The following is a 46114-nucleotide window of genomic DNA, read 5'->3' on the forward strand; positions in this document are numbered from 1 at the left end:
TAAAAGTAATGATGCAATGAAAACACAAAGAATTCCAGCAAAGTTACCAGATAATAAATAGTTGATCGAATTTTTAATATTACGATAAACATTACGTCCAGTGATCACTGCTTTAACAATTGTTGAAAAATTATCATCAGTCAAGATCATACTTGCTGCATCTTTAGAAACCTCTGTTCCAGTTATTCCCATTGCAACACCGATATCACTTTGTTTTAATGCTGGAGCGTCATTGACACCATCACCTGTCATTGCGACGATATCGCCACGTTTTTGCCAGGCTTTTACAATTCTAATCTTATGCTCAGGAGCAACTCTTGCATAAACACTAATATGAGGTAATTTTTCATCAAGTTCCTCTTCACTCATCTTATCTAATTCATAACCTTCAATAGATAAATCCCCATCTTCATAAATCCCAATTTGCGTAGCAATTGCTCTGGCAGTCACAACATGATCACCTGTAATCATAATAGGTTTAATACCTGCTATCTTACATTTAGCTACCGCATCTTGACTTTCAATACGTGGTGGATCCATTAAAGAAACTAAACCTATAAATGTTAAATCATGTTCATCTTCTAATGTGACTTGATTTCCTCTGTAATCTTTATATGCAAAACCTAAAACACGTAAACCATTGTTTGCACATCTTTGATTTTCTTTTTCAATCGCATCTAGATGTCTTTTTGTAATGGGTTCTTTAATACCATTAATTAATATTGTTGAACATCTTTTAATAATAACATCAGGAGCACCTTTTGTATAAATATGATTTAAAGAAGAAATGCTCATTAATTTTCTATCAGAATCAAAAGGTAATTCAGAAGTTCTCACTGCAGTATGTTTGAATTCAATATCATTCTTTGTATATTCATGAACCAAATCAATTAAAGCAAGTTCAGTTGGATCACCAATTCTTTGTTCACCGTTGATAACTGCATTATTACATAATAAACAAGATTTTAATAAGACACTGTGATCATGATGACGATTATCTAATTCAGAAATTTTCATTAAATGATTATAAAAATAAATTGTTTGTGGTGTCATTTTATTTTGGGTTAAAGTTCCTGTCTTATCGCTACAGATGACAGAGACACACCCTAAACTTTCAACTGAATTTAAGTTCTTGATAATCGCATTTTCTTTGACCATTTTTTGAGTACTCATTGATAAAACAATTGTGACAATTGAACTCAATGCTTCTGGAATTGCTGCAACTGCTAAAGCGACAGCAATCATTAAAGAATCAATTAAAGATTGTTTTGCTAAAAAGAGATTTAAACATAAAACAATGAGTGAAATAAAGAAAATACCAATAGATAGCTTTCCACTAAAATCATCTAGACTTTTTTGTAAAGGTGTTTTTCTTTCTTTGGCATTGTTTAACATTGATGCAATCTTTCCAATTTCAGTTTGCATACCAATATGGGTAACGATATAACGTCCTGTTCCATTTGTAACTAAACTACTTGAAAAAACCATATTTTTTTGATCACCAACAACAACTTGACCAGTAATCACATCCGTTGTTTTATCGACACTTTCTACTTCTCCAGTTAATGCACTTTCATTGATTTGGAGAGATGAGCATTCAATAATACGTCCATCACCACTAATCACATCACCTGCTTCAATTTGGACAAGATCGCCAATTGTTAGTTCTGTAGAATCAACTTCTTGAAGTGTTCCCTCACGTATAACTTTCGCTTTAGGAACAGAAAGTTTCTTTAAACTATCCAATGATTTCTCTGCTTTTAATGTTTGAATCGTTCCGAGTATTGCATTGACAATAATAACACTGACAATAACAATTGTACTTTCTATCTGTCCGCTCATTCCAGAAATGATTGCTGCAATGATTAAAATAATAACTAATAAATCTTGAAATTGTTTAAGAAAAATCATAAAAGGATTTTCCTTTTTCTTTTCATCTAAGATGTTATAGCCAAATTGCTGATGACGTTTGATAATTTCTTCATGACTTAATCCATTTTCACTTGTTTCACAAGCTTTCATAACTTCAGATATTCTTTTTTGATAATACATATATGCCTCCTATCTCTTTAGCAAACAAAAAAAGACAAGCTCGCTAAAGAAAATTATTCTTTAACGAGTCTTGTCTTTAAGATGCACCAGGATATTAAATCCGCGTCTGTTGATAACATCACACATTTTTGTGAGACTACTCCCTCATTGGAAAGTATAATAACATAGTCATAAAAATATGTAAATAAATTTATGAAAATAGTGGTTAAGTTTCGTCAACCGAAATTGATAATGTCTCAAAAATAATCAAACATTAGCACCATAACGGTGCTTTTGTTTTGCAGCATAACTGACAAAGCTCGCTTTTCTCCATGGATGATTCATTGGAGGAATATACTTTTTCTTTTCTTTCTTAGGTGCTTCCTTAGGAGCATCAAATTCCTTTGATATTAGTTCATATTCGGGTACTTCTTCCATCAGATAAAGCTTATCAGCGATATTTGCCAGAAGCTGTCCATCAAATGTCTCAATGACCATGTAGTCAGTCTTTCCTGCAAAGTATCTTCTGTCACCATTTTCAGGTACTGGAAAATGGTATTTACTCTGGAATCTGATGCAGTGGCCTTTGTCTATAGTTCTAGTTGAAAGTACTGCAAGAGTACGATTAATTTCCTCCATAGATGGTTGCTTCTCATATACCGATTCGGTACTGTTAAGGCGTAGAGCGAACTGATCATTGAATTTTTTTATGTAGGAGTTTAAAAATTCATTGACGTCCTCTATGTTGGTGATATGAGTGTGCCTTCGTTCGACTGGTAATCGTGACTGGAGCGTCTGGTTGAGTCTTTCGACTCTCCCTTTTGCTTGGGGTACGCTCGTAGTTTTTATATCGATTCCCAGATTATGACAGGCATAAGAGAACTGAGTGAATGTGTCCTCAGCATCTGAAGGTCTGTTTTTTTCTTTTATATTCAAATACAGTACGTCTGTCAGTATAAAATAAAGTAGGGATACCATGATTCGTTAATATTTGATGGAGGACATTGTAATATCCTTTAAGAGTTTCTTGATAATCAAAGTAGGCACCAACGATTTTACCATCGGCATCATCAATTGCAACATGCAGATGCCACACTTCTTTTTCAATCCAATGGAATGATGATGCATCCATCTGTATCATCTCACCTGCATATTTTGATTTAGGACGTCTTGGATGTTCATCCTGTTCATCAAATATTTTGGAGAGAGCACTTCCTCAGCTTTCATCCAGTTGTTGAGTGTTGTATCACTTATCTTTATACGAAAGTCACTTTCCATAATCTCACAGAAGTGAGTGAAGTTTGCGCCAGAGAAATCATTAATATAAAGAGAGATGATCTTATTCTTTATATCTAAAGGAACTGCAGAAGCGGGCAGTCTTCCACGGTTTCCATGCATGAATCTCTTCTTTCCCTGTTTCTTGTATTTAATGATAAGTTGTTGATTGTTCTTACTGTACATCCAAGCTTAGTAGCTGCTCTTTTCTTATTTTCATCTGTTTCTACAAGTTTCTTGATTATTTCATACTTATTCTGTTCATTCATTCTCAATTCAACCTTTTTCATAATAACCTCCCCTGGATACATTGAGATATTATCATTTTTGAATCAGAAATAATCAAAAAATATTTAAAAAGCTGTTGACTTTTTAATAATATTAAATTATTATAAGGGCGTAGAAAAAAGAATAAATAGGTTTGTAACTTCCTTTGAAGGCTTTCCCGAAAAATTCTTATGATTTTTTGGTTGCAGATAAGGAAGTTTTTTTGTTAGATAAAATAGAAAAAGGAGAAAAAATAATGTTTAGTTTATTTAAAAAAGAAAAATTTAAAATTGTTTCACCACTAGATGGACAATTGATATTATTAAAAGATGTACCCGATAGTGTATTTTCTCAAAAACTTATGGGAGATGGTTTTGCAATCATTCCACAAAGTCAAGTTGTTGTTTCACCAATAAGTGGTGTTGCTGAGAGTGTTTTTCCAACTGGTCATGCTGTAGGAATTAAAACAAAAGATGGGATTGAATGTATTGTTCATATAGGTTTAGATACTGTTGAATTAAATGGAGAAGGTTTTACCTCTTTAATTTCACAAGGTGATTATGTAAAAGCTGGAGAACCTATTGTTCAATTTGATAATCAATTTATTAAAGATAAAGGTTACAATTTGACAACAATGGTAGTTTTTCCTTCAGGGTATGAAAAAGATTTTAACTTAGGTGAAAGAGAAGTTAAAAAAGGTGAAGTTCTATTTTAGTTATAATTGACAAGAGTGAAGTGAATCAGTAATATTAAGTTATGTTTTAAATAATCAATAACAAATGGACTGGGGTTGAAAAGAATGAAGGTTATAAAAAATATTAACAATAACGTTGCTATTTGTGTTGATGATAATGGTCATGAAGTGGTCGCGATGGGTAAAGGAATTGGATTCTCAAAGCCTCCATATGAAGTTGATTTATCAAAGATAGATAGAACATACTATAGTTTAGATTCTCATTATGTTACTTTATTAAGTGAGATTCCTGAAGAGGTAATTGATGTCACATTAGAAATTGTTGAAAAAGGAAGTGATTACTTAGGAGTTAACCTTAGTAGAACATTTTGGTTTTCACTTTGTGATCATATTAATTTTGCAATTGAGAATGTAAAGAACGGGCTTGTCATAAGTAACCCAATGACAAATGAAATCAAGCATTTGTATGAAAAAGAAATGTTATTAGGAAAATGGGCTATTAACCATATAGAAAAAAGATTATCTATTCAGTTGCCTTTGAGTGAGGTAAGTGGGATAGCGTTGCATTTCATTAATGCAGAACAAATGACTACAATTGGAACACAAAAAGATGAAATAACACATTTTATAGATGATATTACAGAAATTGTTGAGAGTGAAATGAATATTATTATTGATCGTAATGATTTTAATTATTCTCGATTTGTAACACATCTTAAATATTTATTAAAACGTTCGACACGATTAAATGAAACAAATTCTGAGAATGTCAAATTATATGATGAAGTATATGAGAAATTTCCAGAATTAAGAAAAACTATAGAAAAAATTAAATTATATATTTTGGCTGAATTAAATATAGAACCTAGTAAAGAGGAGCTTCTATATTTAGTTATACATATTAATAGATTTTGTACAAGAGCAGGATTGTAACTTAAATAAGGCTTTACCTGATGTATACTAAGAATGTTTTCATAATGTTCTTATTAGCATCAGGTTTTATTTTGGGCTTTTACAAGATAAAATAGCGCGCAAATATCTTGTTAGCATATATATTATATTAAAGAGAGGAAAGAAAAATGGCAAAGTATACAGAGTTTTGTAATGAAGTTATTAAAAATGTCGGTGGCAAGGAAAACATTTCAGGTGTTGTTCATTGTATGACAAGATTACGTCTTAATGTTAAAGACAAATCAAAAGTAAACGTTGAAGCAGTAAAAGAAGTGAAAGGTGCAATTGGAGCACAATTCTCTGGGGAACAGTTCCAAATTATAATTGGACAACATGTTTCAGAAATATACCCAGAGTTTTGTGAAATAAGTGGAATTGAAAAAACAAAATCAATCGAAGAAAATCTAGATAAAGAACCGTTTGATTTTAAAAAGATTCCAGGAAAAGTCTTAGATTTTATTTCAGGATCTATTGCTCCAATTTTACCTATTATGATGGGTGCAGGATTATTTAAAATGTTATATGCAATGTTGGGTCCAGATTTGTTCAATGTTATGAATGTGGAACATCCTTTTATGAAAATGATATCAATTGTAGGAAATTGTGGATTTTACTTTATGCCTATATTTGTAGCATGGTCAACTGCTAAGAAAGTTAATACAAGTATTCCGATGGCATTATTATTAGGAGCATTGTTAATTGATCCTAATATTCTAAGTATTGTAACAACAGGTGAACCTTTTAAAATGTATGGTATTCTATCAATGCCTTTAGTTAATTATGCACAAACATTGTTACCAACTTTACTTACTGTTTGGGTATTGCAATATGTTTTTAAGTTTTTTGATAATGTTATTCCAAAATCATTTAAGATTATGGGAGTACCATTTTGTACATTATTTATCATGATTCCTTTGATGTTTTGTGGATTAGCTCCAATTGGTAACTGGTTAGGTGAAGGTATGTCATGGGTTATCACAACTTTATATGATGTTGCAGGACCATTGGCTATTGCTTTGGTAAGTGCAGTATTCCCATTTTTAATTGCTACTGGTATGCATGTCGCAGTTGGTCAAATTGGTTTGGTCAATATGACAACTGCTGGATTTGATCCTGTAGTATTCGTAGGTATGAACATTGCATATTATGCTATGTCAGGTATGATTGTAGCTTATTTAATTCGTGCAAAGGGCGAAGAAAAACAAATGGCAGGAGTTAATGCAGTAACTTTAATTGTTGGTGGTATTAGTGAGCCTACAATCTTTGGTGTATTAGTGAGAAATAAAAAAGCAATGATTGTACAAGTTATTGGAAGTGCAATAGCAGGGTTAGTTGGTGGTTTCTTAGGAGTAACTGTTTATTCTTTTGGAGCAACAAACTTCATGACTATTCTTCAATTTGCTGGAGGACCTGGACAAGATTTTATCAATGCATGTATTGCTTGTGGTATAGCATTTATTGTTCCTTTGGTTTTAGGCTTAATGATTGGATTCGATGAAAAAAAAGGATTTAAATTAAGAAAATTTAAATCAAATAAATTATCAAAATAGTTATAAGATTTAGGTTCATTATTGAACCTATTTCTTTGTATAACAAGAGGAGATATTCATGTTAAAAATTTCTAAAAACAAGCAAACTTTATTAAAAGATGGAAAAACATTTTTTTACTTAGCAGATACTTGTTGGTCTGCATTTACAAATATAAGTGATGAAGAATGGGATTATTATTTGTATAAAAGAAAAGTTCAAGGTTTTAATACGATTCAAATTAATATTCTACCACAATGGGATGCATCTCTAACCAATTTCAATTTTAATCCTTTTATTAATAATAATCCAAATTATTTGAATGATGAATATTTTGAACACGCAAAGAAAATGTGTGAAAAAGCTAAGAAAGAAGGATTTGAATTATCATTAGTGATTTTGTGGTGTAATTATGTACCTGGAACATGGGCGTCTTCTTTAATTCCTGATGGCGTGTTACCTTTTGATTGCTTAAAAAATTATGTTGAAAAAGTTCATGAAACATTTAGTAAATTTGAACCATTATATATTGTTAGTGGAGATACCGATTTTCCAACTCAAGAATCTATAAAGTATTATGCTTACGTTGCTTCTGCTTTAAAAAAACTTGCACCAAGTTGTTTATTAACAACACATATCAAAGGAAGATATACATATATTCCAAAAGAAATATATCAGTATTTAGATCTGTGTTTTTATCAAAGTGGACACAATGCAAAAGATTTATCCATGCCATATTCATTAAGTGAAGAAATGCAAAATAAATATCCAGGGAAACCATTAATAAATTCAGAACCATGTTATGAAGAAATGGGATACTCAGGACAAATGTACGGGCGTTGGACTCGTTTTGATGTACGTCGTTGTGCTTTTATGAGTATTTTATCTGGAGCATGTGCTGGTATAACATATGGAGCAGCAGGAATATATAGTTGGCATAAAGTGAAGAAAAGTTTCGAAAGTTCTTTAGGTGAGGGATTTGATATGCCTAAGTCATGGGAAGAAGCAATGTCTTTTACTGGTGCTTGGGATTATGGATATATAAAAGCAATATTTGAAGAATTAAAGGTTAATTCAATAATACCAAAACAAGATATATTGATTAATGATACTAATGATATTCGAGTTGCTCAAGCGAATAATGGATTGATTTTTGTATATGTTCCATATAATACAACTATTCGATTATCTATTAATCTCGATGGGTGGAGTATAAAAGCTGTTGATTTAGCAGAGCGATTTATTGCAAATATAAAAATGATTGTGAAAGAAAAGCATACTGTTATTGATATGCATCCATTTTCTCAAGATGCATTACTAATATTAAAAAAAGAAAATGAAGAGGTGTGTGAAGATGTTTGATAAAGATTTTTTATGGGGTGGTGCTACTGCTGCTAACCAGTATGAAGGTGGTTGGCAAGAAGGGAAAAAAGGTATAAGTACTGCTGATTGCTGTACAAGAGGTTCTAAAACGGAACCTAGAAAAGTTACTTACAAGACTAAAGATGGTAACATTAAAGCAGATAATCTGTTTGGTATGGAAATTAATGATGATGTAGAATTTGGATGTTTTGAAGGCTATGATTATCCTAGTCATAGAGCTAGTGATTTTTATAATCATTATAAAGAAGATATAGCTTTGATGGCAGAAATGGGATTTAAATGTTATCGTATGTCAATTGCATGGACAAGAATATTTCCAAATGGTGATGAAGAAGAGCCAAATGAAGAAGGATTAAAATTTTATGATCAAATTTTTGATGAATGTTTGAAATATGGAATCAAACCGTTGGTCACATTATCACATTACGAAACACCAGTTGGTTTAGTAAATAAATGGGGTTCATGGAGTGATTCAAGAACAATTGATTGTTTTCTTCGTTATGTGAAGTCAGTAGGTGAAAGATATAAAGATAAAGTTGAATATTGGTTAACTTTCAATGAAATCAATTGTATAGATTTTAGTGGATGGGTTGCAGCAGGTATACCTAATCAAAATTCCCAAACAATTGCTGATGCTGCTAAAAACCAATTGATTGCTAGTGCTAAGAGTGTTATAACATTACATAATATTAATCCAAATAATAAGGTTGGAAATATGATTGGCTATGGTATCAAATATCCGAATACTTGTCACCCAAATGATATTTTAAAAACATGGGAAGAAGCAAATGAAGATTATTTTTATTGTGATGTACAAGCACGAGGATATTACCCACGTTATAAATTAAAAGAATATGAAAGAAATGGAGTTGTTTTTTCTTTAAATGATAAGGAAAAAGAAATTCTTAAATCTGGAACAGTTGATTTTATTAGTTTTTCTTATTATATGTCAAATTGTATTTCGGCAGATCCAAAGGTGGCTCCTAATCAAAGTGGAAATATGTCATTTGGAGTGAAGAATCCATATTTAAAAGCTAGTGCTTGGGGTTGGCAAATTGATCCAAAAGGCTTACGAATTGCCTTAAATTATTTATATGATCGTTATCAAAAACCATTAATGGTTGTTGAAAATGGATTAGGTGCACAAGATGAAGTTGATGAAAATAATAAAATACATGATACATATCGTATTGATTATTTGAGAGATCATATTCTAGCAATGGAAGAAGCTGTTCGTATTGATGGTGTTGAATTATGGGGTTACACCTCTTGGGGATGTATTGATCTTGTATCAGCATCAACTGGTGAAATGCATAAAAGATATGGATTTGTTTATGTAAATTACCAAGATGATTGTAGTGGAAATGGAGAAAGAATACGAAAAGATTCTTTTTATTGGTATAAAAAAGTTATTTCTTCACAAGGAAGAGATTTAAAATAGGAGGATTTTATATGAATAGATTAGAAAATAAAGTTGCAATTATTACTGGGGCAGCAATGGGACAAGGAGCTGCTGAAGCTTATCTTTTTGCAAAAGAAGGAGCTAAGGTTGTAGCAACAGATATGTGCGAAGATATTTTGAGAGAAACTGTTCAAAAAATTAATGAAGATTTTTCACATTCTACAATTGCCTTGAAATTGAATGTAACTGATGAAGAAGAATGGAAGAAAGTTGTAGAAGAATGTATTAATCAATTTGGTACTGTTGATATTTTATTGAATAATGCAGGTATTGGATCAAAAGGTATTAATTATGATAAGACAGATTATCAAGCGTTTGAAAATGTGATGAAGATTAATGCTTGGGGACCTTTTGTTGGAATGAAAACAGTTGCGCCAATTATGATTAAGAATAAAAAAGGTTCTATTATTAATGTTTCATCTTTAGCTGCAGTAAAAAGTATTGAATTCAATGCTTATAGTCTTTCTAAAGGAGCAGTTATTTCATTAACAAAAGCAGCTTCTGCTGATTTAGGGAAAAATGGTATTCGTGTTAATACTATTATTCCTGGTACAATAGAAACACCAATGACAAAAATTATTTGTGATTATCCCAATGTTTTGAATTCATGCATTGAAAAGACTGCTTTAGGACATATTGGTGAAGCTGATGATATTGCATATTGTGCCTTATATTTAGCAAGTGATGAATCAAAGTATACAACAGGTACAGATATAACGATTGATGGTGGGCAACGATATAAAGATACTTTAGAATTAGAAATGTAAACATTAGAGGTGAATATTTTAAAACTAGCTTGATGTTTGATTTTATTATTTGGAAAGTGCAGTATTTATTAATTCTTCTTATTATGTAGATATTATAGATAAATTAAATATGAAATAATTAATAGTAAGAAAAATTTATTCTGTTATAAAGTGTCACCAGAAATGTTAGAAATAATTTCTTCTCTTAGTAATTATGCAAAGTATAAATTAGTGAGTACAAGTATTTTTAAAGTTTTAGTACAATGATTAATGATATATTATAGATGTTATTTTAATTATAATACTTTAATTGTTCATATTTTTGGTATTATTCGTGTAACATATCAAGATTAAAATAGGAATTAAATCTAGATTTAATTCCTATTTTAGATTCTATTGTATTTTTTATTGAAAATATAAAATAATTATGGAATTGTATTAGAACTGCTCTAAAATAAATAATCTCCAAAGTTGATAAATTATGATAACTTTATTTTATGGTTTATCATAAGGAGCATAATAAAATGGCAGAAAATGATTTATCTATTCGCAGTTCAGCTGCTGAATATTTAACATATATAGCATCAACAGGAAATACTGACGAAAGTATTGAAATTCGTTATGAAGATGAAAATATACGGTTAACACAAAAAATGATGGCTGTTTTATATGATGTTGAAGCTCATACAATCAATTATCATATTAAAAAGATATTAGAAGATAATGAATTAAATGAAAATTCAACTATTCGAAAATTTCGAATAGTTCAAAATGAAGGTGAAAGACAAATCACTATAATTTACAAATGATTATAGCTGTAGGATTTAAAATTAATAATGAACGTGCTATTCAATTTATAAAATGGGCAAATATAATTGTAAAAGATTATACAATTAAAGGTTGGGTTATGGATGATGAAAGATAAAAAAAGGAACATTCCTAACTGATAAATACTTTGAAGAACAATTAGAACGTGTTCGTGAAATTAGAGCGAGTGAACGTAAATTTTATGCAACTGTTCAAAACAAAATGCATTATGCAATTCATGGTCATACTGCAGCTGAACATATTTTAGAAAGAGCTGATCATCAAAAACAAAATATGGGATTAATGACTTGGCAAGATGCACCAGATGGCAAAATTAAAAAGAGTGATGTCATAATTGCTAAGAATTATTTATCTGAATTTGAATTATCACAACTTAATCGTATGGTTACATCTTACTTGGATTTTGCTGAAAATATGGCTCAAAGAAAAATACCATTAACAATGCAAGACAGGGAAACAAGACTTAATGGATTCATTGAAATGTTTGAATATGGTTTATTAAAAGATGCTGGTAAAGTAACTGCTGCAATTGCTAAAATTCATGCTGAAACAGAATTTGAAAAATATCGAATTATACAAGATCAATTGTATATGTCTGATTTTGATCGCTATTTGTTAGAGTTAGAAGAAAAAATGAAATAGAATTTGAGAAGATATGAGTTATTCATTATGAATATATTCATATCTTTTTATTGTTGGGTTACCGAGGATTCCTCGATAACAGGGAAGGAGTGTAAAAAATGAACGACATATATTATTTCGTTAAAACATAGATTTTAAAAAGGGGGAATTATTATTGAGAGGAAATGAAATTGATATTTCAATTATTGTACGAAATGCAATTTTAGAAGAACTCTATGAAGAAAAAGAAATAGATGAAAAGACATATCACAAAATGAAAGAAATATTTTTAAACCAAGAGAAGAATTCACTAGATAAATAAAATAATCTTAGTAGTATGTTGATTGAAATGAGTGAGCGAATAATGAAAAAATTAAAAGCTGTTTTTTATGCAAGAGTATCTACAGATCATAGTGATCAACTTCATTCTTTAAAGGCACAACAAGATTATTTTTATCAATATTTAGATAATCATCCAGAGTTTGAATTAGTTAATTCATATGTTGATGAAGGTATTACAGGAACAAGCATTAAAAAAAGGAAATCATTCCAAAAAATGATTAATGATGCTTTGCATCATCATTTTGATATTATTCTTACAAAAGAAGTGACACGATTTGCAAGAAATACTTTAGATACTTTACAAATGGTCAGGTTATTAAAAGAAAATAATGTGAATGTGTTATTCTTGACAGATATGATTGATACAAGAACACATGAAGGTGAATTGCGTTTATCTTTAATGGCTACAATTGCTCAAGAAGAAGGTAGAAAAATTAGCCAAAGAGTCAATTGGGGATTTCAAAGAGCATTTGAAAATGAAAAACTTGTAATTACTAATGTTTATGGTTATGACATTGTCAAAGTTGGTCATGTGAGAAAACTTGAGGTGAATGAGCAACAGGCATATGTGATTCAACATATATTTAAATGGTACTTACAAGGATTGGGATATGGAAAAATTTCAAAAAGATTATATGAATGGAATATTCCTTCTCCTTCTGGTAACGCACATTGGGATACATCGGTGATTGCTAAAATATTGGCCAATGAGAAATATATTGGTAGACTTGTGCAAGGAAAACAAAAGACAAATAATTATCTAGAAAAGAAAATATTAAGAAATATATCAAGAAATGATATGTATATTACTAACAATCATCATGAAGCCATTGTTGATAAAGAAATATTTTATGCAGTCCAACAATTAAGACAATCAAAAGTAAAAAATGGAGAAAGAAATCGAAGATATCCGTTGTCTGGTAAAGTCATTTGTGCAATGTGTGGAAAATCATATGCTCGAATGAAATATGGAAACAGTATTGGTTGGGGATGTAGAAAATGTGAAAATACGAATATTATTAATGAAACAGTACTTATAGAATTATTACGTTCATTTATAAGTACTGTTTTCATAAACAAAGAAAAGGTCAAGAAAGAATTGGTTGATGCGTTAATGAATTCTTATGATTTTATGAACTGTGAGAATCAAATTAATCAATTACACAAAGATATTGGATATATTAGACGTCGAATGAAATTATATTTAGATGATTATTTAGAAGAAAAGATATCAATAGAAGTCTATAAAGAAAATAAATTAAAAGAAGAAAAAGAATTAGAAGCAAAAGAAAAAGAACTTCAAGCATTAGAAATGAAGGAAAGTAATAATGATATGAAGAATGCTATTCATCATATTGTGAAAGTGATTGAAAAGAAAGTTGAAATAGATAAAGGAGTTATTCATCAAATCATTATCCAATATATAAAAGCAATCATTCCTAAAAAGATGAATGAGTATCACTTATATATGGATTTAAGTGATTGTTACTTTAAAGAAAATGTGGATTTATCACAATTTGAATATGTGAAAACTTATATATTTGATTTACAAGACTATCAATCGCCATATGTTAAAAAGAAATATAAACAACTTCAAAATACAAAACTTCATCTTTACATAAGGAGGTTGTCGTTATGAAAAAGACAAGAGTCGTTTTCTATGCCAGAGTTTCAAAAGATACCGAAGAACAGTTACATTCTTTTGAAGCACAGAAAAAATATTTTGAAGAATTTATTAGTAGAAATAAGGATATGGTATTCATAAGAGGATACGCAGATGAGGGAATATCAGGAGTTAATGTAAAGAAAAGAAAACAATTTCAACAAATGATTGAAGATGCTAAGAATAGCGAGTTTGATTTAATTCTTACAAAAGAAGTCACCCGTTTTGCAAGAAATACAGTGGATACTTTAGTCAATACAAGATTGTTGTTGAAATATAATGTTGGTGTTCTTTTTACAACAGATAATATTGATACAAGAAGTAATGATGGTGAATTACGTCTATCTTTAATGGCTACGCTTGCTCAAGAAGAAAGTCGCAAAATCAGTTCACGTGTCAATTGGGCAACAAAAAGAAATTATGAAAATGGTGTTGCACATGGGACAATGCCTTATGGTTATAAGCGAGAGAATGGAAAAATTGTTATTGTTGAAGATGAGGCTAAGGTTGTTCAACAGATCTTTCGACTTTATATTGATGGGTATGGCACAAGACGAATCGCTAACACATTAAATGAACAAGGTTATTATAATGCAACTGGTGGAGAGTGGCTTCCTTCTACGATAAGAGGAATGTTAAAGAATCGAAAATATTGTGGAGATCTTGTTCAAGGAATGAGTAAGACAATTGACTTTTTAGAAAAGAAAAGAGAAGTTGTTAAAGATGAAAGTCAATATTATGTATGTGTTTCGCATCATGATGCTATTATTGATAAACAAACTTTTGAATATGTTCAACAACTTCAAGAGAATCGTAAGAGTATAAATGATAAAAACGAGGTTAAAGTTCCCTTTAAATATAGCAATCAAAATATCTTTTCTAATAAGATTTTCTGTGGATATTGTAATGCAAGCTACCGTAGAATCAAAAGAAAGAATGATAGTATTTACTATAAATGTTCAACTGCAGACAAGAAAAAACGTGTTTTCTGTCCTGAAAGTGAGAACATAAAGGAGGAGGCTTTAAAAGATATTATTAAACAGACTGCTCAATATTTTAAGGTCAATGAAGAAGATATTATTAGACAATTTGAAGATGTTTTAAAAGAAATTGAAATGGATTTAGATGAAGATTCAATTCAAGGTATCGAAGAAAAGATACAAAGTAATCGTTCTAAGCTAGAAAAACTAGTTGATCTTTATATGGAAGGTTTGATTGATAAAGAGATTTATTTTCATAAAAAAGAAGAAATTGAAAAAGAAACTTATGAACTGAACCAAAAGATGAATATGACGAGTCAAACACAAGTCAGTGTCATTCAAAAGGTTAAAAATTTGATAGAAACTATCAAAGATAAGCTGAATCATTGGAGAGATATGAGTGATACTTTGATTAAAGAATTAATCTATAAAATTGTGGTCTATAGTAAAGAAAAACTTGATATTTATATCAATGTTGCGAGTTATCAAAAAATAAGTTATGAAAATGGGGTGTTTGTGTTACCGAATGTGAGTGAAATGGAATGATGCCTGTGTTGTCGTGGCAGAAAATATTGCAGGAAGTCATGAAGAATTTGTTTCGATGATGAATGAAAAAGCAAAAGCTTTAAAACTTAAAAATACGCATTTTGTCAATTGTACAGGATTGCATGATAAAAATCATTATACTTGTGCGAAAGATCTTTCAACTATGGCCGCTTATTTACTACAAATTGGTGGCAAGAAACTTTTAGCCGTCACATCGCTTTATGATAGTTATGTTCGCGAAAAAACAAAACAAAAGTTTTGGCTTGTAAATACCAATAAACTTTTAAAACAATATCCAGGAGTAGATGGTTTAAAAACAGGTTTTACCAAAGAAGCTGGGTATTGTATTGTCACAACATGTAAGAAAAAGGATTTAAGATTAATTGGTGTTGTCATGAATGAAGATAAGCCACAAACACGCAATGAAGATATGAAAGGGTTATTGAATTTTGGTTTTTCGAAGTATCAACAAGTTAAACTTTATCAAAAAGGAGAAGTGATTGATACTGTAAAAGTCAAAGATATGGTTGAACAAAAGATCAATGTTGTAAGTCATAAAAATCTTTATTATTTATCTGAAAAGACAAATCAAGAAAAGTTCAAAAAGAAAATTGTTTTTGATTCTTTACAATTACCAATTAATCAAAATAAAAGTATTGGAAAGCTTATTTTATATAATAAAGATAAAGCTGTTGCTAGTTATCCTTTATATAGTGAAATAAATGTCAAAAAAATGAGTTTTTTAGATAAATTATTAAGAGTCTATAAATCGTTGATTTAGGCTCTTTTTTTGTGTTTTATTCTAGTTTTGTCGAATCTATTTTTTTTCTTTTTAAGATGAGCTAAGATGCATTTAAGGAGATGAAAAAATGGAAAATAAAATGGAACATGAAATTGAAAATGGACAACTGATTATTTCATTTTACGGAGAAATAGATGGTTATAATGTTGCGTATTATCGAAATAAATTAAATGTACTTCTAGCAATTAATGATGATGATGTCATTTTTGATTTTAAGCATACGACTTTTATCGATAGTGCAGGGGTAGGGTTGGTTTTAGGCAGGTATCAACAATTATCTAAAGAAGGAAGAAAATTATCACTTAGAAGATTGTCTAATACAGCTTATAAGGTTTTTGAGTTAAGTGGGTTATTTGAAATTATGGAATATTTAAAGGAGGCGCAAATATGACAAATGAAATGTCATTATCTTTTAGTGCAACTTTGGAAAATGAACCTTTTGTAAGAACATGTATTGCTTCTTTTGTGGTTTGTTTAAATCCTACGGTAGATGAAATTGTAGAAATTAAAACGATTGTAGGAGAGGCTGTTTCTAATGCCATCATTCATGGTTATAACGGTGATAAAGGCTGTCTTGTAAAGGTTAAAGCTTATATCGAAGATGATTTGCTTACAATCTATGTCATTGATAAAGGACAAGGTATTCAAGATATTGAAAAAGCAAGACAACCGATGTTTACTTCTAAAAAAGAATTAGAACATGCTGGAATGGGACTTAGTATTATTGAAGCATTATGTGATGAAATGACAATCGAATCTTCTTTAGAATTAGGAACTCAACTCATAATGAAAAAAAGAATTGTTCATGAATAAAGAAGCTGTTTTAAACAATATTCAATTAGCACAACAAGGGGATGAAGCAGCTAAGGAATTAATTGTTAAAAATAATTTAGGTTTAGTTTGGTCGATTGTTCATCGCTTTAAGAATAATTATTATGATAAAGAAGATCTTTTTCAAATTGGTTGTATTGGATTAATGAAAGCTATCAATAATTTTGATGTTCATTATGGTGTTCAATTTTCAACGTATGCGGTGCCTATTATTATGGGAGAAATCAAACGCTATTTTAGGGATGATGGGACAATCAAGGTTTCTCGTTCACTTAAGGAATTGAATATTAAAATTAACAAAGCAAAAGAAAAATTAATTACACTTTATGGTTATGAACCGACGGTTCAAGAAATAGCAAAGGAACTGGAAGTAGATGTCATGGATGTTGTAGAAGCTATAGATGCTTCTTATTATCCAACTTCACTTTCTGAACCGATATATGAAAAAGATGGATCTACAATTTCAATGGAAGAAAGAATAGAAGATAAACATCATACAATGTGGTTTGAAAAAATTGCATTGAAATTAGAAATAGAAAAACTTGATGAAAAAGAAAGACTTATTTTATATATGAGATATCAGTTGGATTTCAATCAAGAAAAAGTGGCGCAAAGATTAAATATTTCTCAAGTACAAGTATCTAGATTAGAAAAGAAAATCATTACAAAATTAAGAAAACATTTGAATGAATCTCATTAAGTGATATAATTCATTCAGGTGATTTTATGAATGAAAGAAAAGAAAGTACGACTTCAATTATATTGGAATATGTAAGAGTCATTGTTTTAACAGTTATTGCAACTTTTATATTTTTACAGTTTGTGCAAATATCAAGAGTTAATGGTTCAAGTATGGAAAATACTTATTTTCAAAATAATATTGTTTTGATTGATAAAGTTTTTTATAAACATAGTCAACCTAAAAGAAATGATATTATTATTGTAGATTATGATGATGGTTTAGATGATACGCTTATTATTAAACGAGTTATTGCTGTTGGTGGGGATCATCTAGATATTAAAAATAATGAAGTGTATATTAATGGTAAAAAGATAAAAGAAAGTTACATTAAAGAGAATATGAAGACAGAAGATCTTTCTATTGATATTCCTAAAGGAAAAGTGTTTGTCATGGGGGATAATCGTAATCATTCTTTAGATTCTAGAAAATTAGGCTATTTTGATTTTGATAATGATGTCATTGGTAAAGTCTTTTTTAAGATTCCTTTATAGGAGTCTTTTTTTGTATAGATATGTAATAAAAAAATATCTATATGATAAATAAGCCTTAATTGTATAATTTTAAGCAAAAAAAACGAAAAATAAATCATATTTTTACTGTTTTTATTTTGCTTGTGAAAAAAATTATGGTAAGATAATGTCAATCAATAAGGCAATTTATGGGGAATCTTATTGGTGGAAAGGATGATAAAATGTCATATAAATTTAAAATTACTAGAGGAAATGCAATTCTTAACTTTTCAGAAGAATACTGTCAATCACGTTGTGAGTTGATTGAAAGCGAATCTTTTGCGCGTGTACTTAAAGGGTATATACACGATATCAAAAGAAAGAAAACAACAGCTTATGAATACTTGAGAGAAGTTCAAAAAGAAAGTATTGATATTGTTGATGATTTAAGAACGGTTTTTAGATTATTACTCGTTATGGATCCTAAGGAATTAGCTTCAATTTATCCTAAATTTGCTCCATATTTTAGAGATATGGATGAATTTACACAAGTAATTGAAGATGTCTATTTATTCTGGCGTCGTTTACAACGTTATAGTGTGGTTTATAATGAAGAATCAAGAGGGGGATATCAAAACGTTCAATTCGCTGATGCACAAGTTAACTTTGAAGCGCTTGTTTTATCAGTATATCGATCAATTAAAAATAAATGTATTGGACAAAGTGAAAATGTTTTACGTCAAATTACTGCAGGTGTCAATGCAGGGTTACGTGTTTCAAATATGCGTTCATTTTTACCATATGAATATCGTTGTTTAGACAATATTCCATTTATTGAATCAGTTATTATTCATCCACCTTTTATTACATATTCAAAACGTAATAAAAGAGATGGTGTTTTCCCTGAAACAAAGAAAAACCCACTTGAAGATTTAAAATTTGATCCAGATCAATGGTTCTGTTATCCTGCGAAAGTAGGAGATCTATTATGTTTTGTTTATTTCAATGTCGCTTATATGGCACAAGGTGTTACTTTATGTAACTTATTCCAATTAGCAACTGAAGAAGAATATCGTAATAGAAAACCAGATATGATTTATGTTTATGGATATGAAGATGGTAAAAAACATCAATATTTCTATCAAGATGATGAAAATGATATGATGGTTGCTTTACTTTCAGCAAACGATGAATTTGATTATTTCGGTTACATGAAGAAAATGATGCTTACATTACACAATGTAAGAAAAATCAATAAAAAACAACTTCCAATCCATGGGGCAATGGTTCAAATCACTTTACAAAGTGGAGAAACAAAAAATATCGTTGTTATGGGTGATAGTGGAGCTGGTAAGTCTGAAACAATCGAACAAATTAAAGTTTATGGAGCAGCTTATATCAGAGATTTAATCACTGTTTATGATGACATGGGGTTATTATCATTAGACGAAAAAGGAACTGTTAAAACATCAGGTACAGAAATTGGGGCTTTCGTAAGACTTGATGATTTAGATGCAGGTTATAGTTTTAAAGAATTAGATAGGTCTGTTTTCATGAATCCTGATAAAGTCAATGCTCGTATCGTTATTCCAATTACAGAATATAAAGATGTAGTTGCTAAGCATGATGTTGATATGTTCTTATATGCAAACAATTATGAAGAAGATGGAGATTCATTAAGTTTCTTTGATAATGTTGATGATGCTCTTAAAGTCTTCAGAGCTGGTAATCGTATGGCTAAAGGAACAACAACTGAATATGGTTTAGTAGGAAGCTACTTTGCAAATCCATTTGGACCTGTACAAAGACAAGATCAATGTGAACCATTATTACAAGATTATTTCCAACGTATGTTTGATCAAGGGGTTAAGGTTGGACAATTACGTACTCGTTTAGGAATTAAAGGTAATGAACATAATGGTCCTAAAGAAGCAGCTACTGAAATCTTAAAATATATTACAGGTGAAAAAGAATTAAAAATGTTAGAAGATGATGAATAATCATCTTCTTTTTTTATATTTTATACTATGGAAAAGAAAAAACGTTGGTTAATTAATTTTTTATATTATGGAATTATTTTTAGTATAGGATGTTTGATAGTTTATATTTTATTTAAAAAATGTCTGATTGTCGTTTTAAGTTATTTATCCGCTATTTTATTAAAACCTTTTATTGACTTGATATTAGAAAAATTGCATATAAAAAATAAAGTTTTTTCAATAATTATGACAATCATCATTTTTATTCTTTTGTGTACTTGTTTCTTTCTCTTTGTTTTCTTTTCATGTCTTTTTTTTATTAAAACACTTTCTTTTCTACCAAGCTTTATAGAAACGGTTTATCAAGAACTTCTTAGCCATCAATATCTCATTTCTTTTTTTACGCAATTTTATCAACAAATTCAAACTCTCATTCAAAATATTCTTTCAACAAGTATTCATTATGTATTATCGTTTGCGATGAATATGGTTCATTTTATTGCTTGTCTGTTTATTTATTTCTTTCTAACAATACTTTTTTTATTTCATCAATCACTTATTCAAAGAAAAAAAGAAAATCTTTATACGACCTTTATATCTTCTTTTACAGAGACGTTTATTATCATTATAAAAACATATAGTATTTTATTTGTCATCACATTTATAGGGCTTTTTTTAGGCTTTCAAGTGATAGGAATCAAACAAGCATTGAATCTTTCTTTTTTTATTGCCTTCTTTGACTTTTTTCCAGTATTAGGAATTGAGATGATTATGTTTCCTTGGATCATTACTCTTGCTTTATTAAATCAAATATCTCTATCATTAAAACTATTAATTCTTTATGGAATCATTGCTCTGATAAGAAATATTTTAGAACCACATCTTTTATCTAAAAAAATCAAAATACCAGCTCTCTATATGTTTGTTGCTATGTATCTGTTTATGAAATTGATAGGTATTTGGGGGTTTATGGTTGCACCTTTTGTTTTGTTAGTTTTAAATAATTTTAGACAAAAAAATAATTTTCAAGAGATTTACAAAATAATTAAAAAAAGTCTTTGAAATTTATATATGTTTTGTTATAATAGTCGTGCAACAATGTCTAGGATATGCGAATACTCAACGTATAGCTTGGATATTGCCAAGAAATTAACATATGGAGGATAAAAGAAATGTTAACAAAACAAGAAAAACAAGCTATCATGAAAGAATATGCTACTAAAGAAGGAGATACTGGTTCTCCAGAAGTACAAATCGCTGTATTAACTGCAGATATCAACAAATTAAATGGTCACTTCAAACAACATCCAAAAGATAAACACTCAAATAGAGGTTTATTAAAGAAAATTGGTAGAAGAAGAGATTTATTAAAATACTTAAAAAATAAAGATATCGAAAGATATGCTTCTTTAGTACAAAGATTAGGATTAAGAAGATAGTTAAAAAAGCGCTTAGGCGCTTTTTTGTTAAAAGAATAAAAGGATAAAAAAACTCTATGAAATAGGAATCATAGAGTTTTCTTTTTATTCAACTGTAACTGATTTAGCTAGGTTACGTGGTTTATCAACATCACAACCTTTAAGACCAGCTGCATAGTAAGCAATCAGTTGTAAAGGTACAGCAACTAAAACAGATTGTAAGATTGGATCAACGTCAGGTAAGATATATGTTTCTTTAACATTTCCTACTTCTTGTCCATCGATTGTAAATAAGATAACATTAGCACCACGAGCGATTGTTTCTTGAATGTTAGAAATTGTTTTAGCAGCAATATTTGGTTGTGTTGCTACAGCAATTACTAAACTTCCTTGTTCAATTAATGCAATTGGACCATGTTTTAACTCACCTGCAATATAGGCATCAGCATGGACATATGAAACTTCTTTTAATTTTAAAGCTCCTTCTAAAACAGTAGCATAATCTAAACTTCTACCAATATAATAAGCATCTTTTAAATCTTTTAAATAAGATGCATAATGTTCAAATGTTTTTTCATCTTTTAAGATGTTTTCAATATGTTGAGGTAATGAAGCAATACCTTCAATAATACGTTTATAATCTTCATTTTCATTTCCTAAAGCTTGAGAAATATACATACCAAGTAATAATAAGACAATTAATTGTGTTGTATAAGCTTTTGTTGAAGCAACAGCAATTTCAGGACCAGCACATGTATAAATTGTATGATCAGCTTCACGAGAAATAGATGATCCTAAAACGTTTGCAACTGCAATTGTTGTACATCCTTTTTCTTTAGCTAAACGTAAAGCAGCCATTGTATCAGCTGTTTCTCCTGATTGAGAAACAAAGACACACATTGTTTTTTCATCAACGATAGGATCACAATATCTAAATTCACTGGCAACTTGAGTAAAAGTAGGGATTCCTGTTAATCTTTCTAAAATGTTTGCCCCTGAAAGGCAAGCATGATAAGCTGTTCCACAAGCAACAAAGTAAGCTTTGTTGAAAGTTTTGAATTTATCATGAATGGCATCAAGCTCAGGCAAAACGATACGATCTGTTCCTTCAACACGTCCTCTTAAAGTTTCAGCAATAGCATAAGGCTGTTCATGAATTTCTTTTAACATGAATGTATCATAACCACCTTTTTGAGCAGCTTCATTATCATAAGGAATAGTAGTGATTTCTTTTTCGATAGGATTTCCGTATTGATCGAAGAAAGAAACATTTCCTTTATTTAAAATAGCAATTTCATAATCTTCTAAGAAATAAACATCTTTTGTATAATCTAAAATAGCTGGAATATCACTGGCAGCGACAGAAGCATCAGCTGTTTTTCCAATAACTAATGGACTGTCTTTTTTAGCGATAAAGACTTTATCAGGCTCAATTGTTGAAACAATACATAAAGCATAGCTTCCTTCAATTCTTGTAATAACTCTTTCTAATGCTTTTTGTAAATCTTTTTCTTTTTTATAATAATAATCCATCATATGAACAACAACTTCACTATCTGTTTCAGAATGAAATTGATATCCTTGTAAAATTAAGATTTCTTTAAGTTCTCTATAATTTTCAATAATTCCATTATGAACTAAAGAAATAGTCTCATCATTATTTGTATGAGGATGAGAGTTTAAATTTGATGGGATTCCATGAGTAGCCCATCTAGTATGACCAATCCCAACATGACCTAAAACATTTTCATCTTTTAATAAATCTTTTAAATTTTGAAGACGACCTTTAGCTTTTTTTGTAAATAAATGGTTCCCTTCAATTGTTGTAATACCCGCTGAATCATATCCACGGTATTCTAGTTTTTCTAGCCCTTGAAGTAAGAATGGTAGGGCTTCTTTGTTTGCACTAATGGCAGTAATTCCACACATAAAAAAATCCTCCTTTATATATTCATATGTGTGGTTATAAAAAAGAGGATACTAGATGAATTTGTTTTACAATCACTTGTAGTTTTTGTTCATCGTTTAGGTAGTATCATACCTCTAGACCATCCGCCGAATTTTTCGATAAGTCTAGTCCTCGTCAACTGCAATGCAGTCCTGGCGCTCTATTTTCAAATCTCGTTTTATAACCGCATCTATTATATAGAGTACTTATTTATAAATCAACTACAAATTTTTTAAAAAAAGAAGAAAAAAAAGAAGAAAAAATGATTTTTTTAGGCGATATAATAATGGAGGTATTTTTATGGAAAATAAAAAAAGTGAGATGTCTGTAGAATATAACATGGACGAAATGAAAAAATCATTAAAAAAATTGAAAGAAACAGAATGCTATGATGTAGAAAAGTATACCTATTCTTTGTTGCATCAAACAAGACAATTAGAATATTTTTATTGTCAATTAGTTGAAGAAGAGAATCCAGAACCTGATCAAACTTATTATCATGTTTCTCGTCGACCTATGGTTCACCAAATGGCCTATTTTAATATTGGTAGAGGATTTCCTAAAGAATTGATGGATGGGCATTGGTGCTACGTTTTAAAAGATTTTGGATCGAAAATGCTCGTTATTCCCTGTACATCTATTAAAGAAGATTCGCCAGAAGCAACTGAATATGAATTAGATATTCGTGCAAAAATAAGAAAATATCCAATAAGGAGTCGTATGCAGTTGAGTGATATGCGTGTTGTTGATCTTCAAAGATTAGATATTAGAAAAAGATTTTGCAATGTAATTACAGATAAAAAAGAAATAGAAAATCACATAAAACATATTATTTTTGATGAAGATGATGAATATTAAAAGGTCTCACGAGGGAGACCTTTCTTTTATCTTATAAATTTAACAATCTCTTAGTATCTCTAGCGATAACTAATTCTTCGTTTGTTGGAATAACGTAAACTTTAACTTTACTATTTGGCGTAGAAATTAAACGATCACCTTTACCATTAACGTTTGCATCATCATCAATTTCAATACCTAAAGCTTCAGCTAATAAATTACAAATTTCTTTTCTTGCAAAGAATGAGTTTTCTCCAATACCTGCTGTAAAACAAATAGCATCCACTCCACCTAAAGCAATGAAGTAACGACCAATATAAGCAATAACTCTTCTAAAGAAAATATCCAAGGCAAGTTGCGCTCTTTCATTACCGTTGGCAGCAGCTTCTTGTACATCTCTAAAGTCACTTGATACACCAGAAACACCAAGTAATCCAGATTCTTTATTAAGCATCTTGATGACTTCTTTCATATCTAAACCAACTTCTTCGATTAAATAATCGATAACTGAAGGATCAACATCTCCAGAACGTGTTCCCATCATAATACCAGCAAGAGGTGTAAATCCCATAGATGTATTGATTGATTTACCATCTTTAACAGCAGTTAAAGAACCACCAGCTCCTAAGTGAGCAACGATAATACGTGAGTGTTCAGGGTTTCCCATCATTTCACGACAACGAGATGAAACATAGAAATGGCTTGTTCCATGAGCACCGTATTTACGTACTTTGTTTTCTACATAATATTTGTAAGGAATTGGATAAATATAACTTTTTGGTTCTAATGTTTGATGGAAAGCTGTATCAAATACAGCAACAGCACCAGCATTAGGAATAGCTTCTTTAAAAGCATAGTATCCAGTTAAATGAGCAGGATTGTGTAAAGGGGCTAATGATTTTAATTCATCAATTTTAGAAACAACATCTTCATCAATAATGACTGATTGATCAAAATAAGCACCACCTTGGACAACACGATGTCCAACACCTTTGATTTCATCTAGGTCCTTAACGATTTCTTTTTTGATTAAAGTGTCTAATAAAAGTTGAACAGCAACTTTATGGTTTTCGATTGGTAAAGTTGTGACATCTTTTTCTCCATTATACTTAATAGTAAAAATAGAATCTTCTAAACCAATTCTTTCAATAACACCAGAAGTAATAACAGTTTCATCATCCATTTCAAATAATTGGAATTTTAAAGATGAACTTCCAGCGTTTACGGAAATAATTTTTGACATAACATTCAAGTCCTCCTTATTAATACTTTTCTATTATAACACCGACAAGGAAGAAAAAACTATAAAAAGATTGAAAAAAAGAAGAGATTGATTTATAGTAAGACTTGCCAGGGGCGCAAAATGCTGAGAAAGGTGAAAACCTTGTCCCTTATAATCTGAACTAGGTAATGCTAGCGTAGAGAGTGCAAAATAGTTTATTTGCCTTTTTGCGTATGTAAAAAGGTTTTTATTTTGCCTCATTTAAAGGAGGATGACTATGGAAATTAAATTAACTACGAAGAATATGGCTTATATGGCAATGTTTGCGGCAATGCAAGTTGTTTTAGAATATTGCACAAAATTTTATGAGATGCCAAAAGGTGGTAACTGTGCTTTTTCACTTGTTGCAATTATTTTATGTGGCTATTTGATGAATTGGGGTTACAGTTTGATTGTTTCACTTGTTTGTTTAGGTCTACATTTTGCTTTAGGACTTGCAACATTTTATGGTCCTTTATCGGTAATCTTTGATTATTTATTACCAATGGTTTTAATTGGACTTACACCACTTATTCCTTTATTAAAAGTAGGTAAGTATGAATTACCAATTGGAATTGTTATTACGGGTGCTTTGAAAACAATTTGTCATTTAATTTCAGGATGGTATGCTTTCCAAACACCATTAAAAGCAAATTTGGTATATAACCTTCCATATAATATCGCGACAATTATTGCTTGCTTTATTTTATTTGTTCTTTTATATCCAAGACTTAAAAAAGCAGTTCATTTATAAGACTCGTTTCGAGTCTTTTTTTCTTTGAAAGAAAGATGAATTTGTGTATAATGTAAATGTTAATAAGGAGTCGTTTGTTGTGGAAGATATTGTAGGAAAGAAAATCTTAATACATGGATATAAACATAATGGTAAAATACATAGATGTTGGTCAAAGGGACTTGTTTTACAAGAAACGGATGATCATTACATTGTTATTAATAATCGGACATTGGTGACAGAATCAGATGGCAGAATGTGGCATACACGTGAACCTGCTATTTGGTATATGCCCAAACATAAATGGTACAATGTAATTTGTATGATTAGAAAAACAGGAGTGTATTATTATAGTAATATTGCTTCACCAACTTTATATGATGGAGAGGCTTTAAAATATATTGATTATGATTTAGATTTAAAAGTATTTCCAGATGGAAACTATCGCATTTTAGATCAAGAAGAATATCGTCAACATGCTCGTGAAATGGGCTATAGTGATGAATTAGACAAAATTTTAAAGAAACAACTAGATGTTTTGATTGATTTAGCGGTAAAAAAGGGAGGACCATTTGATCAGAATTTTACTAAGAAATGGTATGGTTTTTATCAAGATTTAAAAGAGGGTTATTATGGAAAAAGTGATTACTATAAATAATAGAGATGAAACATTAGCTTTTGGTGAATATTTAGGAAAATTACTAAAACCGCATATGTTATTGACACTTAATGGTGATTTGGGTGCAGGCAAAACAACCTTTACTAAGGGAATAGGAAAGGGTTTAGGAATTAAAAGAATTATTAATTCACCAACTTTTACAATTTTAAAACAATATCAAGGAAATTATCAATTATCTCATTTTGATGCTTATCGCTTAGAAGGACAAAGTGAAGATTTAGGCTTTGAAGAAATTTTTGATAGTGATGATATTTGTGTGGTTGAATGGCCAGAATTTTTAGAAGATATTTTACCTCAAGAACGTTTAGCAATGACGATAAAAAGAATCGATGATGATCATAGAGAATTTATTTTAAAACCAATTGGTAAAAAATACGAAGAACTTGTAAAGGAGATTGAATATGAAAACAATTGTCATGGATAGTGCTAATAAGTATTTAGTAGTAGCTTTATATGAAAATCAAAAATGTTTAGCTTCTTTACAAGAAGAAGGAAATCGAAAGCAATCTGAGTATGCAATCGTTTATTTACAAAAATTATTACAAGAAATTCATTTAAAAATGAGCGATTTTGATGAAATGGTCATTACTATTGGACCGGGTTCTTATACCGGTGTACGTGTTGCTTTAACGATTGCGAAAACATTAAATGCAACGATGAATATTAAGGTAAAAACTGTTTCTTCTTTAAAGGCGATGGCAGGAATGAAAAAAGCTATTTCTATTTTAGATGCAAGAAGCCATAAATTATTTCTAGGAATTTACAATGAAGGAAAGGTTATTGTTGATGATTGTTTAATAAATATTGATGAATTTGAAAATTATCAAAAACAATATACTGATTATGAAATTGTTGGTGATACACATTTAGTAGGAATACCTGAAAAAGAAGTGGATCTTGCCAAGCATATTTATACACTTTCTACTTTAGAAAAAGAAATAGAAAATGTTGATGGTCTTGTTCCAAGATATATTAAGGAAGTTGAGGCTAAAAAAATATGTCAATAAGAGAAATGAAAGTTGATGATTTAAAAAGAATTGTAGAATTAGAAAAAGATCTTTTTTTATCACCATGGAATGAAGAAGATTTTATACATGAATTAAAAGAAAACCCTATGGCGGGTTATTATATTCTTGAAAAAGAAAATCAAATTATTGGATACATAGGATTATGGTTTTTAGGTGATCAATGTCAAATTACAACAATTGCGACGGATCGACATTTTCAAGGACAAGGGTATGCAAGCCAACTGATGGAATACGCTCTTGAAAAAAGTGAAGAATTACATTATCAAAATGTTAATTTAGAAGTACGTGTTTCAAATGTAAAAGCAATTGCTTTATATCAAAAATTTGGGTTTAAAAATGTTGCTGTTAGAAAAAGATACTATAGCAATGGTGAAGATGCGTATTTAATGATCAAGGAATTGGAGGAATAGAGATGTCATTATTACTAGCAATTGAATCAAGTTGTGATGAAATGGCGATGGCTGTCTTAAAAGATCAAAGAGAATTTTTAAGTAGTGTCGTGGCAAGTCAAATCGACATACATGCAATGTATGGTGGTGTTGTCCCTGAAATTGCCAGCCGTAAGCATGTTGAATGTGTATCTGTTGTTTTAAAAGAAACGTTAAAACAAGCAAATATAAAAATGAAAGACCTTGATGCTATTTGTGTAACAAAAGGTCCAGGACTTGTTGGCTCTTTACATATTGGTTTACAAGTCGCTAAAACACTTTCTTTGGCTTATGATAAACCATTAATTGGGGTTCACCATATTGCAGGGCATATTTATGCAAATAATTATGAAAAAGATATTGTTTATCCAGCACTATGTCTTGTAGTCAGTGGTGGGCATACAGAGCTTGTTTTGATGAAACATCCTTATTCTTTTGAAGTGATTGGTGAAACTTTAGATGATGCTGTTGGAGAAGCATATGATAAAGTGGGAAGAGTTTTAAATCTTCCTTATCCAGGAGGACCGGTTTTAGATAAAATGGCTCATTTAGGAAAGGCAAGTTATCATTTACCTAAACCATTAGATGATGATAGTTATAATTTTAGTTTTAGTGGTTTAAAATCAGCAGTAATCAATTTAGCACATAATCATAGACAAAAAGGTTTAGAAATCAATCAAAATGATTTAGCAACGTCTTTTCAAAATGTTGTTGTTGATGTTTTGGTCGATAAAACGATTCGAGCTGCTAAAGAATATGGTGTTAAAGAAATTATGTTAGCTGGTGGGGTTTCTGCTAATAGGGGTTTAAGAGAAAAGATGAAAGAGCAAGTTGCCATGTTAGAAGACGTACAATTGTCTCTTCCACCAATGAAATGTTGTACAGATAATGCAATGATGATTGCTTTAGCAGGAAAAGTTATGTATGATAATAATAAGTTTAGTGATTTATCGCTTGGCATTAAACCACATCTTGATTTAGAATTAGAATCAATAGGAGGGGATTAGTGTGGAGAAAAAAATATCAAAAGCGACAATGTCCCGTTTTCCTGTTTATTTAAAAGCGCTTAGAAAAATGCAACATGAAGGAAAAGAAACATGTTTATCGAGTGAATTGTTTGAAATTACAGGAATACAAGATACAACAATTAGGCGTGATTTTACATATTTATCAAAAACGGATAATTTTGGTAGACGTGGAAGAGGCTATGATGTTAAACATCTTATAGATGGTTTAAGTGAAGTTTTAGGTTTACGATTAGATGAACCTATTATTTTAATTGGGGTTGGCAATTTAGGAAGTGCCATTTTAAAATATAATCGTTGGCAATATACAGTAGGTAAGATTGTTTGTGGTTATGATATGGATAAAAATAAAGAAGGGGAAAGATTTGGTGTGAAAATTTGTCATATTGACAAGTTGGAAGAAACTTTTCCAAGTGATTGTAAAATTGCTATTTTGGCGATTTCAGAAAATGTTCAAGAAACAGTGGATCGTTTAATGAAATTAGGCATTAAAGGAATTGTAGATTTTACGCATAGTCATTTTATGGTTCAAGAAGGCGTTGAAGTCCAAACAGTAGATGTTGTGGTAGCTATTCAAGAATTAGTAATTAAAATGAAATCAAATGATCAAGAATAGGGAGAGAAAAATGTTTGAATTTATTACAGTAAGAGAATTATATGAATTATATATCAATGATAGAGACCAATTAGATGGTATTGAATATGTTGAATTACAAGGATGGATCCGTACAAATAGAAATAGTGGGAAAGTCGGATTTTTAGCTTTAAATGATGGAACATATTTTAAAAATGTACAAGTTGTTTATTTAGATGAAATTATTGATAATTATGAAGAAGCTTCTCATATTTCTACAGGAAGTGCTGTTAAAGTAACTGGTAAATTAAAATTAACACCAGATGGAAAACAACCTTTTGAAATTGAAGCAACACATTTAGTGGTTGAAGGAACTTGTGATGAAGATTTCCCATTACAAAAGAAAAGACATTCTTTTGAATACATGAGAGAAATTCCTCATTTAAGACCAAGAGCAAATACTTTTTATGCAATCTTTAGATTAAGATCTGTTTTATCAATGGCTATTCATGAATTCTTCCAAAACCAAGGATTCGTTTATGTCCATACACCAATCATTACTTCAAATGATGGTGAAGGTGCTGGAGAAATGTTTAGAGCAACAACAATCGATAATACAGAATTTGATAAAGATTTCTTTGGAAAAGAAGCTTATCTTACAGTTACAGGACAATTACATGTTGAAGCTTTTGCTTTAACATATCGTGATGTTTATACATTTGGACCTGCCTTTAGAGCGGAAAATTCAAATACTTCAAGACATGCTAGTGAATTCTGGATGATTGAACCTGAAATTGCTTTTGCTGACTTAGAAGATGATATGGATTTAATTGAAGATATGGTTAAATACTGTATTGATTATGTCTTAGATAATGCACCAGAAGAAATGAAATTCTTTGAAAGCATGATTGATAAAGAATGTATCAAACGTATCAAAGTAGTTAGAGATAGTGATTTTAAACGTATGACTTATACAGAAGCAATCGATTATTTATTAAAAGCAGATGTTAAATTTGAAAATAAAGTAGAATGGGGTATGGATTTAAATTCAGAACACGAACGTTATATCTGTGAAAAAATTGTTGGTGGACCAGTATTTTTAACAGATTACCCTAAAGAAATCAAAGCATTCTATATGCGTTTAAATGATGATGGTAAAACAGTAGCTGCTTGTGATTTACTTGTTCCAGGAATTGGTGAACTTGTTGGTGGATCACAACGTGAAGAAAGATATGATGTCTTAGAAAAAATTATGGATGAAAAAGGAATGGCCAAAGAAGGATTACAATGGTACATGGATCTACGTCGTTTTGGTGGATGTAAACATGCTGGATTTGGTTTAGGATTCGATCGTTTCTTAATGTATTTAACAGGTATGCAAAATATTAGAGATGTTGAACCATTCCCAAGAACTCCAAGAAATTTAAAATTCTAAAAGCCTATTCGTTAGGCTTTTTTTTGTGTATAATATGTGGGAGGTGACACACATGAATGAATATGATTTGATGAATCTCTATTTTAATTTTATTTTTAAAGACGGTAATAAGTCATTTAGGAATGTGTATGCAAGTTACGAACAACTTGGAGAATTTAAAAATTGGTTAACAAAACAAAATATAAAATTTCCATTTGTACATCAAATTCAAAAAAATGAATGTGAGTTACTTTTTAGAAGTAAAAACTTTGAAACCTATGATACGGCTTTTAAAACAAGTTATGCACATGATTTTCATAAATATATAGCAAAGGAAAAAGAAAAATATCAAGTCATTTTATTATCGGGAATCGATCAGCAATTCTTGGAAAATTTTGATAATAGTTATAATCATGATTTGATGCGCGTTTTTTGTATAAAAAAGGCATTGAAAGAAGATATCTCTTTATATGGACCTTTTCATCTGTTTTTAAATGCTCTTTATCAAATAGATCGTTGGCCTGGTGTTTTTATATTTAAAGGAGAGCAAAGTGTTTTTTATCCTGTAAAAAACATAGAGGAAGTAAAAGAATGTTTTAGACTAATAGAAACAAATAAGATTTTTGAAAAGAAATGTCAAACAAATGAAGATCAATATTTTATACAACTAAGTGATCTTCATTTAGGAACAAAGAAAACAGACAATGGACTTATTGTATTACAGGATAGTCTAGATGAACTTTATCATATGCTTCCTCATGATCATCAACTTAAATTTTTGATTACGGGTGATTTAATGAATTCGCCTAATCGTAAAAATATGTATGCAGCCTCTCATTTTATGAATCGTTTAAAAAGGAAATATCATAGTGATGTAACGTTTGTTTTAGGAAATCATGACGTCATTGTTTATGGCTTGAATCTTTTAAAAAAACAAAAGACAAAAGTGGTAGCTTATTTGCTAGGAGAAAATATTAAAGTTTATCCGGATGTTAAAATGATTGTGATCAAAATAGATTCTACTTCCCAAGGAAATCTAGCAAGGGGAATGGTCGGGCAAAGACTTTTACAAGAAATTGAAGATGAGTTATTATCTATTAATCATTTAGAGGATTATACTTTGATTGCTATGATGCATCATCATTTAATGCCACTTAGAAAAGATGATTTTTTGAAAATAAAATGGAATGAAAAACTATTCATGGGGAAAATTGCTGACTCGACAAAAGCCCTTGTGGATGCTCAAGATGTAATGTATTGGTTAGAAAAACATCATGTACGTTATATTTTCCATGGACACAAGCATATTCCTTGTGTTGTAAAAAAAGGAAATACATATATTATGGCAGGAGGTTCTTCTTGTGGAGGAGGTACCAGAGAAAGAAAAAGCAGTTATTTAAGTTATAATTTATTGAAATATAATCGTAAAGATCAAGCGTTTAAGTATTGTTTTGTATTCTATGATGATCTTACAAAACAAGAAAGACATCGTGTAAAAATAAAATTATTTATGGAGGATCAAAATGAAGTTAGTAGATAAGATGAAAGATGAAAATTTAGGACTTGCAATCCTATATAACTTTACAAAAGGGTATGGGCATGTTCCAATGAGTGTTTATGATGTAGTTTTACCATTTCTTTATCATGATGGTTTTAGAAATCATTTATTTGAAGGGGTTGAAGTAGAAGAAGCCCTTACTAAATGTGTTCAAGAGGATGCTTCTTTTATTCAAAATATATTAGATACAATTGAAAAAGATAAAGAAATGACATCAAGAGCATTAGGGATTTGTCTTTTAAATAAATATTTAAGTTTTGAATTTGAAGATAATGAAATGAAAGGAATTTATCATGAAAGCTCTATTTTAGATATTAATGAAGCAATCAATTTAGGAAAATTTTTTTCAGGAAAATCTTATGAAGATATTTTAAATATTTTAAAAAAAAAGAGTTCTAGCGTTGTCTTTTTAGATAGTGTTTGTTTAGGAGATGATGTTGATCTTTCTAAGTTGAATCAATTTGGACAAGTAACGATTTATAAACAAAGTAATCCAGAAGAAGTCATTGAACGTATTAAAGAAGCAGATATCATTATTACGAATAAATGTTTACTTACCGAAGAAGTCTTGCAATATGCTTCTAAAGTAAAACTTATTTGTATTACAGCAACAGGTGTCAATAATGTTGATTTAGATTATTGTCATCGTCGTGGTATTACGGTATGCAATGTGGCAGGGTATTCTTCTTTAAGTGTTGCGCAACATACTTTTGCTTTAGCTTTAGAACTTTTACATAAAAATAGTTATTATTATAATTATGTTCAAAGTGGTCAATATAGTGAAAGTGGTATGTTTAGTCATATTGGACCTCGTTTTTATGAATTACATGAAAAAACATGGGGGATTATTGGTATGGGAAATATTGGACGTACGGTTGCTAAAATTGCTGAAGCTTTTGGTTGCCAAGTTCAGTATTATTCAACAAGTGGAAAAAATACGAAGCAAGATTATCTCTCAGTTGATTTAGAAACATTATTAAAAACAAGTGATATTGTTTCTATTCATTGTCCTTTAAATGAACAAACTAAAGGATTAATTGGTGAAGAATCATTTAAGTTAATGAAAAAAGAAGCGATTTTAATTAATGTAGGACGTGGTGGTATTGTTGATGAAGAAGCACTGGTTGAAGCTTTACAAAATAATGAAATTGCCGGGGCAGGACTCGATGTTTTTGAAAGAGAACCACTTGCAAAAGAAAGTCCTTTACTACAAATTAATGATGCTTCAAAACTTTTAATGACACCTCATATTGCATGGGCAACAGTAGAAGCAAGAAATCGTTTGTTTGATTTAGTCGTTGATAATATTCAAGGTTTTTTTAAGGGTGATTTAAAGAATGTATGTTAATGCATTCTTTTTTTGCATTTTAAAATGAATTATGTTATACTCGAAAAACTTGAGGAGAAAATGAATGAATAAATTTGAAAAATTAGGATTAAGTGAAGAATTATTAAAATCAATCAATGAATTAGGTTTTGAAAAACCAACACCTATTCAAGAAAATATTATCCCTGTTATTTTGGAAGGCTATGATGTCATTGGACAAGCACAAACAGGAACAGGAAAAACTTTGGCGTTTTCAAGTATTTTACTTACAAATTTAAAAGAAAGAAAAAAGAAACCACAAGCGTATATTTTATCACCAACAAGAGAACTTACCATGCAAATTCATGAAGAATTAAAAAAACTTGGAAAATACAGTTCTTTACGTTTTGCTTGTGTTTATGGTGGTAGTGGTATTGAAAAACAAATTAAATCGATTAAAAAAGGTGTTGATATTGTCGTAGGAACACCGGGAAGAATGATGGATTTAATGAGACGTAAAGTACTTCAACTAGATGAAGTTTCTTACGTGGTTTTAGATGAAGCTGATGAAATGTTGAATATGGGATTTGTAGAAGATATTGAAACGATTATTTCTAAGACAAATCCAGAACATACAACGATGTTGTTTTCTGCAACGATGCCAGAAGGTATTAAAAAAATTGCAAAAAATTATATGAAACCAGATTATAAGCATATTCAAGTTAAACAAAAAACAGTGACAGCTAATACAGTTAAACAATATTATTTTGAAGTTAAACAAAAAGACCGTTTTGAAACATTATGTCGTATTATTGATAGTGAAACTGTACAATCAGGAATTATTTTCTGTCGTACTAAAAGAAGCGTTGATGAAGTAACGGAACAAATGCAAAAGGCCAATTATAATGTAGAAGCGATGCATGGTGATTTAAATCAAGATCATCGTATGAGAACTTTAAAGAAATTCAAAGAGGGAACAATTCATTATTTAATTGCAACAGATGTTGCCGCTAGAGGAATTGATGTAGAAAATATTAGTCATGTTATCAACTATGAATTACCTCAAGAAGTAGATCTTTATGTACATCGTATTGGACGTACAGGGCGTGCGAATCGTGAAGGAAAAGCCTATACAATTGTTGTAGGAAAAGAAGAACGCTATTTAAAAGAGATTGAAAGAAAAACAAAATCTCATATTGAAAAATTAGAAGTACCAACATTAACACAAATTCACCAACATAAAGTAACAGAATTAATGTATAAATTAGAAGATATGATTTTACATGGAGAACATAAACCAATGAAAGATTTGGTAAATCAAATTGAAAATCATATGTTAAAAGATGTAACGGCAGCTTTAATAGAATTATCTTTAAATCAAGAAATTGGTTTTCCTTATACAAAAGAAAAACTTGAATCTTCATCAAAACGTAAAAAAGGTGCAAGTGAAGGTTATACACGTTTATTTTTAACGGTAGGATCTATGGATAAAGTAAAGAAAAAAGATATTATTCATTTCTTGGTCTCAAAGGCAAATATTAGAGAAAGTGATATTCAAGGAATTGATATTAAAAGAAAGTTTACGTTTGTAAATATTAATGATAAAGCTGTAAAAAAAGTAATGAGACATTGTCAAAAAGAAAAATTAAATGGACGAAAAGTAGAAATAGAGCAAGCAAATAGCCGTTAGGCTGTTTCTTGTTCTATTTTTTTAAAAAAAATTAAAGGCGATAGAATCAACATAATTAATAAAATTTTATGAAAGCGGTATCAATTTATACTTGAATGTAAGGGCTATCATGTGTATAATTATATTAGTTGATTAATTAGGAGGATTGATTGAAATGAAACAATATGTTTACTCATTCAAAGAAGGAAATAAAGATATGAGAGTCATCCTTGGAGGTAAAGGTGCAAACTTAGCTGAAATGACAAGCATTGGTTTACCTGTTCCACAAGGATTTACTGTATCAACAGAAGCTTGTACTGCTTATTATGAAGATGGAAAACAAATTTCACCTGAAATTTGTGCGCAAATTGATAATAAATTAGCTGAATTAGAAGCTGAAACTGGAAAAAAATTAGGAGATCCAACAAATCCATTGTTAGTATCTGTTCGTTCTGGAGCAAGAGAATCAATGCCAGGTATGATGGATACTGTTTTAAACTTAGGTTTAAATGATGAAGTAGCTACTGGTTTTACTAAAATTACAAATAATGAAAGATTCGTATATGATAGTTATAGAAGATTCATTCAAATGTTCGCAGATGTTGTTATGGGATTCCCAAAAAGCTCATTTGAAAGAAAATTTGATGATATCAAAGAAGAAAAAGGGGTTGAATTTGATACAGATTTAACGGCTGAAGATTTGAAAGAAGTTGTTGCTATTTATAAAGAAGAATACAAAAAACATGCGGGAGTTGAATTCCCACAAGATCCAAAAGTTCAATTAATGGAAGCAATCAAAGCTGTATTCCGTTCATGGAACAATGATCGTGCAATCACTTACAGACGTTTAAATGATATTCCTGGTTCATGGGGAACTGCTGTAAACGTTCAACAAATGGTTTATGGTAATACAGGAGATACTTCTGGTACAGGTGTTGCCTTCACTCGTAACCCTGCAACTGGTGAAAAGAAATTATTCGGTGAATACTTAATGAATGCACAAGGTGAAGACGTTGTTGCTGGTATTCGTACACCACAACCAATTGCGACATTAAATGATGTTATGCCAGAATGTTATGAACAATTCTGTAAAGTATGTGACATTCTAGAAGAACATTATAGAGATATGCAAGATATGGAATTTACTATTGAAAATGGTAAATTATTCATGTTACAAACTCGTAATGGTAAAAGAACTGCACAAGCCGCTTTAAAAATTGCGGTTGATTTAGTAAATGAAGGAATGATTACTAAAGAACAAGCATTATTAAAAGTAGAACCAAGACAATTAGATCAATTATTACATCCAAACTTTGAAGAAACTTCATTGAAATGTGCTCAAGTTGTAGCTACAGGATTAGCTGCTTCTCCAGGTGCTGCAACAGGACGTATTTATTTCACTGCAGAAGATGTTATTGAAGCTCATAAAAATGGTGTTCAAGATATCTTATTAGTTCGTCTTGAAACTTCACCAGAAGATATCGAAGGTATGAATATTGCTCATGGTATCTTAACTATCCGTGGTGGTATGACATCACATGCAGCTGTAGTTGCTCGTGGTATGGGTACATGCTGTGTATGTGGATGCGGAAGCTTAAGAGTTGATGAAGAAGCTAAAGTATTAATGACACCAGATGGTAAAAAATATCATGAAGGTGACTATATGTCATTAGATGGAAGTACAGGTAATGTTTACGGTGAAAGAATTAAAACTGTAGAACCTGAAATCAGTGGTGACTTTGAAACATTTATGTCATGGGCTGATGATGTACGTACATTAAAAGTTAGAACAAATGCTGATACTCCAAGAGATGCTTTACAAGCTCGTAAATTTGGGGCAGAAGGTATTGGTTTATGTAGAACAGAACATATGTTCTTCGAAGAAGAAAGAATTTTCAACTTCAGACGTATGATTACTGCTGAAACAGTAGAAGCAAGAAAAGAAGCGCTAGAAAAAATCTTACCATATCAAAGATCTGACTTTAAAGAATTATTTAAAGCAATGGAAATCTATCCAGTAACAATTCGTTTCTTGGATCCACCTTTACATGAATTCTTACCACATACAGATGAAGAAATCAGACCTTTAGCTGAAAGTTTAGGTATGACATTTGATGCGTTAAAAGCACGTGTTGAATCATTAAAAGAATTCAACCCAATGATGGGTCATCGTGGATGCCGTTTAGCAGTAACTTATCCAGAAATTGCTGAAATGCAAACAAGAGCTGTTATTGAAGCTGCAATTGCTGTTAATAAAGAAGGACAAAACGTTGTTCCAGAAATTATGATTCCATTAGTTGGAGATATTAAAGAATTAAAATATGTTAAAGATGTCGTATGTAAAACTGCTGATGCAATTATCGAAGAAGCAGGTGTTGAATTACCATATAAAGTTGGTACAATGATTGAAATTCCTCGTGCTGCATTAACTGCAGATGAAATCGCAAAAGAAGCTGAATTCTTCTCATTTGGTACAAATGACTTAACTCAAATGACTTATGGATTCTCTCGTGATGATGCAGCTAAATTCTTAAATGAATATTATACTAAGAACATCTTTGAATCTGATCCATTTGCTCACATTGATGAAAATGGTGTTGGACAATTAATGCAAATTGCTATTAATAAAGCTAAACCAGTTCGTCCAGATATTAAATTAGGTATCTGTGGTGAACATGGTGGAGATCCTAGAACTGTTGAATTCTGTCATAGAATTGGTTTAACTTATGTTTCATGTTCTCCATACCGTGTACCATTAGCACGTTTAGCTGCTGCTCAAGCTGCTGTTAAAGAAAAAATGGGTAAATAGTTTATAAGGAGGGTAGTGAAAACTACTCTCTTTTTATTTGTGTGAAATTCAATTATTGAAGTTCTCTTTTTTTAGTGAAATAATAAAAATTAGGAGATGATAAAATGACGTATGAAGAAATGATAGAAGATGAAACTTTTATTGAGGAAATGCAAACACGTATCATGTCTGATCAAGAAATGGATACTATGTATATTCCTGATGTTGAATATATGAATATTGATGGAATCAGTCGTATTTTACAAATATTAGTACCTCGTAAAAGGGTAATGGAAAATGAAAAATATCCACTAATTGTCTATGTTCAAGGGTCTGCTTGGCATAAACAAAATGTTTATCAACATGTAGGACAACTTAATTATTTATGTAAACAAGGTTTTGTTGTAGCTATTGTACAATATCGTGAAAGTGATTTAGCGCCTTTTCCAGCACAAATAGAGGATACCAAAACAGCAATTCGTTTTTTAAGAAAACATCATGATGAATATTTTATTGATGAACAAAATGTTTTTTTATTTGGTGATTCATCAGGTGGACATGTAGCTTTAGTAAGTGGACTTACAAGTAAATTACCATTATTTAACGGTAATTTATATTCTGAATATTCTAATGAAGTACGTGCTATTATTGATTTTTATGGTGTGGTTGATATTACGATGGAAGATGGTTTCCCAACAACAGAAAATCATCAACAACCCGATAGTCCAGAAGGATATTTAATTGGAAGAAAAAATGTTTTAGAACATTTAGATATCGCTCGCCAAACAAGTCCAATGACATATTTAGATGGTGATATTCCACCTATTTTAATTGCTCATGGAACAAAGGATCGTTTAGTTGCGTTTAAACAAAGTGTTAAACTTTATAAGGCTTTAAAAGATAAAAATAAAGAAGTTATTTTTTATCGTATGAAAGGGGCAGATCATGGTGGACCTATGTTTTTTTGTGAAGAAATGCTTGATGAAGTAATTAAATTTATAAAAAAGAGCGTAGCTCATGATTAATAAATAGGAATATGGTAAAACATTAGTACAAAATGAAGCGTTAAGTGTAACTTTTTTCTTTTGATAAAAGAGAATCAATTGTAATGCCTGCTGGGTTACCACATGCAGTCTATGGAAAAGAACAATTTAAAATGTTATTAGTTGTTGTCTTTTAATGATTGCTATGATGAAATATCATCATAGCTTTTTTTTATGTTAAGATTGGTCTATAATAATTATAAAGGTGAGTATTATGGAAAAAATAATGTTGAATTTAAATAGTTTGGCAACGATGTTATGTACATGTGATTTATATGCGTATGATGAAGCTGCTTTAACAAATGACGAATGGTTGGAAGTCGAAAAAAATTTAAAAGTTCATGGGTTAAATGGTCCAAGCAGTCTTTTTGGGTTAAATAGTGATGAATTAATGGACATATTAGATATTTCTGAATATAGTGCATATAAAATTGTGCGACGAATGAAATCGATACAGTTTTTTTTAAAAAAATTGCATGAATATGAACAACAAGGAATTCGTATTATTACTAAATATGATGAAGAGTATCCTCAAAATCTAATCAAGAAAATGAAAAAGAGTGCACCCCTTTGCTTATTTATTGCAGGAACATTACCGGTGAAATTTGAAGGCATTTCTATTACGGGATTGCAAACAGTTTCTAAAAAAGAAAAAGGATATGTTAAACGACTTGTTGATAAGATCAATAATGAAGATAAATGGTTGATTTCTAATGATTGTAAAGGAATTGATCAAGAAGCCTTTCATTATGGATTGCATCATCATAGTCAAATAATTTGCTTTGTTTGTGAAAATATGCTAAATAAAATACAAGAATATAAAAAGAGTATTAGAATGGGGAAGGTTGTTTTTTTAAGTGCTGTCGATCCTGCTAAAAGATTTACTGTTACTCATGCTATTGATAGAAATAGTTATGTATGTGCTTTGTCAATGTTTCAAATTGTTGTTTCAAGTAAAATAAATAGTGGTGCTACTTGGTTTACAATCATGCATAATATGCATCATAATTGGACTGTTTCATTGGTTCTTGATAATGATTGTTTTGGAAATCAAAGACTACTAGAAATGAAAACAGTACCAATTTATATAAAAAATATTGTTTCAGATACAAGTTTTGAGATGATTTATGAACTTAATAAAAAAGAAAATATAGAAGAAGTTAATATTGATCAAATGTCAATATTTGAATTTATAGGAGATACGAATGAATCAAGAATATAAAATATATAAAATTACATACTTTTTGATGGCTGTGAATGTTATTACATATCTGTATACTTCGTTAAAATATGGTTTATCAATGTCTGCTATGCAAGGGATACAAGTTGGAGGTTTTAATCCTTTGTATGTTTATTACTATCATGAATATTACCGGTTGATTACAGCTAATTTTATTCATTTTGGTTTAATGCATATTTTTTGTAATGTTTATTCTTTATATAATTTAGGAATGTTAATGGAAAAAATATTAAAAGAGAAAAAATATATTATCGTTATTGTAGTTTCGATGATTTCGACAACATTATTTTCTTATTTGTTATTTTTATTATTTAATATTGGTACAAATAGTGTGATGGGTGGTATTTCCGGTGTTATTTTTGGACTTATTGGTTCGCTTTTAGCACTATCTGTTTTATATGGTGATGTGTATAGCTATTTGTTTAAACAAATTGTTTCTAGTGTTGTATTGATGCTTTTTATTTCGGTGGCTGTTCCTTCAATTTCTTTAGTGGGTCATTTGGGCGGAATGATTGGTGGATTTGCTGCAACGTTTGTTTTAGAAAAGATAGATTCAAAAAAAGAAAGAATAATAAATTAGGGGGATATAATGAATTTACAAGAAAAATACAATGAATATAAACAAAGGCAAGAGGCCAAAAAGTTTTTTAATCAAAATAATGATTATCATTTATCAATAAGTGATTATATAAAAATGTTTGTTGTTGGTACAGTAATTGCTATTTTTTCAACAATTGCTTTTGATTTTATTAGTTTACAAATAGGGTGGAGCTTTTCATATTTTGATATTTTAACAGGTTATTTTACAGGTTTTATTGTTTTAAAAATAGCACGTTATGGAAGCGAAAAAGTTGGGATCATTTCAGTGATATGCTATCTACTTGGAACGCTGTTTACACCGATATTGACATATTATGCTTTTTGGGGTCAATCTCTTACTTTGGTGATAGCTATTCAATTAGCGATAGGACAGTTTAGCAATCTTTTTTCTTTAGTTTTTATAGCTATTGGAGCAATGACAGCGTATATAACAAGTAAAAATTAGTAGGACTATAAGGTCCTATTTTTTATTTTTGATAGAAATAGTAAGCGAATTCATGAATTCGTGTAGTCAAAATGTTTGGAAAGTAGTATAATAATAGAAGCAAAAGGAGGAATTTTTTAATTATGGCTAAGAAATATTTGTCAATGGATGGGAACCAAGCTGCTGCTCATGTTGCATATGCATTTTCTGAAGTAGCAAGTATCTATCCAATCACACCTTCATCTCCAATGGCTGAACATGCTGAAGCATGGGCTGCAAATGGAATGAAGAATATCTTTGGGTCTCCTGTGAATGTTATTGAAATGCAATCAGAAGCAGGTGCTGCAGGTGCAGTTCATGGGGCTTTACAAGGTGGTGCTCTAGCAACTACATTTACTGCATCTCAAGGATTGTTATTAATGATCCCAAACCTTTATAAAATTGTTGGTGAAAATTTACCAGGTGTATTCCATGTTGCTGCACGTGCTTTAGCAACTCGTTCACTTAATATCTTTGGGGATCATCAAGACGTGTATGCTTGTCGTCAAACAGGTATTCCAATGATTTGTTCACACTCAGTACAAGAAGTAATGGATTTAGGAGGAGTTGCTCACTTAACAGCAATTAAAGGGTCTGTTCCAGTAATGCACTTCTTTGATGGATTTAGAACATCTCATGAAATTCAAAAAGTAGAAGTTATGGATTATGATGTATTAGAAAGCTTATTAGATAAAGAAGCTTTAGCTAAATTTAAAGCAAATGCATTAAATCCTCATACAAACCCAATTGAACGTGGGGGAGCTGAAAACGATGATATCTACTTCCAAGGTAGAGAAGCTCAAAATAAACATATCGATGCAGTTGTAGAAATCGCTGCTGATTACATGAAAAAAATCTCAGAAGTAACAGGTAGAGAATATGCACCATTTACTTATTATGGTGATCCAAATGCTGATAGAGTTATTATCGCTATGGGTTCTGTTACTGAAACAATTAAAGATACAATTGATGAAATGGCTAAATCTGGAGAAAAAGTTGGTTTAGTTAAAGTTCATTTATATCGTCCATTCTCAGCAAAATACTTATTAAAAGTATTACCTGCTTCAGCTAAGAAAATTGCGGTATTAGATCGTACAAAAGAACCAGGATCTGCTGGTGAACCATTATACTTAGATGTATGCAGTGTTGTAAAAGATGCGGATGTTTTAATTGGTGGACGTTATGGTATGGGTTCTAAAGATACAAACCCTGCTCAAATTAAAGCTGTTTATGATCATTTGAATTCTGATAATCCATTCAATAGTTTTACTATTGGTATTGTTGATGATGTTACTCATTTATCATTACCAACTGAAGAATTTAATGTAACAGGTGACTATACAGAATGTCTATTCTATGGTTTAGGATCAGATGGTACTGTATCAGCTAATAAATCATCTATTAAAATTATTGGTGATCATACAGATTTATATTCTCAAGCTTACTTTGCTTATGATAGTAAAAAAGCAGGTGGAACAACTCGTTCTAACTTAAGATTTGGGGCTTCACCAATTCGTGCTACATATTATGTAAATAATGCAGACTTTATCTCATGCTCATTAGATAATTATGTATTAAAATATGATATGTTGAAAAACTTAAAGAAAAATGGTTCATTCTTATTAAATACAGAATTCTCTAAAGAAGAAGTTGCTGACTATTTACCAAATAGAGTGAAAAAACAATTAGCTACAAAGAATGCTAAATTCTATATTATTAATGCTAATAAGATTGCTATGGAAATTGGGATGGGACGTCGTACAAATACTATTTTACAATCTGCATTCTTTGCATTAAACCAACAAATTTTACCAATTGATAAAGCTGTTGAATATATGAAAGAAATGGCTAAAAAATCTTATAGTAAAAAAGGTGATGCCATTGTTCAATTAAACTACAAAGCAATTGATGCTGGTAAAGATGCAATTGAAGAAGTAACAGTTGATCCAAAATGGGCTGATTTAGAAATCCAAGAAACTAAGAAATTAACAGGTGATGATCATTTTGATAATTTCGTTTCTGTAATCAACGCATTAGATGGTAATGATTTACCAGTTTCAGCATTCATGGATAAATTAGATGGTTCTATGAAATCTGGAATGGCTTATATGGAAAAACGTGGAATTGCGACTATGGTCCCTCAATGGAATAAAGATGACTGTATCCAATGTAATAACTGTGTTATGGTTTGTCCTCATGCTACAATTCGTGCGTTCTTAATGACTGATGAAGAAATCGCTAATGCACCAGAAGATATCTCTAATGATGTTTTAAAACCTATGGGTAAAGGTGTTGACGGATTATCTTATAGAATTCAAGTTTCACCAGATAACTGTGTTGGATGCGGTTTATGTGTTGAACAATGTTTAGGAAATAAAAAAGGTGAAGCTTTAAAAATGGTTAATGTTCATGAAGAATTAGAACATGCTCCATTAGCTGATTATATCTATAAAGAAGTAGAATATCGTGATGATAAATATCCTACAACTACTGTAAAAGGTGTTGGATTCAAGAGACCATACTTTGAAGTATCTGGTGCTTGTCCAGGATGTGGAGAAACTCCATATTATAGATTAGCAACTCAATTATTTGGATCAGATATGATGATTGCAAATGCTACAGGATGTAGTTCAATTTATTCTGGGTCTACACCATCTACACCATTTACAACTGATAAAAATGGTCAAGGTCCAGCATGGTGTAACTCATTATTTGAAGATAATGCTGAATTTGGTTATGGTATGAAATTAGCTCAAAACTATAATGAAGCTCATATGATTCAAGTAATGGAAGAAGCTAAAGATGCTTGTGAACCTGAATTAAAAGAAACTATTGAAAAATACTTATCTGTAAAAGGACAAAGAAGCGAAGAAAAAGCAATTGTTCCAGAATTATTAAAATTAGTTGAAGCATCTTCAAATGATGCGATTAAAGAAGTTTTAGATAATAAAGGTAACTTAGTTTCTAAATCTCAATGGATTGTTGGTGGAGATGGATGGGCTTATGACATCGGTTATGGTGGATTAGATCATGTTATCGCTAATAATGAAAATGTTAATATTTTAGTATTGGATACTGAAGTATATTCAAATACAGGTGGACAATCTTCTAAATCATCTCAAGCTGGTTCAATCGCTAAATTTACTGCTGGTGGTAAAACAGGAGCTAAGAAAGATTTAGCGCAAATCGCTATGGCTTATGGTCATGTTTATGTTGCACAAATTGCTATGGGTGCAAATCCTGCACAAACAATTAAAGCAATGAAAGAAGCTGAAAGCTATGATGGACCATCATTAATTATTGCTTATGCTCCATGTCAAGCACATGGTATTAAAGGTGGTTTAGCAAATCATCAAGCAGAACAAAAACGTGCAATTGATTGTGGATATTTCAACTTATTAAGATATGATCCAAGATTAGAAGAACAAGGAAAGAATCCATTACAATTAGATTCTAAGACTCCAAACTTTGATGGATTTAAAGATTACTTATTAGGTGAAAACAGATTCTCACAATTATTAAAAGTAAATCCAGAACATGCAGAACAATTAATGGCTAAATGTCAAGCTGATGCACAAAAACGTCGTGCTCGTCTAGAAAAAATGGCTCAATAATTAAAATGAAATCCATTTGGTTAATTCCAAATGGATTTTTTTGTAGTTATTAAATATAAAATAATCGATTTTTAAAAGTAATAAATTCATTCTTTAGTATCTAAAACACTCTATAAACACCAAATCATAAAAAAGCGCCAAAAAAGACCAATGGAAAAAACATTGATATAAAGGCAGAAAAAGAGGAAAAGAGAGAAAAAAATAAAAAAAGAACAAGAAAAAGCTTTACAAAAGGGAGAGAGGATGGTAATATAAATGAGCACTCGACGAGAGAGTTAAGTGAGAGGACATTGAAAACTGAACAGGAAAGAATAAAACACAACGTCAATTAAGTTTAAGAAATAAAAAAGAGCTAAACAGACCAAAGTT

41 protein-coding genes, 1 pseudogene and 1 riboswitch (1 of these 43 cut by a window edge) are annotated in these 46114 nt (G+C 30.3%); of the genes and pseudogenes, 38 read left to right on the forward strand and 4 right to left on the reverse strand.

Translation table 11 applies throughout. The annotated features are described in order from the left end of the window. Window positions 1–2052 carry the 5' portion of a cation-translocating P-type ATPase gene (locus tag OCV55_RS01965; RefSeq protein ID WP_117481324.1) on the reverse strand. 537 nt of this gene lie to the left of the window's left edge, so the window shows 2052 of its 2589 coding nt (coding positions 1–2052); its start codon is at window positions 2050–2052; its stop codon lies beyond the left edge, outside the window. A 246-nt stretch (window positions 2053–2298) separates the two neighbouring features. Beyond that, a pseudogene (locus OCV55_RS14015) lies at window positions 2299–3575 on the reverse strand (ISNCY family transposase). Window positions 3576–3829: 254 nt separating this feature from the next. Between OCV55_RS14015 and OCV55_RS01985 the strand changes: the two are divergent. The 20 genes from OCV55_RS01985 (at window position 3830) to rpsO (ending at window position 21558) form a co-directional block, all read left to right on the forward strand. Next, on the forward strand, window positions 3830–4288 hold the full coding sequence (locus OCV55_RS01985) for a PTS sugar transporter subunit IIA (protein WP_117346791.1): 459 nt from the start codon (window positions 3830–3832) through the stop codon (window positions 4286–4288). 84 nt (window positions 4289–4372) lie between these two features. Then, window positions 4373–5200: a PRD domain-containing protein gene (locus OCV55_RS01990; RefSeq protein ID WP_117346792.1), complete on the forward strand. Its 828-nt coding sequence runs from the start codon at window positions 4373–4375 to the stop codon at window positions 5198–5200. Between the two features lie 146 nt (window positions 5201–5346). Continuing rightward, window positions 5347–6768: a PTS transporter subunit EIIC gene (locus OCV55_RS01995; RefSeq protein ID WP_117346793.1), complete on the forward strand. Its 1422-nt coding sequence runs from the start codon at window positions 5347–5349 to the stop codon at window positions 6766–6768. A gap of 58 nt (window positions 6769–6826) precedes the next feature. After that, complete coding sequence (locus OCV55_RS02000) at window positions 6827–8107, forward strand: apiosidase-like domain-containing protein (protein WP_147579654.1); 1281 nt, start codon at window positions 6827–6829, stop codon at window positions 8105–8107. Beyond that, window positions 8100–9569: a glycoside hydrolase family 1 protein gene (locus OCV55_RS02005; RefSeq protein ID WP_147579655.1), complete on the forward strand. Its 1470-nt coding sequence runs from the start codon at window positions 8100–8102 to the stop codon at window positions 9567–9569. The genes OCV55_RS02000 and OCV55_RS02005 overlap by 8 nt, the downstream gene beginning before the upstream one ends. Before the next feature lie 11 nt (window positions 9570–9580). Continuing rightward, on the forward strand, window positions 9581–10357 hold the full coding sequence (locus OCV55_RS02010) for an SDR family NAD(P)-dependent oxidoreductase (protein ID WP_117346796.1): 777 nt from the start codon (window positions 9581–9583) through the stop codon (window positions 10355–10357). Between the two features lie 503 nt (window positions 10358–10860). Then, window positions 10861–11145, forward strand: coding sequence for a hypothetical protein (locus OCV55_RS14020; RefSeq protein ID WP_227359288.1), 285 nt, complete (start codon window positions 10861–10863; stop codon window positions 11143–11145). Next, window positions 11142–11261 (forward strand): RhuM family protein, encoded by a 120-nt coding sequence (rhuM, locus tag OCV55_RS14025; RefSeq protein ID WP_394802844.1) that lies wholly within the window; start codon window positions 11142–11144, stop codon window positions 11259–11261. Before OCV55_RS14020 ends, rhuM (OCV55_RS14025) begins: the two co-directional genes overlap by 4 nt. A gap of 104 nt (window positions 11262–11365) precedes the next feature. Then, the gene (gene rhuM / locus OCV55_RS14030; RefSeq protein ID WP_230311141.1) at window positions 11366–11806 is read left to right on the forward strand and encodes a RhuM family protein; all 441 of its coding nucleotides are present in this window, start codon (window positions 11366–11368) and stop codon (window positions 11804–11806) included. Window positions 11807–11960: 154 nt separating this feature from the next. After that, entirely contained in the window at window positions 11961–12107 is a 147-nt protein-coding gene (locus OCV55_RS02020; RefSeq protein WP_158546538.1) for a hypothetical protein, read from the forward strand. A 42-nt stretch (window positions 12108–12149) separates the two neighbouring features. Further along, on the forward strand, window positions 12150–13766 hold the full coding sequence (locus OCV55_RS02025) for a recombinase family protein (RefSeq protein ID WP_158561377.1): 1617 nt from the start codon (window positions 12150–12152) through the stop codon (window positions 13764–13766). After that, window positions 13763–15316, forward strand: a complete 1554-nt coding sequence (locus tag OCV55_RS02030) for a recombinase family protein (protein ID WP_117346798.1) — start codon at window positions 13763–13765, stop codon at window positions 15314–15316. The genes OCV55_RS02025 and OCV55_RS02030 overlap by 4 nt, the downstream gene beginning before the upstream one ends. After that, window positions 15303–16097: a D-alanyl-D-alanine carboxypeptidase family protein gene (locus tag OCV55_RS02035; RefSeq protein ID WP_117783176.1), complete on the forward strand. Its 795-nt coding sequence runs from the start codon at window positions 15303–15305 to the stop codon at window positions 16095–16097. The genes OCV55_RS02030 and OCV55_RS02035 overlap by 14 nt, the downstream gene beginning before the upstream one ends. 88 nt (window positions 16098–16185) lie before the next feature. Continuing rightward, window positions 16186–16509, forward strand: coding sequence for an STAS domain-containing protein (locus tag OCV55_RS02040; protein ID WP_022000917.1), 324 nt, complete (start codon window positions 16186–16188; stop codon window positions 16507–16509). Next, on the forward strand, window positions 16506–16931 hold the full coding sequence (gene spoIIAB / locus OCV55_RS02045) for an anti-sigma F factor (RefSeq protein WP_032090319.1): 426 nt from the start codon (window positions 16506–16508) through the stop codon (window positions 16929–16931). The genes OCV55_RS02040 and spoIIAB overlap by 4 nt, the downstream gene beginning before the upstream one ends. Further along, a complete protein-coding gene (locus tag OCV55_RS02050; RefSeq protein WP_147579656.1) occupies window positions 16924–17649 on the forward strand; it encodes a SigB/SigF/SigG family RNA polymerase sigma factor in 726 nt (241 codons plus the stop codon). The genes spoIIAB and OCV55_RS02050 overlap by 8 nt, the downstream gene beginning before the upstream one ends. A gap of 26 nt (window positions 17650–17675) precedes the next feature. Continuing rightward, complete coding sequence (lepB, locus tag OCV55_RS02055) at window positions 17676–18182, forward strand: signal peptidase I (protein WP_032090318.1); 507 nt, start codon at window positions 17676–17678, stop codon at window positions 18180–18182. A 200-nt stretch (window positions 18183–18382) separates the two neighbouring features. Further along, window positions 18383–20140 (forward strand): phosphoenolpyruvate carboxykinase, encoded by a 1758-nt coding sequence (locus tag OCV55_RS02060; protein WP_147579657.1) that lies wholly within the window; start codon window positions 18383–18385, stop codon window positions 20138–20140. A 27-nt stretch (window positions 20141–20167) separates the two neighbouring features. Beyond that, window positions 20168–21181: an AI-2E family transporter gene (locus OCV55_RS02065; protein ID WP_147579658.1), complete on the forward strand. Its 1014-nt coding sequence runs from the start codon at window positions 20168–20170 to the stop codon at window positions 21179–21181. A 110-nt stretch (window positions 21182–21291) separates the two neighbouring features. After that, the gene (rpsO, locus tag OCV55_RS02070; RefSeq protein ID WP_022000911.1) at window positions 21292–21558 is read left to right on the forward strand and encodes a 30S ribosomal protein S15; all 267 of its coding nucleotides are present in this window, start codon (window positions 21292–21294) and stop codon (window positions 21556–21558) included. Between the two features lie 84 nt (window positions 21559–21642). Here the strand turns inward: rpsO and glmS are convergent, their stop codons facing one another. Continuing rightward, window positions 21643–23466 carry a glutamine--fructose-6-phosphate transaminase (isomerizing) gene (gene glmS, locus OCV55_RS02075; protein ID WP_032090317.1) on the reverse strand — a complete coding sequence of 608 codons (1824 nt, stop codon included), beginning with the start codon at window positions 23464–23466 and terminating at the stop codon, window positions 21643–21645. A 319-nt stretch (window positions 23467–23785) separates the two neighbouring features. Here glmS and OCV55_RS02080 point away from each other — a divergent pair, with 319 nt between their 5' ends. Further along, entirely contained in the window at window positions 23786–24343 is a 558-nt protein-coding gene (locus OCV55_RS02080; protein ID WP_267309764.1) for a hypothetical protein, read from the forward strand. 31 nt (window positions 24344–24374) lie between these two features. On the opposite strand, the gene OCV55_RS02085 is transcribed toward OCV55_RS02080, so the two are convergent. Then, window positions 24375–25565 (reverse strand): acetate/propionate family kinase, encoded by a 1191-nt coding sequence (locus tag OCV55_RS02085; protein WP_032090316.1) that lies wholly within the window; start codon window positions 25563–25565, stop codon window positions 24375–24377. 99 nt (window positions 25566–25664) lie between these two features. Further along, a riboswitch (TPP riboswitch) is annotated at window positions 25665–25765 on the forward strand. Between the two features lie 56 nt (window positions 25766–25821). Here OCV55_RS02085 and OCV55_RS02090 point away from each other — a divergent pair. The 17 genes from OCV55_RS02090 (at window position 25822) to nifJ (ending at window position 45745) form a co-directional block, all read left to right on the forward strand. Further along, window positions 25822–26337 (forward strand): energy-coupled thiamine transporter ThiT, encoded by a 516-nt coding sequence (locus OCV55_RS02090; protein ID WP_267309765.1) that lies wholly within the window; start codon window positions 25822–25824, stop codon window positions 26335–26337. 79 nt (window positions 26338–26416) lie between these two features. Beyond that, window positions 26417–26974 carry a DUF402 domain-containing protein gene (locus OCV55_RS02095; RefSeq protein WP_175301095.1) on the forward strand — a complete coding sequence of 186 codons (558 nt, stop codon included), beginning with the start codon at window positions 26417–26419 and terminating at the stop codon, window positions 26972–26974. Continuing rightward, a complete protein-coding gene (tsaE, locus tag OCV55_RS02100; protein ID WP_022000905.1) occupies window positions 26949–27419 on the forward strand; it encodes a tRNA (adenosine(37)-N6)-threonylcarbamoyltransferase complex ATPase subunit type 1 TsaE in 471 nt (156 codons plus the stop codon). Before OCV55_RS02095 ends, tsaE begins: the two co-directional genes overlap by 26 nt. Further along, on the forward strand, window positions 27397–28002 hold the full coding sequence (gene tsaB, locus OCV55_RS02105; protein WP_147579659.1) for a tRNA (adenosine(37)-N6)-threonylcarbamoyltransferase complex dimerization subunit type 1 TsaB: 606 nt from the start codon (window positions 27397–27399) through the stop codon (window positions 28000–28002). Before tsaE ends, tsaB begins: the two co-directional genes overlap by 23 nt. Continuing rightward, complete coding sequence (gene rimI, locus OCV55_RS02110) at window positions 27993–28433, forward strand: ribosomal protein S18-alanine N-acetyltransferase (RefSeq protein WP_147579660.1); 441 nt, start codon at window positions 27993–27995, stop codon at window positions 28431–28433. Before tsaB ends, rimI begins: the two co-directional genes overlap by 10 nt. A gap of 2 nt (window positions 28434–28435) precedes the next feature. Beyond that, the gene (gene tsaD / locus OCV55_RS02115; RefSeq protein WP_147579661.1) at window positions 28436–29458 is read left to right on the forward strand and encodes a tRNA (adenosine(37)-N6)-threonylcarbamoyltransferase complex transferase subunit TsaD; all 1023 of its coding nucleotides are present in this window, start codon (window positions 28436–28438) and stop codon (window positions 29456–29458) included. A 1-nt stretch (window position 29459) separates the two neighbouring features. Further along, on the forward strand, window positions 29460–30092 hold the full coding sequence (locus OCV55_RS02120; RefSeq protein ID WP_032090309.1) for a redox-sensing transcriptional repressor Rex: 633 nt from the start codon (window positions 29460–29462) through the stop codon (window positions 30090–30092). 10 nt (window positions 30093–30102) lie between these two features. Then, window positions 30103–31485: an asparagine--tRNA ligase gene (gene asnS, locus OCV55_RS02125; protein WP_147579662.1), complete on the forward strand. Its 1383-nt coding sequence runs from the start codon at window positions 30103–30105 to the stop codon at window positions 31483–31485. Between the two features lie 52 nt (window positions 31486–31537). Then, window positions 31538–33004, forward strand: coding sequence for a metallophosphoesterase family protein (locus OCV55_RS02130; RefSeq protein WP_256186762.1), 1467 nt, complete (start codon window positions 31538–31540; stop codon window positions 33002–33004). Next, entirely contained in the window at window positions 32988–34370 is a 1383-nt protein-coding gene (locus OCV55_RS02140; protein WP_147579664.1) for a D-2-hydroxyacid dehydrogenase, read from the forward strand. Before OCV55_RS02130 ends, OCV55_RS02140 begins: the two co-directional genes overlap by 17 nt. 64 nt (window positions 34371–34434) lie before the next feature. Continuing rightward, window positions 34435–36018: a DEAD/DEAH box helicase gene (locus tag OCV55_RS02145; RefSeq protein ID WP_147579665.1), complete on the forward strand. Its 1584-nt coding sequence runs from the start codon at window positions 34435–34437 to the stop codon at window positions 36016–36018. A gap of 154 nt (window positions 36019–36172) precedes the next feature. Continuing rightward, entirely contained in the window at window positions 36173–38806 is a 2634-nt protein-coding gene (gene ppdK, locus OCV55_RS02150; protein WP_022000896.1) for a pyruvate, phosphate dikinase, read from the forward strand. Between the two features lie 104 nt (window positions 38807–38910). After that, window positions 38911–39810 carry an alpha/beta hydrolase gene (locus OCV55_RS02155; protein WP_147579666.1) on the forward strand — a complete coding sequence of 300 codons (900 nt, stop codon included), beginning with the start codon at window positions 38911–38913 and terminating at the stop codon, window positions 39808–39810. A 232-nt stretch (window positions 39811–40042) separates the two neighbouring features. Continuing rightward, window positions 40043–41050 (forward strand): DNA-processing protein DprA, encoded by a 1008-nt coding sequence (locus tag OCV55_RS02160; RefSeq protein WP_032090304.1) that lies wholly within the window; start codon window positions 40043–40045, stop codon window positions 41048–41050. Next, a complete protein-coding gene (locus OCV55_RS02165) occupies window positions 41034–41648 on the forward strand; it encodes a rhomboid family intramembrane serine protease (RefSeq protein WP_147579667.1) in 615 nt (204 codons plus the stop codon). Before OCV55_RS02160 ends, OCV55_RS02165 begins: the two co-directional genes overlap by 17 nt. A 9-nt stretch (window positions 41649–41657) precedes the next feature. After that, on the forward strand, window positions 41658–42113 hold the full coding sequence (locus OCV55_RS02170; RefSeq protein ID WP_147579668.1) for an MFS transporter: 456 nt from the start codon (window positions 41658–41660) through the stop codon (window positions 42111–42113). Between the two features lie 122 nt (window positions 42114–42235). Beyond that, window positions 42236–45745: a pyruvate:ferredoxin (flavodoxin) oxidoreductase gene (nifJ, locus tag OCV55_RS02175; RefSeq protein WP_147579669.1), complete on the forward strand. Its 3510-nt coding sequence runs from the start codon at window positions 42236–42238 to the stop codon at window positions 45743–45745. The last annotated feature ends 369 nt before the right edge of the window (window positions 45746–46114 follow it).

Origin of the sequence: [Clostridium] ammoniilyticum, assembly GCF_025566905.1 — a bacterium.
GTDB classification, from domain to species: domain Bacteria; phylum Bacillota_I; class Bacilli_A; order Erysipelotrichales; family Coprobacillaceae; genus Faecalibacillus; species Faecalibacillus intestinalis.

Bases quoted from the DNA above. Each gene is read 5' to 3' on its own strand.
- OCV55_RS01985 (WP_117346791.1), top strand. From the start codon at position 3,830: ATGTTTAGTTTATTTAAAAAAGAAAAATTTAAAATTGTTTCACCACTA.
- OCV55_RS01990 (WP_117346792.1), top strand. From the start codon at position 4,373: ATGAAGGTTATAAAAAATATTAACAATAACGTTGCTATTTGTGTTGAT.
- OCV55_RS01995 (WP_117346793.1), top strand. From the start codon at position 5,347: ATGGCAAAGTATACAGAGTTTTGTAATGAAGTTATTAAAAATGTCGGT.
- OCV55_RS02000 (WP_147579654.1), top strand. From the start codon at position 6,827: ATGTTAAAAATTTCTAAAAACAAGCAAACTTTATTAAAAGATGGAAAA.
- OCV55_RS02005 (WP_147579655.1), top strand. From the start codon at position 8,100: ATGTTTGATAAAGATTTTTTATGGGGTGGTGCTACTGCTGCTAACCAG.
- OCV55_RS02010 (WP_117346796.1), top strand. From the start codon at position 9,581: ATGAATAGATTAGAAAATAAAGTTGCAATTATTACTGGGGCAGCAATG.
- OCV55_RS14020 (WP_227359288.1), top strand. From the start codon at position 10,861: ATGGCAGAAAATGATTTATCTATTCGCAGTTCAGCTGCTGAATATTTA.
- rhuM (WP_394802844.1), top strand. From the start codon at position 11,142: ATGATTATAGCTGTAGGATTTAAAATTAATAATGAACGTGCTATTCAA.
- rhuM (WP_230311141.1), top strand. From the start codon at position 11,366: ATGCATTATGCAATTCATGGTCATACTGCAGCTGAACATATTTTAGAA.
- OCV55_RS02025 (WP_158561377.1), top strand. From the start codon at position 12,150: ATGAAAAAATTAAAAGCTGTTTTTTATGCAAGAGTATCTACAGATCAT.
- OCV55_RS02030 (WP_117346798.1), top strand. From the start codon at position 13,763: ATGAAAAAGACAAGAGTCGTTTTCTATGCCAGAGTTTCAAAAGATACC.
- OCV55_RS02040 (WP_022000917.1), top strand. From the start codon at position 16,186: ATGGAAAATAAAATGGAACATGAAATTGAAAATGGACAACTGATTATT.
- spoIIAB (WP_032090319.1), top strand. From the start codon at position 16,506: ATGACAAATGAAATGTCATTATCTTTTAGTGCAACTTTGGAAAATGAA.
- OCV55_RS02050 (WP_147579656.1), top strand. From the start codon at position 16,924: ATGAATAAAGAAGCTGTTTTAAACAATATTCAATTAGCACAACAAGGG.
- lepB (WP_032090318.1), top strand. From the start codon at position 17,676: ATGAATGAAAGAAAAGAAAGTACGACTTCAATTATATTGGAATATGTA.
- OCV55_RS02060 (WP_147579657.1), top strand. From the start codon at position 18,383: ATGTCATATAAATTTAAAATTACTAGAGGAAATGCAATTCTTAACTTT.
- OCV55_RS02065 (WP_147579658.1), top strand. From the start codon at position 20,168: ATGGAAAAGAAAAAACGTTGGTTAATTAATTTTTTATATTATGGAATT.
- rpsO (WP_022000911.1), top strand. From the start codon at position 21,292: ATGTTAACAAAACAAGAAAAACAAGCTATCATGAAAGAATATGCTACT.
- glmS (WP_032090317.1), bottom strand. From the start codon at position 23,466: ATGTGTGGAATTACTGCCATTAGTGCAAACAAAGAAGCCCTACCATTC.
- OCV55_RS02080 (WP_267309764.1), top strand. From the start codon at position 23,786: ATGGAAAATAAAAAAAGTGAGATGTCTGTAGAATATAACATGGACGAA.
- OCV55_RS02085 (WP_032090316.1), bottom strand. From the start codon at position 25,565: ATGTCAAAAATTATTTCCGTAAACGCTGGAAGTTCATCTTTAAAATTC.
- OCV55_RS02090 (WP_267309765.1), top strand. From the start codon at position 25,822: ATGGAAATTAAATTAACTACGAAGAATATGGCTTATATGGCAATGTTT.
- tsaE (WP_022000905.1), top strand. From the start codon at position 26,949: ATGGAAAAAGTGATTACTATAAATAATAGAGATGAAACATTAGCTTTT.
- tsaB (WP_147579659.1), top strand. From the start codon at position 27,397: ATGAAAACAATTGTCATGGATAGTGCTAATAAGTATTTAGTAGTAGCT.
- rimI (WP_147579660.1), top strand. From the start codon at position 27,993: ATGTCAATAAGAGAAATGAAAGTTGATGATTTAAAAAGAATTGTAGAA.
- tsaD (WP_147579661.1), top strand. From the start codon at position 28,436: ATGTCATTATTACTAGCAATTGAATCAAGTTGTGATGAAATGGCGATG.
- asnS (WP_147579662.1), top strand. From the start codon at position 30,103: ATGTTTGAATTTATTACAGTAAGAGAATTATATGAATTATATATCAAT.
- OCV55_RS02130 (WP_256186762.1), top strand. From the start codon at position 31,538: ATGAATGAATATGATTTGATGAATCTCTATTTTAATTTTATTTTTAAA.
- OCV55_RS02140 (WP_147579664.1), top strand. From the start codon at position 32,988: ATGAAGTTAGTAGATAAGATGAAAGATGAAAATTTAGGACTTGCAATC.
- OCV55_RS02145 (WP_147579665.1), top strand. From the start codon at position 34,435: ATGAATAAATTTGAAAAATTAGGATTAAGTGAAGAATTATTAAAATCA.
- ppdK (WP_022000896.1), top strand. From the start codon at position 36,173: ATGAAACAATATGTTTACTCATTCAAAGAAGGAAATAAAGATATGAGA.
- OCV55_RS02155 (WP_147579666.1), top strand. From the start codon at position 38,911: ATGACGTATGAAGAAATGATAGAAGATGAAACTTTTATTGAGGAAATG.
- OCV55_RS02160 (WP_032090304.1), top strand. From the start codon at position 40,043: ATGGAAAAAATAATGTTGAATTTAAATAGTTTGGCAACGATGTTATGT.
- OCV55_RS02165 (WP_147579667.1), top strand. From the start codon at position 41,034: ATGAATCAAGAATATAAAATATATAAAATTACATACTTTTTGATGGCT.
- OCV55_RS02170 (WP_147579668.1), top strand. From the start codon at position 41,658: ATGAATTTACAAGAAAAATACAATGAATATAAACAAAGGCAAGAGGCC.
- nifJ (WP_147579669.1), top strand. From the start codon at position 42,236: ATGGCTAAGAAATATTTGTCAATGGATGGGAACCAAGCTGCTGCTCAT.